We start from the raw sequence: 54,665 nt of genomic DNA, 5'->3' as shown, positions 1-54,665 counted from the left end.
CGCCCACGGCCATCGCCCCGTCCCTCGACTTCCCCGAGCAGCGGGGCGGCCCCGGTGCCGATCCGGGCGCCGGCCCCAACGCGAGCGACCTCGCGGACGCCGCCGGCCGTAAGGCGGGCGGCGGTCCGACGCCTCCGCCGCCCGGTGCTCCGGGAACGCCGGGTGCGCCCGGTGCGCCCGGCGCCCGTCCGGGTGCGGACTCCACGCCGCCGCCCGCGTCGCCCGCGCCGTCCGGGCCCGGCGCCCCCGGCGCTCCGGCCGGGGGGTACGTACCGACGCAGTTGGTCTCGCAGCTCGACTCCGACAGCCTCGGCGGCGCCCCGCGGCCCCCCGGCCCGCCTGGTCCTCCCGGTGCGCCGGGTGCGCCCGGTGCTCCTGGTGTTTCTGGTGGGCAGGGTGGTGGGCAGACGCCGCCTCCGCCTGGTGCGCCGGGTGCGCCCGGTGGTGGGGTGCACGCTGCCGCGACGATGCTCGCGGGTGGTCCGGGTGCGCCCGGTGGCCAGACCCCGCCTCCCGGCGCCCCGCAGCCTCCCGGCCCGCCCGGTGCGCCCGGCGCTCCGGGCCAGGGTGCCCCGTCCGGCCCGCAGCCGCCCGGCCCACCCGGTGTCCCCGGTGCGGGTGGTCCGCACACGCCGCCGCCCCCGCCGGGCGCGGCCGGACCGCCGTACCCGGGCGGACCCGGCGCGCCGGGCGCCCCCGGTATGCCCCCGCCCGCCGGCGCTCCCGCTCAGGGGCTGGCGCCGCCTCCGGGCGCGCCCGCGCCGGGGATGGCGCCGCCGCCCGGCTATGCGTATCCACCGCCGCCCCCCGGTCAGCCGACCGTGGGCCCGGGTTATATGGCGGTGCTGCGCTACCGCGCCCAGGACGGCTCGGAGCAGCAGCTCATCCGCCGTTCGGCGCCCGGGACCCCGCATCCGGAGTGGCAGATCCTGCACGAGCTGCGGGCGATGAACGTCCCGCCGCAGCAGGTGCTGGAGCTCCACACCGAGCTGGAGTCCTGTGATCTGCCCGGCGGTTACTGCGCCCGGATGATCCGGGAGAGCTGGCCGCAGGTGCGGATCAGCCACACCGCTCCGTACGGACGCGATCACGCCACCCGGCAGCAGGGCGTACGTCATCTGCTGGAGCACCAGGGCGAGCTGCACCAGGTGGCGGACGGCCCGGCCCGTCCGGCGCCGAACCGGGTGCCGCTGCCGCACCCCAGCCAGGTGCAGCCGATTCCGCCGGTGCCGCCGGAGGGGCTGGCGCATGAGCTGGGCCAGGCGTTCGGGCCGCAGGGCATCGTCCGCTTCGACCAGCGCGCGGTGTCGCGGATGGGCGTTCCGGAGGTGGTGGCGCAGACGCTGGTGTGGGCGGGGCTGCCGCTGGACTTCGGTCCGTTCTTCTGGGCGCAGGCCCAGGCGGGCCGCCCGGTGCCGACGCTGGCGGAGCTGGCGGCGGAGCGCGGGGTGCAGTCCGCGCCGGACGCGGGTTCGTACCTGGTCATGGGCAATGACTTCGGCCGTCAGCTGTGTGTGCAGTACGGCACGGCGAACATCGTGGCGGTGCCGCTGGAGGCGACGCCCCAGCCGATCCCGCCGCAGTTCGTGAACACCGGGCTGCCGGAGTTCGTGCGGTGCATGGCGCTGCTGGGCCGGATGTGGCGGCTGCGGTACGGGCTGACGCCGGACCAGGCGGGCCGTTGGACGGTGGACTTCCAGGCGCAGCTCGCGGGGCTGGACCCGGCGGCGCTGTCCGCGCCGGACAACTGGTGGGCGGTGCTGCTGGAGCAGATGTGGGACGGCCTGCTGTGAGTACGCCCGTGCGGCCCTGACCGCTGCCCGGAACGCATGGCGATCGAGGCGCCCGACCCCCGTGACGGGGGCGGGCGCCTCGTCGTTGTTGTCACCGGCGGCGCTCCCGGCCGCGGATATGGGCGGAGTGTCGCGTTATGGGGGATGAGAGGCCATCTATAAAGATGTGCGCCGGAGCGCGTTGCATACCGGACAAAAGGGGTTCCAAGGATGGGCGCATCGGTGTCACGTCATGGCTTCACCATCGTCGGCGGACGGGGCCGTGGCTACCGCCCCGCGCAGGTCGACCGCTATGTGGCCGACCTGTCCGAAGCGCGGGACGCGGCGTGGGAGCGCGCCGCGCGCCTCACCGTGCTGGCCAATGAGCTGACCGCCGAGGCGGAGCGGCTGCGCGAGGTGATCTCCCAACTGGCCCCCCAGACCTACGAGTCCCTCGGCGACCGGGCCCAGCTGATCCTGATGGCGGCCGAGGAGGAGGTCGTCTGTCTGCGGGCGGCGGCCGAGGCGACGGCGCAGGAGGAGTGGGAGGCGGCCCAGGCCGTGGCCCGTACGGTGCGGGACGCCGCCCGTGACGAGGCCGAGCTGGTCCGCGAGGCCGCCGAGGCGGCGGCGCGCGCCACCGTGGAGTCGGCCCAGGTGGACGTGGACGAGCTGCGGGCCGTATCGCGCCAGGACGCCAAGGAATGGCGGGCCCAGGCGCTGGCGGAGCTGAAGGAGATGCGCCGGCGCTGCGCCGAGATCCTGGCCGAGCAGGAGCGGGAGCACGCCGAGCGGTGGGAGGCGGCGGGCCGCGAACTGGCCGAGCGGGACAACGCGATGACGGCCCGGGTGGCCCAGCTTGAGGAGTACGCCCAGGCGGGGCTCGCCGACGCCAAGCGGGAGTACGGGATGGCCGAGCAGGCCGCGCGGCTGCGGCAGGAGGACGCGCAGGCGCAGGCGGCGGAGATCATCGCCCAGGCGCGGGCCCGGGAGGAGCGGCTGGCGCGGGAGACGGAGCGGACGCTGCGCGAGCATGTGGAGCGGCGCGAGGAGCTCAAGGCGCATCTGGAGCATGTGCGCGGCAGTTTGGCGGCGCTGACCGGCAGGCCGGTGTCGGAGGACGCGGCGACCGCCCCGCACCACGAGTCCTGACCCCACCGGCGGACCGCCGACGGATCGCGACGCCTGCGGCGGGCTGTTCCCCTCCCCGCCCCTCCCCGAAACTGGGGCTCCGCCCCAGACCCCGACGGGGCTCTGCCCCGGGCCCCGATGGGGCTCTGCCCCGGGCCCCGATGGGGCTCTGCCCCAGCCCGACCGGGGCTCCGCGCCACGCCCCGGACGGGGGCTCCGCGCCACGCCCCGGACGGGGCTCCGCGCCACGCCCCGGACGGGGGCTTCGCCCCGTCCCTCAGCATCGATATGCGGCTCCGCCGCGTGGTCCGCCGGACACCCCGCAGGCACCGGCGGACCGCCAACGGGCCTACGTGCCGACGAGCCGCGTCGGGCCCACGTATCCCCGACGAGCCGCGTCGGGCCCACGTACCCCCGACAAGCCGCGTCCGGCCCCCGCACCGGGCGGCCGCCGGCGTCTCCGGCCGCCGTTCAGGCTTCCGCGTCCGCCTCCGCCTCCGGACGGACCGGGAAGCGGCGCGGGGCGAGGAACACCAGGGCCAGCAGGGCCAGCAGCGCGGCCGTGGCCGAGCCCAGGTAGACGTGGTCGACGGCGGTGTCCACGGCCCGCCGCAGGTAGTCGGCCGCCTGGTCGGTGAGGGCACGGGGGTGCTCCAGGGCGCGCGAGACCGAGTCGAGGTCGTCGGGCAGCCCCGGCCGGATCGCGGCGGGGGCCTCGGTGAGCCGGGAGGCCAGCGTCGCGTTGGCGACGGCGCCGAAGAGAGCCGCCCCGACGCTCTGGCCGACCTGGCGGCAGAAGAGGATCGAGGCGGTGGCGGTGCCGCGCTCGGCCCATTCGACGGACGACTGCACCCCGATGATCAGCGGCAGTTGGAACAGCCCGAGCGCGCCCCCGAGCAGCAGCATGATCAGCGCGGGCTGCCAGGCGGCGCCCGGATAGGGGAGGAGCGGGAAGGCGGCCAGGATCAGCGTGGCGGCCGTCATGCCGGTGATGGCGCAGCGCCGGAAGCCGACGCGGTTGTAGACGCGGCTGCTGAGCGCGGCCGCGATCGGCCAGCTCAGCGTCATCGTGGACAGCACGAATCCGGCCGGTATCGGTCCGAGCCCCAGCACCGACTGGGCGTAGGTGGGCAGGAAGACGGTCGGGGCGATCATGAGCAGACCGAGCGCGGCGAAGGCGACGTTGACCGCCGAGATGGTGCGGCGGCGCCAGACCCACCCAGGGATGATCGGTTCGGCGGCGCGCCGTTCGATCCATACGGTGGCCGCGGCGCACACCGCGGCGCCGCCGAGCATCGTGAGCGAGGGCGCGGACAGCCAGCTCCAGGCCACCCCGCCCTGGACGAGGGCGGTCAGCAGCAGTCCGCCGCTGAGGAACACGCCGAGCGCCCCGGCCCAGTCGACCCGGGGGCGGCTCTCCCGGTGCCGTCGCGGTTCGTGCAGATGGCGGGTGATCAGGGTGAACGCCAGGGCGCCGACCGGCAGATTGATGAGGAAGATCCAGCGCCAGTCGGCGTATCCGGCCAGCATTCCGCCGATCGCGGGGCCCGCCACGGAGGAGAGCGCCCACACCGAGGAGAGCCGGGCCTGGATCTTCGGGCGTTCCTTGAGCGGATAGAGGTCGGCGGCGACGACCTGGATGGTGCCCTGGAGCGCCCCGCCGCCCAGCCCCTGGACGACCCGGAAGGCGATGAGGGAGGCCATGTTCCAGGCGCCCGCGCACAGCAGCGAGCCGATGACGAAGAACACGACGCCCGCGAGCAGGATGGGCTTGCGGCCGAAGGTGTCGGAGAGCTTTCCGTACAGCGGCAGGGAGACCGTGACGGCGAGCAGATAGCCGGAGAAGAGCCAGGAGAAGACGGAGAAGCCGCCGAGGTCGCCGACGATCTGCGGGACGGCGGTGGAGATGATGGTCGAGTCCAGCGCGGCCAGCGACATGCCGAGCATCAGGGCGGCGACGACGGGGCGGCGGCCGCTGGGGGCGGGGGTCTCGGAGTGGAGCTGGGGTGCGGGGGGACTGGGGTCCGCGTCCATCGGCCGTCGTGCGGTGCCGCCCACGGTGGCGCGCTCCCTCCGCCGGTCCGCGCCGGCACGTGTCCCTGATGTTCGTACGACGGACTCGCGTGCGCACGATTCTTGTACGACCCACGATTCCATGCCGGGGCAGGCTGGCGGAAGAACGCATCCGGGCTGTCCAGGCGGCCCGGTTTGAGCCCGACGTGGCGGGAGGGTGCGGCATCGACCCCGAGCCCGGGGTCAGACCCAGGACTCACTCCCCTAGGGGATGCCCACCCTGTACTCCTACTCCCGGTTCGTCCGGGCGGATGAGGAGCCTGTCGTCCCCACTTCATATGGTTGCTACGGGCTGCGCGACCGAGGGGGTGGGGCTAGCCCTACCGCTGAGAGGGAGTCATTCCCCATCGCGGAGGTTCCCGGATCGCGGCAGTCTTATTGCGGCGATCGGGGAACAGAGATCGCCGATCGGACACCGAAGGAGAAAGACCGTGACAACGGCTGTATCGATTCCCAGGACCGGGGGCAGCGGAGGACATACGGCCGTCGCCGCCCGCGCACGTCAGGTGGTCAAGGCGTACGGCTCCGGGGAGACCCGGGTGGTCGCGCTGGACCATGTGGACGTGGACATCGCGCGGGGGCAGTTCACCGCGATCATGGGCCCGTCCGGCTCCGGCAAGTCGACCCTGATGCACTGCCTGGCCGGTCTGGACACCGTCAGCTCCGGGCAGATCTTCATCGACGAGACCGAGATCACCAAGCTGAAGGACAAGAAGCTCACCAGGCTGCGCCGGGACCGGATCGGCTTCATCTTCCAGGCGTTCAACCTGCTGCCGACGCTCAGCGCGATCGAGAACATCACGCTGCCGATGGACATCGCGGGCCGCAAGCCCGACCGGGCCTGGATGGACCGCGTGGTGGAGACCGTGGGTCTGGCCGGCCGGCTCAAGCACCGTCCGAACCAGCTCTCCGGCGGTCAGCAGCAGCGCGTGGCCGTGGCCCGCGCCCTCGCCGCCCGCCCCGAGATCATCTTCGGTGACGAGCCGACCGGAAACCTGGACTCGCGGGCCGGTGCCGAGGTGCTGGGCTTCCTCAAGCGGTCGGTGGACGAGCTGGGCCAGACCATCGTGATGGTCACCCATGACCCGGTCGCCGCCTCCTACGCCAACCGGGTGCTGTACCTGGCCGACGGCCGGATCGTCGACGAGATGCACAACCCGACGGCCGACCTGGTCCTGGAGCGCATGAAGCATTTCGACGCGCGGGGACGGGTGTCATGACCGTCCTCAAGACCTCACTGCGCAACTTCGTCGCCCACAAGGGGCGGATGGCGCTGTCCGCGATCGCCGTGCTGCTGTCGGTGGCCTTCGTCTGCGGCACGCTCGTCTTCACCGACACCACCAACGCCACGTTCGACAAGCTCTTCGCGAGCACGGCCTCCGATGTCACGGTCAGTCCCAAGGGCGTCAGCGACAAGGACACCCGGCAGGGCCGGATCCGTACCCTGCCCGGCTCGGAGCTGGCGCGGCTGAAGCAGGTGGACGGCGTCAAGTCCGTGATGGGCGACGCCACCAGCCAGTCGGTCACCGCCGCCGACCGTAACGACAACAGCATCGGCTCGGACACCGGCGCCCCGACCGTCGGCACCAACTGGGACCCGACCGAGAAGCGCTCGGTCAAGATCACCTCCGGCCACGCCCCGCGCGGCCCGACCCAGGTGATGGTCGACGCCGACACCGCCAAGAACAAGAAGCTGAAGCTGGGCGACGAGGTGCGGATCATCGCCATTCCGGGCGAGTTCCGCGCGAAGATCGTCGGCATTGCCACGTTCCAGGTGACCAACCCCGGCGCCACGCTGATCTACATGGACACCGACACCGCGCAGCGCAAGCTGCTCGGCGCCCCCGGGGTCTACTCCAGCTACTCGCTCACCGCCCAGGCGGGCGTCAGCCACGACCAGCTGAAGAAGAACGTCGTGTCCGATCTCGGCACCGGGGTCAAGGTGCAGACGAAGGCCGAGTCCAGCAAGGAGGCCGAGGACGACATCGGCTCGTTCCTGGACGTGATGAAGTACGCGATGCTCGGCTTCGCCGGGATCGCGGTCCTGGTCGGCATCTTCCTGATCGTCAACACCTTCTCGATGCTGGTCGCCCAGCGCACCCGTGAGATCGGCCTGATGCGGGCCATCGGCTCCAGCCGGAAGCAGATCAACCGGTCGGTGCTGATCGAGGCGCTGCTGCTCGGCGTCGTCGGCTCGATCCTCGGCGTCCTCGGCGGCGTCGGCCTCGCGGTCGGCCTGATGAAGATCATGGGCAGTGCGGGGCTCCACCTGAGCACCGACCAGCTCACGGTGAAGGCCACCACGCCCATCGTCGGCATCGGCATCGGCGTCGTGGTCACCGTCATCGCGGCGTACATCCCCGCCCGCCGGGCCGGGAAGATCTCCCCGATGGCGGCCCTGCGCGACGCGGGCACCCCGGCGGACAGCAAGGCCGGATGGATCCGCGGCGCGATCGGCACCCTGCTCACCGCGGGCGGCGCGGCCTCCCTGGTGGTCGCGGGGAACGCGGACAAGGCGGTCGACGGCTCGATGTTCCTGGGCCTCGGTGTGGTGCTGACGCTCATCGGCTTCATCGTCATCGGCCCGCTGCTGGCCGGTCTGGTGGTCCGCGTGCTGGCCACCGTCGTGCTGCGGATCTTCGGCCCGGTCGGCCGGCTGGCCGAGCGCAACGCGCTGCGCAACCCGCGCCGCACCGGCGCCACCGGCGCGGCCCTGATGATCGGCCTGGCGCTGGTCGCCTGTCTGTCGGTGGTGGGCTCCTCGATGGTCGCCTCGGCCACCGACGAGCTGGACAAGTCGGTGGGCGCGGACTTCATCGTCCAGTCCGACACCGGCCAGCCGATCACCAAGGGGATCGCGGACGCGGTGCACCGGGCCAAGGGGCTGAAGCACATCAGCGAGGCCAAGGACATCGAGGGCACCAAGCTCACCCTGCCCGACGGCAAGACGGTCACCGAGGACCTCTCGGCCGCCAGCCCGACGTACGCCCAGGACCTGCGCACCCCGGTCGTCGAGGGCGACCTGTCCGCCGCGTACGGCAAGGACGCCATGTCGGTGCCGGAGGGCTTCGCCAAGGACCACAAGGTGAAGAAGGGCGACACCCTTACCGTCGCCTTCAAGGAGGGCCGCACGGCCAAGCTGACCGTCGCCGCCATCACCTCGGACGACGTCAGCCTCGACAAGGGCGCGATGTACACCAACATCGCCACCGTCGAGCGTTACGTCCCCGCCAAGCTGATCCCGGCGGACGTCATGATGCTGGCGCAGGCCAAGGACGGCCAGGAGAAGCAGGCGTACGCCTCGCTCAAGTCCCAGCTGCACCACTACCCGTCGGTGAAGGTGCGCGACCAGACCGACTACAAGCAGGAGGTCAAGGACCAGGTTGGTCAGCTGCTCAACCTGGTCTACGGCCTGCTGGCACTCGCGATCATCGTCGCCGTCCTCGGCGTGGTGAACACCCTGGCCCTCTCGGTCGTCGAGCGGACCCGCGAGATCGGCCTGATGCGCGCCATCGGCGTCTCCCGCCGCCAGATGCGCCGCATGATCCGCCTGGAGTCCGTGGTCATCGCCCTCTTCGGCGCCCTGCTGGGCCTCGGGCTCGGCATGGGCTGGGGCACCACGGCCCAGAAGCTGCTGGCGCTCGAGGGTCTGAAGACCCTGGAGATCCCGTGGCCGACGATCATCACGGTCTTCATCGGCTCCGCCGTCGTGGGCCTGATCGCGGCCCTGGTCCCGGCCTTCCGGGCGGCGCGGATGAACGTCCTGAACGCGATCGCCACGGAATAGCAGAGCCAACGGGGGAAATGAGGCCCGCTGCCCCTCCAGGAGGGAGGGGCAGAAGGGCGACCGGCCCGGTGTGCGACGGGGGAGCGCACCGGGCCGGTTTTTTCCTGTGCGCCTTTCTTCTGTGCACCCGGTTTTTTCCTGCGTACCGAGGCGAATTCGACCACCGGCCGCCATATCGAGGCCGAGTTCGCGGAGCGAGGCGCTCAGGTCAGTTGATGCCCCACGGGTCGGTGATCTGCGCGGAGTCGGTGGTGCCGTCGGCGTTGTGCCACAGACAGATGCGACTTTCCACCTCAGCGAGAAAGCTAGCCGGACGAACTCGAGGAATTCACTAGAGCTGTGACCGCGCGATTCGGGTGAGGAGGCGTCGGCGTATTCCGGAACGGCAAATCCGCCGCCCGGGTGGGCCCGCAGAATTCCGGCGCAATGTCAATGTATTCGTCGCTGATGGCCGATTCTCTGCCGCACGGCTACTGGCCCCGTGGTTTGACTTCGAGTGCGCTCCAACTCCTAGCGTGATCGTCACGACCACGAAGGAGGTACCCGATGTCCGAACTGCCCACCCGTCACCTGGGCGCCCTGACCGTCGCGGCCCAGGGGCTGGGCTGCATGGGGATGAGCCACGGCTACGGCGCCTCGGACGACGCCCAGTCGATCGCCACCCTCCACCGCGCCCTCGACCTCGGCGTCACGCTGCTGGACACCTCCGACTTCTACGGGGCCGGGCACAACGAGGAGCTGCTCGGCCGGGCCCTGGCCGGGCGGCGGGAGCGGGCGGTGCTGGCCACCAAGTTCGGGTTCGCCAACCGGCTGGGGGAGCCGACCGCGATCCGGGGGGACGCCGCGTACGTGCGCCAGGCGTGCGACGCCTCGCTGCGGCGGCTCGGCGTCGATCACATCGACCTCTACTACCAGCACCGCGTCGACCCCGACGTCCCCATCGAGGAGACCGTCGGCGCCATGGCCGAGCTGGTCCGGGCGGGCAAGGTGCGCCACCTCGGCCTGTCCGAGGCGAGCGCGGAGACCATCCGCCGTGCCCACGCGGTGCACCCCATCGCGGCCCTGCAGAGCGAATGGTCGCTGTGGACGCGGGACCTGGAGCACGAGATCGTCCCGGTCTGCCGCGAGCTCGGCATCGGCCTCGTCCCCTTCTCCCCGCTCGGCCGCGGCTTCCTCACCGGCCGCTACACCTCGACCGACGGCCTGCCGGAGGGCGACGTACGCCGCACCCAGCCCCGGTTCGCCGACGGCAACCTCGAGAAGAACCTGGCCATCGTGGAGAAGCTGAACGAACTGGCCGCCGCGAAGGGCGTCACCGCCGGCCAGCTCGCCCTCGCCTGGGTGCAGCACCGCGGCGACGACGTGGTCCCCATCCCGGGCACCCGGCGCCAGAAGTACCTGGAGGAGAACCTGGCCGCCGCCACCCTCGAGCTGGCCCCCGAGGAGCTGTCCGCGATCGACGCCGCCGCCCCGGCCGACCGGATCGCCGGCACCCGCTACGACGAGAAGAGCCTCACCTTCGTCAACCGCTGATCCTCCGGACCGATGAGTTTCGGGGCGGCCCGGGGTCTTTGGTGGTGAACGCCTCACCCCAAGGGAGATCACCATGACCGAGACCGCGAAAGGCGCCCGTTTCACCGAGGTGGGCCGGGTCGCCGTCACCGTCGCCGATCAGGACCGGGCGCTGGAGTTCTATGTGGGCACGCTCGGCTTCGAGAAGCGTGCGGACATCCCCTTCGGGGACGGTCACCGCTGGATCGAGGTAGCCCCGGCGGGCGCCCCGACCGGGATCGCGCTGGTCCTGCCGCGCGAGGGCGGGCAGGGCCCGGGCTATGACACCGGCATCATCCTCACCTCCGAGGACATCGACGCCGACCACGCGGCGCTGCGCGAGCGCGGCGTCGACACCGACCCGGAGGTCCAGCGCTGGGGCGCCCCGGTGCCGCCGATGTTCAGCTTCCGGGACGGGGACGGCAACGTGCTGATGGTCGTCGAGAACGGCTGACCGTATCGATCACCGGTGAAGAGCCGGTCCGCGGTCGGGGGCGGACCGGCTCTTCGGCGTGGTTATGACGTAGGGCCGCTGATGCGCGCGGCGCGGGCACGGAGCAGCAGCGCGACCCAGCTGCGGTAGGGCTGCCAGCGGTCGGCGATGTCGGCCAGTCGGCGGATGTCGCCCGAGGCGGTCTGGTCGAGGCCGTACGCGGCGGCCATGGCCGCGTGCAGCCGCGGCTCGTGACGCGGGAAGACGTCGGGGTGCCCGGCGCCCCGGATGAGGATGAGTTCGGCGGAGAACGGGCCGATGCCGGGGAGGCCGCGCAGCGCCGCGAGGGCGTCGTCCACCGGCATCGAGCGCAGCCGTGCGGCGTCGAGTTCACCGGCGTCGGCCGCTTCGGCCACCGCGTGCAGCCGCTCGATCTTCACCTCGGTCAGGCCGGGGGCGCGGGTGACCGCGAGCAGGGCCGGTGGAGTGGGGAAGGCGTACCGGATCCGGCCCTCGATCCGGACGCGCCGTCCGTGCAGCTCGGCGAGGCGGGCCTTGATGGCGGCGGCCTGGGTCATGCGGATGCGGTGGCCGATGACCGCCCACGCGGCGGCTTCGTAGGGCGAGTGGAAGCACACCGGCCGAAGGCCCGGATAGTCCGCCATGAGCCCGGCCACCACGGGGTCGGCGGCGGCGAGTTCGGGGAACCCGCTTCCGTCGACGTCGAGGGAGAGGATGCGGGCCAGCTGGGCCCGGGCGGCCTCGCCGGGTCCGGGTCCGGCGGATACGGGCCCGGCGGACCCGGGGTCCGCCGGAGTGTCGGGATACGTGGTGAACTCGGCCCGGACCCTGCCCGCTGCTCCCTCCGCCGTCTCCTCCTGCCGCACCGCGACGGCCACCGTCGAGTGGCCGTCGTCGGCGGGGAAGGCCAGGCGGAGCACGTCGTCCGCCGCGCCCTGGTAGCTCGCTGGGGTGAAGCCCTCCAGGAAGCGCAGGCTCGCCGCGAGCGAGAAGGGGCCGGACGGGGTGAGGACGACGGCGGTCACGGTCAGCCTCCGTGCGCCGTGAGGGCGTAGCCCTCCGGGCCGATGAAGGTGAACGTGCGGCCGAAGGGGCTGTCCTGAGGCGGGCTGAGGATGGGCACCCCGGCGGCGGCGAGCTGGTCGTGCAGCGCCTGGGCGTCCGTGGTGCGGAACCACAGGGCCACCCCGAGACCGGGCCGTGCGATGTCGTCGAGCTCCACGCCCGGCAGCGGCTCGCGGACGGCGAACGGGATCGGCTCGGTGGTGAACACCACCGCGCCGGGCGGCGAGGCCGGTGCGCGCCGCAGGCCGAGGTGGGTTTCGCAGAAGGCGGCCGCCGCCTCGACATCGCGTACCTGGAGGGCGATGAAGTCGGGGCCGTCGATGGTGGCGGGCATGGGTTCTCCCCGGTTGTTGGTGAGCCAGTGCTTTCGATGTCAGGACTTTGACATGACGGGACTGTACGCACGGCCGCCTCCTATGTCAAAATCCTGACATGGAAGACCGGACGCCCGTGGCCCCGCCGCACCCCGCCGACGACATCACCGAGCATGTGGGCTACCGCCTCAAACGCGCCGCCGCGGCGCTGCGCGGCGCCATGGACAAGGCGCTGCGCGAGCACGGGCTGACGGTGCCGCAGTACGCGTGCCTCGAACTCCTCGACCAGCGGCCCGGCCTGTCCAACGCCGAGCTCGCCCGCTCCACGTTCGTCACCCGGCAGTCCATGAACGTCGTGCTCCGCGGGCTCCAGGACGCGGATCTGATCTCCCGGCCCGCCACCACCGACCACGGCCGCGCGCTCCCCGCCCACCTCACCGAGCGCGGCCGCGAACGGCTCGACGCGGCCCGGTCCGCCGTCTACGCCATCGAACGGACGATGGTCGACGCCCTCCCACAGCGGCGTCTGGCCGCCCTCCTCGCCGACCTCGACCGCATGGCGGAGGCCCTCGGCGGCTGACCTGCCCCTGCCTCAGTCGCGGGGGAGCAGGGTGCCGAGCGGGCCGAGGTCCAGGTTGAGGTCGTCCGGTGTCAGGCCGTGCTGGTCGCACAGCTCCGCCATGCGCTGGTCGAGCAGCATCAGCGTGGTGCCGATGCGCTCGATCTGGTCCTCGGTGAGGCCGCCCGCGTCGATGCGGCGGATGGCCTGGCGTTCCATCAGTTGGCGGAGCAGTTCGACGACCGTCAGCACCAGGGCCACCAGGTCGCGGCCGACCGCGTCGCGGTCGATGTCCACGCGGGAGGGGGCGGAGGGGAGCGGGGCCGAGGGGGTCATAGTGGGCCGCTGCCGGTCCATGGGGCGGGCACCCGTTCGTTGACCGAGGAGAGGAGGGCGTGCAGGGAGAGGCGGACGAGGGGGACCTCGGCGATGGCGATGACCAGGTCGCCGCTGATGACGACGCCGGTGGCGAGCACCCGGTCGAGGAGGTCCACGAGGGGGACGCCGAGCGGGCCCAGGGCCTCGGCGGGAGTGGTTCCCCATTCGGGGGCCTCTTCGCGGGCGATGTCGGCGGGGGTTGCTTCCCACAGGGCTCTTGCCGGGGTGGTTTCCCGGGCGGGGCCGGTCATGGGGTCGCTCCGCCGTCGGCGAGCCTTCCGTCGGCGAAGGAGTAGGGCGCCCACGGTCCGGAGAGTTCGATCTGGACGTCCGTCTCGTCGCGGCGCAACGACGCGAGGGCGGCGCGCAGTTCGCGCTCCCGGCCCAGGTCGAGGAGGTAGGCCGCGTTCAGCACATGGGTGCGGTGCTTCCCGGTCACCTCGACGCCGTGCGGGCGCAGTCGGCGCGCGGCCACGGCGAGGCCCCGGACGGCGGTGTCCACCCGCTCGGCGGCCCGCAGCGCCAGGGTGCGGCGCTGCTCGCGGCCGCGCTGCCGGGTGCGGACGCGGTCCAGATAGGCGCGGCCGCTGACGGCTCCCGCCACCGGGGCCGCTTCCGGGGCGGTGTCCGGGGTGGGCGGCGGTCCCGTGGGGGCGTAGACCTTGACGCCCCATTCGACCCGGCCCGCGATCCGGTCCAGGGCGGTCAGGAAGGACGTCTCCCGCTCGCCCAGGGCCTCGCGGACCCGGCCGTCGTCGAGATAGACCGTGGCCAGGGGCAGGGGGACGGCCGGGGCGAGCGCCGACGCCGCCGTGATCACCGCGTGGTGGGCGCGGGCGCAGCGCTCCAGCTCGGCGCCGTCGGACAGCCGGCGCCGCAGCGCCTCCTCGTCGTACCCGGCCGCGGGCACGTCCTGGACCACGGCGGTGAGCGGGCCTGCCGCCAGCGTACGGACCGGGGCGCCGGTGCCGAGCCCGGGGAGTTCCGCCAACGGCACCGCCGACGCGGTGAGGCCGCCGCCTCGGCAGACGGCGAAGGCGTAGGTGAGGGTGGGGGCGGGGGTGGGGTTCGCGGGCGGGGTCATCGGGGGCTCCGGTCCTCCGTCGCGCCGACCGCGCTCAGCTCCTCCGACGCGCTCAGCTCCTCCGCGCCGATCCGTGACTCCAGGGCGTGGAGCCGCTCCCGCAGTTCCGCGTTCTCCTGGGCGAGGGCGTCCCGCGCGGCGCGCGACGAGAGCGCGGGATCGGTTTCCCACCAGTCGATTCCGGCCTTACGGGCGGTGTCCACGGAGGAGATGAACAACCGCAGCCGGATGGTGAGCAGTTCGATGTCCAGCAGGTCGATCTTGATGTCCCCGGCGATCACGATGCCCTTGTCCAGGACCCGCTCCAGGATCTCGGCGAGGTCGGAGGGGTGCCGCTCGGCGGTCACGGACGGGGGGTGGACCAGATCGCGTTCAGTCATGGCGCCGCACCCTCGCCCTTCCTCGCGGGCCGCCCGAGCGCTCCAGCAGATCCAGCAGCCGGTCCTCCTCCCGGTCGAACTCCTCCGGGCCGATCGCCCCCGACTCCAGGGCCTCGTTCAGCGCGGCGAGCCGGGCGCGCAACACCGACGGATGGCACATCTCCTCCTCCGCCATGTCTCGCATGCGCTCCGCGACCCACACCACCCCGCGCACCGGCGCCAGCGGGAAGAGGACGACCTGGCTCAGCACGCCCATCTCAGGCCCGGCCTTCCGTGAAGCTGTAGCAGGGCAGCGGGCCGTTGAGCCGCAGCTCGACCCGGTCGCGGTGGGCGGCCGCGAGGCGTTCCACGGCGCCCTCGAACCGCCGTTGCTCGCGCAGGTCCAGCAGGAACGAGGCGTTGAGCACGCATCCCTCGACCTCCGGGCCGTGCACCGTGGCGTCCGCCACGGCCGAGAGCTCGCCGAGCACCGTGGACGCGGCGGCCGTCGCCCTGCGCTTCAGCCCGCGTGCCACGGCCTCGCCGAGCCGCACGCTCGCCTCGTACCCCGGGGCCCGGCGCGCGGCGGTGCGCAACCGGCTCACCTCGGGGTCCTCCCGGACCAGCGAGCCCAGGTCGGCCTCGGTGGGCAGCGCCTTGAGGTTCATCTCGATCCGCCCGTCGACGCGTTCCAGCGCGGTCAGGCAGTCGTTCTGTGTGCAGAGCAATTGCCGCCGCACCGACTCCTCGTCGGGGGCGACCATCCCGAAGCGCATCGGCAGCACCGGCCCGTCCCGCCCCAGCGTCAGGGCGAGGTCCTGGTGGGCGAGGAGGTCGCGGCGTTTGGCACGCAGCCGGGCGGGAGCGTCGCTGATCACCGCGGCCAGCGCTCCGGCCCGCAGGGTACGGACCGGGGCGGGCCGTTCGCCCACCCCGGTGCGGCCGGGCGGCACCGTGTGGGAGGCGCGGACGACGCCGTAGACGTACACGCTCCGGGGCGTGGGCGTGGGCGTGGACGCGGGTGTCGGCGCGGGCGCGGTCATGGATCAGTCCTCCTCGGCAGGCTCGGAAGGCTCTGAGGCAGAAGCGGAACGGCGGCGGGTGGGGGCGGTGCGCCGCCGGGGGCGGCTCTCCCGCTCGTCCCGCTCCCCCTGCTCCCCTTCGTCTTCCTCCTCGTCATCGGCCCCGACGGCCCGCTTGACCTTCTCGCCCACGCCCGCCACCGCCTTCTTGGCCTTCTTCTTGCCGAGTCCCGTGGCCATCCGCCCGGCCGGGCTCCCACCGCCGCCCGCCATCCCGCCCAGCAGTTCCGGAACGGTCTTGCTGCGGTCGAATTCGAGGTCCACGCGGTTGCATGCCTCGGCGAAGCGGAGGTAGGTGTCCACGCTGGCGACCACGATCCGGGCGTCGATCTTCAGGATCTCGATGCCGACGAGGGAGACCCGGATGAAGACGTCGATCACCATGCCCCGGTCGAGGATGAGTTCCAGGCAGTCGTAGAGGGTGCCGGTCCGCTGGATGCAGACGACCTCTTCGGTGTAGGTGCCAGTGGGCATCGCGGGGCGTCCTTTCGGCCGTCGTCTCAGCAGTCGTCGGCCGCACCGCGCCGGTAGCGGCGGACCCTCCGGTATTCCTGCAGTTCGCCCCGCTGGTCGATGCGCACCTCGTACGTGGCCAGCAGGCTGGTGGTGTCGGGGATCCGGGCGACCTCGAGGACGTCCACGCTGACGAGCCAGCCGTCCTCCTGGCGGGCCACGCCGCTGACGCCCTCGGGCTCATGGACGATCAGTGAGGCGAGCTGTTCGCACGCGTGCCGGGCGGCCTCGGCCGGTTTGGGCGGCCGGGGACGGGGGCTCGTCCTGGTGGGCGACGGGCGCGGGTCTCGCTCTGCCATGTGCATCAGTGTGATCACAGGGCGTGTCCGGCCGCCCGTCGTGATGGGCCGGACGGGCTGTGCGGTACGCCCCCGGCCCCGGTGCGCTCACGAGGGAGTGCACCGGGACCGGGGGCGTCATCGGCTCAGCCCGCGCTGAGGCGGTCGAGGGCGCCTGCTTTGACGGCGCGTATGAAGGCGCGGAACGTCGTGGGAGTGCAGGTGGCCGTGACGTCAGGCGCGTCGCTCTCGCGCATTTTGACCCTGCCGTCGTGGTCGGTGGCTACGTAGACGCAGTTCGCCGCGTTGCCGCTGAACGACGACTTCTGCCAGTTGTCGGTGGACGTGGACACGGACGTTCCTTCGCTAGATGCCCTGCGTGACGTGGTGAATCATGTCGCGTGACGCTGCCGACTCGAGGGCGAGGGCCTCCATCCGGTCCAGCGTGCTGCGGTACCTGGTCAGTTGAGGCTGGGTATCCAGGAACTCGGAGCCATGGTCCGTGTCGAGTTCAACGGTGTCCAGATGTGGAACCGGCCCGCTCAGGTGGACGATGGCCTGCCCAGAACTCGGGAAGGCACCCGAGCCGAACGGGATCACCCGTACGGTGATGTGCTCCTGCTCGCTCATCGAGAGCAGGTGTTCAAGCTGGGCGCGGGCCACGTCCGGACCGCCGAAGTCCATGCGCAGAGCGGCCTCGTGAATGATCGCGGTCAGCGGGGTCGGCCGCTCTCCGTAGAGCACCGCCTGACGTTTGATCCGGTACGAGACCCGGTGCTCGACTTCATGCGGAGCGAGGGGCGGCTCGACCGCGCTGATGATCGCGCGAGCGTGCTCCCTGGTCTGTAGGAGTCCGGGCAGATGGATGACACAGGCGATCCGCATGGACCAGGCGTGGTGCTCCAGTTCGGCCATGTCGAGCATGCTGGGCGGAAGGATGTCGCGGTACTCGTCCCACCAACCCCGTGTCCGGCCACCGGTCATCTCCGCGAGTGCTTCGATCAGCGCCTGATCCGCGCAGCCGTACGCCCGCGCCATGGCGCGCACCCGGTCGGCGCTCACCGTCGCGCAGGTCGAAGCCCGTGCGGACGAGCTGGTCCGTGCGGCAGCGGCGCTTTACCTGGACGGCATCGCCTACCAGGGGCAGTCGCCCGGTGTGCAGGAGGAGGTCCACCTTGAAGGCCCACTTATCTCCGGTGCAGTCGAACTGATCCGGAAAGGGGCAGGAATCGCTGGTTCCGCAGCGGAACGCATGTGAAGATGGCTCGCGGCCGGTTGCCCGTGATGGATAACCGGCCATGGGTGGAAAATACCGTTGGGGAATAATGCGTACACATAAGGCCGTGGCCGGCCTGGCCATCATGGTAGCCCTGCTGGCGGGCTGCTCCGACGATGGCGACAAGGGCAAAGCTGAGGACGGCGGCATGGTGACTGTCGAATTCAAGGTGACGGGGGATTCGCCCGCGAGCGTATATATCCCCGGCATCAATTCGAGTCTGTATACCGATGCCAAGAAGAGCGGCGGGGACGCCGACCTGGATCTCGAAAACGTCAAGACGCCGTGGTCGAAGAAGTTCAAGGTGAAGCCCGGACGGTCGCTGTCGTTGCAGGCGGGTTCCGCGGAGCCGAAGAAGGAAATCGGCTGCCAGATATTCGTCGACGGGAAGCTCAAGGACGAGGAGACGCGGAAGAACAAGCCCGGCAGCACCCTCACGGCCGGGTGCTCGAGCGCGACCCCGGGCTGATCGGGGGCGCGATCCACAATCGGGGCGCGATCCGCGGGGGCTCGGGCGGGCGACGGACCGGCGGAGATTGTCGGCGGGTGGCCGTACTCTGGAAGACCCCCGGCCCGTGAGACGTGTCGGGTCGTTCGCGTTGTCCGCCTCCGGGATGGAATACCCCTTTATGAGCCTCACCGGTCTGCTCGACGCCGTCGTAAGGGATCCCGCGCTCGCCGAGGCGGTGCGTGGCGCCGCCGACGGCCATCGCCCCCACGTCGATCTGGTCGGCCCGCCCGCCGCCCGTCCGTTCGCCGTCGCCGCGCTGGCGCGCTCCGCGGGCCGTCCCGTGCTCGCGATGACGGCCACCGGCCGGGAGGCGGAGGACCTGGCGGCGGCGCTGCGCTCGCTGCTGCCGCCGGACGGGGTGGTGGAGTACCCGTCCTGGGAGACGCTGCCGCACGAGCGGCTCTCCCCGCGCTCGGACACCGTCGGGCGGCGCCTCGCCGTGCTGCGCAGGCTGGCCCATCCGAGGCAGGACGACCCGGCGGCCGGTCCCGTCTCGGTCGTCGTCGCGCCCGTACGGTCGGTGCTCCAGCCGCAGGTCAAGGGGCTCGGTGACCTGGAGCCGGTGAGCCTGCGAGCCGGGCAGACCGCCGATCTGGAAGAGGTCGTGGACGGGCTCGCGGCCGCCGCGTACTCCCGGGTCGAACTGGTCGAGAAGCGCGGCGAGTTCGCCGTGCGCGGCGGCATCCTGGACGTCTTCCCGCCGACCGAGGAGCATCCGCTCCGGATCGAGTTCTGGGGCGACGACATCGAGGAGATCCGCTACTTCAAGGTGGCCGACCAGCGGTCGCTGGAGGTCGCCGAGCACGGGCTGTGGGCGCCACCCTGCCGGGAGCTGCTGCTGACCGACGACGTACGGGAGAGGGCCGCGGCCCTCGCCGAGGCCCATCCCGAGCTGGGCGAGCTGCTCGGCAAGATCGCCGAGGGGATCGCGGTCGAGGGCATGGAGTCCCTGGCCCCCGTCCTGGTGGACGACATGGAGCTGCTGCTGGACGTCCTCCCCGCGGGGAGCATGACGGTCGTCTGCGACCCGGAGCGGGTGCGCACCCGGGCGGCGGACCTGGTGGCCACCAGCCAGGAGTTCCTCCAGGCGTCCTGGGCGGCCACCGCCGGGGGCGGGGAAGCCCCGATCGACGTCGGCGCGGCCTCGCTGTGGAGTATCGCGGACGTCCGTGACCACGCCCGTGAGCTGGGCATGATGTGGTGGTCGGTGAGCCCCTTCGCGGCCGATGAAGAGCTGGACGCTGACACCGTCAAGCTGGGCATGCACGCCACCGAGAGCTACCGCGGCGACACCGCCCGGGCGCTGGCCGACACCAAGGGCTGGCTCGCCGACGGCTGGCGCACGGTCTATGTGACCGAGGGCCACGGCCCCGCCTCCCGCACCGTCGAGGTGCTCGGCGGCGAGGGGATCGCGGCCCGGCTGGACGGCGACCTCACCGAGATCAAGCCGTCCGTGGTGCACGTGGCCTGCGGCTCGATCGACTACGGCTTCATCGACCCGGCCCTGAAGCTGGCCGTGCTGACCGAGACCGACCTGTCCGGGCAGAAGGCCGCGGGCAAGGACGGGGCGCGGATGCCCGCGCGCCGCCGTAAGACGATCGATCCGCTCACCCTCGAGGCGGGCGACTTCATCGTCCACGAGCAGCACGGCGTGGGCCGTTACATCGAGATGGTGCAGCGCACCGTCCAGGGCGCCACCCGCGAATATCTGGTGGTGGAGTACGCCCCGGCCAAGCGCGGCCAGCCCGGCGACCGGCTCTTCGTCCCCACCGACCAGCTTGAGCAGGTCACCAAGTACGTGGGCGGCGAGGCGCCGACCCTGCACCGGCTCGGCGGCGCCGACTGGACCAAGACCAAGGCGCGCGCCAAGAAGGCCGTCAAGGAGATCGCCGCCGACCTGATCAAGCTCTACTCGGCCCGGATGGCGGCGCCCGGCCACGCCTTCGGCGCGGACACCCCCTGGCAGCGGGAGCTGGAGGACGCGTTCCCGTACGCGGAGACCCCCGACCAGCTCACCACCATCGCCGAGGTCAAGGAGGACATGGAGAAGTCGGTTCCGATGGACCGGCTGATCTGCGGCGACGTCGGCTACGGCAAGACCGAGATCGCGGTCCGCGCGGCCTTCAAGGCGGTCCAGGACGGCAAGCAGGTGGCGGTGCTGGTGCCCACGACCCTGCTGGTGCAGCAGCACTTCAGCACCTTCGGCGAGCGGTACGGCCAGTTCCCCGTCAACGTCAGGGCGCTCTCCCGCTTCCAGACCGACACCGAGGCCAAGGCGGTGCTGGAGGGGCTGCGGGACGGCTCGGTCGACATCGTCATCGGCACCCACCGGCTCTTCTCCTCCGAAACCAAGTTCAAGGACCTGGGCCTGGTCATCGTGGATGAGGAGCAGCGGTTCGGCGTCGAGCACAAGGAGCAGCTCAAGAAGCTCCGCGCCAATGTGGACGTGCTGACCATGTCCGCCACGCCCATCCCGCGCACCCTGGAGATGGCGGTCACCGGCATCCGCGAGATGTCCACGATCACCACCCCGCCGGAAGAGCGCCATCCGGTGCTGACCTTCGTCGGTCCGTACGAGCAGAAGCAGATCGGCGCGGCGATCCGGCGCGAGCTGCTCCGCGAGGGCCAGGTCTTCTACATCCACAACCGGGTGGAGTCCATCGACCGGGCCGCCGCCCGGCTGCGCGAGATCGTCCCCGAGGCGCGGATCGCCACCGCCCACGGGCAGATGTCGGAGAGCGCGCTGGAGCAGGTCGTGGTCGACTTCTGGGAGAAGAAGTTCGACGTCCTGGTCTCCACGACCATCGTCGAGTCCGGGATCGACATCTCCAACGCCAACACCCTGATCGTCGAGCGCGGCGACAACTTCGGCCTCTCCCAGCTGCACCAGCTGCGCGGCCGGGTCGGGCGAGGGCGCGAGCGCGGTTACGCGTACTTCCTCTACCCGCCCGAGAAGCCGCTCACGGAGACCGCCCATGAGCGGCTGGCCACGATCGCCCAGCACACCGAGATGGGCGCGGGCATGTATGTGGCGATGAAGGACCTGGAGATCCGCGGCGCGGGCAATCTGCTCGGCGGCGAGCAGTCCGGCCACATCGCGGGCGTCGGCTTCGACCTCTACGTCCGGATGGTCGGCGAGGCCGTCGCCGACTACCGCGCCTCGATCGAGGCGGGCGAGGGCGAGCCCGCGGAGGCCCCGCTGGAGGTCAAGATCGAGCTTCCGGTCGACGCGCACGTCCCGCACGACTACGCCCCCGGCGAGCGGCTGCGCCTCCAGGCGTACCGGGCGATCGCCTCCGCAGGCAGCGAGGAGGACATCCGTGCCGTCCGCGAGGAGCTCACCGACCGCTACGGCAAGCTCCCCGAGCCGGTGGAGAACCTCCTCCTGGTCGCCGGTCTGCGCCTGCTGGCGCGCGCCTGCGGCGTCACCGACATCACCCTCCAGGGCTCCAACATCCGCTTCTCCCCGGTGGAGCTGCGCGAATCCCAGGAGCTGCGCCTCAAGCGCCTCTACCAGCGCTCGGTCATCAAGCCGGCCACCAAGCAGGTCCTGGTGCCCCGCCCCGCCACCGCCCGCATCGGCGGAAAGCCGCTGGTGGGGCGGGAGCTGCTGGCGTGGACCGGGGAGTTCCTGACGACGATCCTGGGGTCGTGAGGGCGGTACTGGGGGCGTGAGGGTGATCCTGGGGGCGTGATGGCGATCGGGCTCAGGCGATGCGGATCTGTTGATCGTCGATTTCGAGCACCAGGGTCAGCCGCGCCCCCAGCGCCTGCGCATAGGCGCGCATCGCCGTGAGGTCCACTGACTTGCCCTGCTCCAGCTGGGAGACGCGGGCTTGGGTGATACCGAGCTGGGCGGCGGCCTGCTGCTGGGTGAGACCCCGCTCCCTCCGCAGCCGCTGTAGGTGATGGCCCAGGAGGTGGGCCTCCTGGGCCAGACGCGCCGCCTCCTTCCGCGCCGCCCACTCCGCGTCGCCCACCTCGGGGTGGGCCTCGCGGCGGACCCGCTCGCCGCTCCTCTTGACCTCGTCCCACGAGATGAAACCGTTCATTCCGCCGCCTTCTCCTTGCGGTCGAGGTACTCCTGGTAGCGCTCCTCGGCGAGTGGGACGGCGGTGTCGTACCAGCGCCGCCAGTTGCCCGCCTTGTCGCCCGCCACGAGGAGGATGCACTCCCGGTCGGGGTCGAAGACGAAGAGGATGCGGATTTCGGTCCGGCCCGCCGAGCCCGGGCGTAACTCCTTGAGGTTCTTCATCGAGCTGCCGTGGATCACATCGGCCATGGGACGGCCGAGGCTCGGTCCTATGTCCGCCAGCAGCTCGATGGCCTGCTCCACCGAGTCGGCCGAGTACGGATCGTGAGCACATAGGGCGAGGAACCAGGCGGCCACCTCGTCATGGATGTTGATTGACCACGTCACGAGCGAGTATAAGCAGCTGCTTGTAAAAGCGCACCCTTGTAAGACAAGCTCATTCCCTCGAATGGGTGGGCCTGCCTGTGCCGGTCTCCACGGGGACAGGGGCGGGCCGCGCGCGACACCCCCGTCGTCGCGCGGCGGCCGGCCCCGGCTCATGAGCCCGGCGGGGTGGCCGGGTGCGGTGCCGTGCGGGTGGGGGTAACGCGCCCTCGGCCCTCGATCCTCGGCGAGAGGCGAGGCTCGGCGCGGCCCGTCGTGGCTTGTCCAGGACAATATGCGCCCGCTCCACCCGTGACGAGGAACGATGTGCACAGTGAGCCCGCCGGGCGGTTCCCGTTCGAACGGTGAGTGCGGCGGCGAACGGTGAGCGCGCCCGCGCGGTCCCCGGTCGGTGGCGGTTCCCGGGGCGCCTTCGGTCGCGGGGTGCCTGGGCTCCGCGCGAGCCCGGCGCCCGTTCCGGCGCCGCACCCGGCTCGAGGCGGTCCCGGCGGCGCTGCGGCTCTTGCAAGCGACCTCGGTCGCGAGGGGGCCCGACTCCGGGGACGGCCGGGCTCAGAGCGAGCCCAGGGCCCGCATCGCGAGCCATAGTTCGTACTTCGCGCTCGGCGCCGTCAGCAAGGAGCGACCCAGGACGTCCTCCGCCCTGGTCAGGCGCTTGCGGGCGCCCGGGAGCGAGATGCCCAGGGCGGCGGCCGCGGCGGGGAGGCGGGCGTCGGCGCGCAGCCAGGTGCGTACGGTCTCCAGGCCGGTCGCCGGACCGGCCTGCTCCAGGGGGCGCACCTGGGCCCGGGCCCAGGCCCCGGCGGCCGGGGTGCCCAGCACCGCGTCCAGCGTGGCGGTGTGCCCCGGCGGGGCCTGGGCGCGAGCCGTCGCGGCCTGGGGCGCGGTGTGCAGCCGCAGCGCCAGCCACGCGGCCGACTGCGCGGCCAGGCTGCGGCTGACCTCCACGCCCAGCAGCTCGTCCAGATGGCGCATCCGCGCCGCGAGCGTATTGCGGTGGATCTTCAGATGGCGGCTGGCCGCCCCGCCGAAGCTGAGCCATGAGCCGAGCGTGCCCAGCAGCTCCTGCGGGCCGGGGTCGGCGCGGCGGGCCGGTGCGTACCGCAGGCAGGGTGCCAGGAGCTCGCTCGCCCACACATAGCCCTCCGGGCCCGCCAGGACGGTCACATCCACATCGCCGCCGAAGCCCGCGCGGCGCTCGGGCGCGTTACGGGCCACCGCCAGCGCGTGGATGGCCTGCTCGTACGCGGTCGGCGTGTCCCGCAGCGCGACCGCCGCGCTCACCCCGACCCGGCACTCGGGCGCCAGCCGGACGATCAGCAGGTCCAGCGGGTCACGGAGCCGCGGGCCGAGCGGAGCACCGCTCACCGGGCCCGGCTCGGGCGGTACGAGCGCGAGGAGGTGGTTCGGGCGCACCGGACACGGCACGATCCACGCCCCGCCTCCGGCCTCGCGGTCGATCCGCCGGGCGATCTCGCGCCGCCGCGCGTGCGGACACTCGATCACATACATCTGGACCACCGCGGGCAGCGCCGGCCGCAGCGCTCCGGCGATCCGCCGCGCGGCGGGCACGCTGCCCACCATCAGCAGATGCAGCACCGCCTCCCGGCTGTGCTCCTCGGCCGACTCGATCCGCCGCCGCGCCCGCTCGGACTGCTCCAGCCGCCAGCACAGGGCGAGGGTGCGGGCGGCGTCGGCGAGCAGCGTTCCGCAGTGCGGATCGTCCGGCCCGACGACGGCGAGATACGTCCTCGGGTCGGTGTCGAGCGCGATCAGATGCACCGGGGGCCCCTCGCCCCCGCCCAGTACGGCGGACGCCGCCCCGCGCCGGTGCAGCTCGACGGCGGCGTCGGCGGCGGCATCGGCCGCGAGCCGCGCCACCGCCGGGTCGTGCCCCCCGCCCGGCCCGGCCAGCACCCGCCCCGCGTCCCCGACCAGCACCGCCGGGCCCCCGGTCCGCCGGGCCAGCCAGCCGAGCATCTCCCGTACCGCGCCGCGCCGGGTGGTGGCCAGCCGGGCGAGGGCGAGCACGTCATCAGCGCGGTCGGCGCGGTCGGCACGGTCGGCGCGCACGCCGGAGGGCGAGGTGTGCATGAAACAGCACATTAGTTCTGATCGCCTGGGTTTCGGAAAGGGCCCGGCCCGGCCTGTGGAAAACCTGTGGAGACGGCGGAGACCACGGGATAGCCGCCGCCATGACCTCACGGGTAATCGACGCTCCCGGCGGGGCGCGGCAGGCTGATCCGGGTCCGCCGGACAGGCCGGACCCGTTCGCCGGACCCATCCGCCGGACCGGTTCGCCGACCCGCTTGGAGCACTTGGAGGAGCCATGCCCGCCGCCTACGCGCTCGCGCATCTGCACGGCCGCAGCCCGCACCCCGACGTCATCGAGTACCTGGAGCGGATCCAGGCCACCCTCGACCCCTTCCACGGCCGGTTCCTCATCCACGGCGACACGTTGGAGGTGGTCGAGGGGGAGTGGCCGGGCAGTGTGGTGCTGATCGAGTTCCCGGGCGGGATGGCGGACGCCCGCGAGTGGTACGCGTCGCCCGCCTATCAGGACATCCTGGCGCTGCGCACCGATCACATCGAGGGCGATGTGATCCTGGCCGAGGGCGTCGGCCCCGGCTACGACCCACTGAAGCGAGCCGAGAAGCTGCGGACCGCAGACCCCACCGGGTACGCCCGCTAGCGACCACGCCGTCCGGCGGTCCTTTCCCCTCCCCGCCCCTTCCTGCGGCATCGATATGCGGCTCCGCCGCGTGGTGGGGCTCCGCCCCAGCCCCCGGCACCGTACCGCGGGCTGGTCGTGGTCGGGGCGTCGGTGTGGCGGATGACCGTGCACGTCCGGGGTCGTCCTGCCGGAGTCCGGGGCGGAGCCCCAGTTGAGGGAAGGGGCGGGGAGGGGGAAGCAGCCCGCCGCAGGCGCCATGGTCCGTCGGACGCCCTCAGCCGGCCGGCGCGCACGCCGCCCGGCGGCGGTCAGCGGCCCACCGCGTAGCCCTGTGCGCCGCGCGGGTTGGCGGCGGCGAGCAGGACGCCCGTCTCCGGGTCGCGGGCGACGGCGCACAGGCGGCCCTCCGACCAGGGGTCGCCGACCACGACGTCGTGGCCGCGCCGGCGCAGTTCCGCTACGGCGGCTTCACCGATGCGGGACTCGACGACCACCCGGCCCGCCGTCATCGCCCGGGGGTGGAAGGAGCCGGGGAAGGACTCCTGGTGCCAGTTGGGGGCGTCGATGGCGCCCTGGAGATCCAGCCCCGAGCGCACCGGCTCCCGTAGCGCGACGCCGAGGAAGAAGTGCGTGCTCCACTGGTCCTGCTGATCGCCGCCGGGAGTGCCGAAGGCCATGACCGGGGTGTCGCCGCGCAGCGCGAGCGAGGGGGTGAGCGTGGTGCGGGGGCGGCGGCCGGGGGTGAGGGAGTTGGGCAGGCCGGGGTCCAGCCAGGTCATCTGGAGCCGGGTGCCGAGCGGGAAGCCCAGCGCGGGGATGACGGGGTTGGACTGCAGCCAGCCACCGCTGGGCGTGGCCGCGACCATATTGCCCCAGCGGTCCACCACGTCGAGGTGGCAGGTGTCGCCCCGGGTCACCCCGTCCCGGTCGACAGCGGGCTCGCCGGCGGCCCGGCCCCCCAGCCCCAGGCCCAGGTCCCCTCCGCCGACCGTCGGCTCCCCGCCGCCCGGCCCGGCGGCCGGTCCGTCCGACCCGGAGGCCGCGCGGGCCACGGCGGCCAGCGCCTGCTCGCTCAGCCGCGGCGTACGGCCCCCGGGGTGCCCCGGGCGCAGCTCGTACGAGGCGACCTCGCCGATCAGCGCCCGCCGCTCGTCGTTGTACGGACGTGAGAGCAGCTCCGTCAGCGGAACGTCGGCGGCGTCTCCGTACCACGCCTCGCGGTCGGCCATGGCCAGCTTGCCGCCCTCGATCAGGAGGTGCAGGAAGTCGGGCGTGCCCAGGTCGGCCTCGCTCAGCCCGTACGGCAGCAGGGCGAGTTGCTGGAGCAGCACCGGCCCCTGGCTCCAGGGCCCGGCCTTGCACACGGTCCAGCCGTTCCAGAAGTGGCGGACCGGCGGCTCGTACGTGGCCTCGAAGGCGGCCAGGTCGTCCCCGGTCATGGTCCCGGCGTTGCGCCGCCCGGACGAGTCCATCGCGGGCCGGGCCGCCGCGTCCGCCAGCTCCTCCGAGATGAAGCCCTCGCGCCAGACCCGGCGGGCGGCCTCGATCTGGGTCTCGCGCCCCGGCCCGGCCGCCTCCGCCTCGGCGACCAGCCGCCGCCAGGTGGCGGCCAGCGCGGGGTTGGTGAGCAGCCGTCCGGCGGCGGGGGACTTCCCGTGCGGCAGATACAGCTCGGCCGAGGTCGTCCACTCGGTCTCGAACAACTCCCGTACGGTCTCGACGGTCTCCCCGATCCGCTCGACCGCCGGATGGCCGTGCTCGGCGTAGCCGATCGCGTACCGCAGCACCTCGGCGAGCCGCTTCGTACCGTGGTCGCGCAGCAGCACCATCCAGGCGTCGAACGCACCCGGCACCGCCGCCGCGAGCGGGCCGGTGCCGGGGACGAGGTCCAGGCCGAGCGCGGTGTAGTGGTCGATGGTGGCCCCGGCGGGGGCCGGGCCCTGTCCGCACAGCACGGTGGGTTCGCCGCCCGCCGGGGCGAGGATGATCGGCACCTCACCGGCGGGCCCGTTCAGATGCGGCTCGACCACATGCAGGACGAACCCGGCGGCCACGGCCGCGTCGAAGGCGTTGCCGCCGTCCTCCAGGACGGCCATGGCGGACTGCGAGGCCAGCCAGTGGGTGGAGGACACCATGCCATGGGTGCCCTGCAGGGTGGGCCGGGTGGTGAACATGTCGGCAGGCTCCTGGTCTCGTGCGGGTGCGGATGTGCGGGAGTGCGGACGTGCGGGCGGTCAGAGGGGCTACGGGTGTCCGGCGGACCGCGCGGCGGAGCCGTATGTCGATGCCGCGGGCGTCACGATCCGTCGGACACCCCCTGGGCGTCCTCGGGGGCCGAGGCGTCGGGCGCGGTGCCGTCGTCCGTCACCAGATGGCAGGAGACCTGGCGGCGGCCGCCGCCCTCCGCGAGCCGCCGCAGCACGGGCGGCTCGGTGCGGCAGCGGTCGACGGCGAGCGGACAGCGGGTGTGGAAGCGGCAGCCCGCGGGCGGATCCAGCGGGCTGGGCAGTTCCCCGCTGAGCACGATTCGGGCGCGTGACCGCTGCGCGGCCGGGTTCGGCACCGGGGCCGCGGACAGCAGGGCCTGGGTGTACGGGTGCTTGGGGTCGGCGAACAGCTCGGCGGCCGGGGCCTGTTCCACCAACTGCCCCAGATACATCACGGCGATCCGGTCGGCGAGGTACTCGACGGCTGCCAGGTCGTGGGTGATGAACAGACAGCCGAACCGCCGCTCCCGCTGGAGGTCCGCCAGCAGATTGAGCACGGACGCCTGGACGGAGACGTCCAGCGCCGACGTCGGCTCGTCGGCCACCAGCAACTGGGGATCGACCGACAGCGCGCGGGCGATCGAGACCCGCTGCCGCTGCCCGCCGGAGAGCTCATGGGGCCGCCGCCGCGCCAGTTCGGGCCGCAGCCCCACCTGGGCCAGCAGCGCGGCCACCCGGTCGCGCAGGGCCTCGCCGGACGCCAGACGGTGCAGCCGCAGCGGCTGGCCGACGATGGCGCCCACGGTCATCCGGGGGTCGAGCGAGGAGGACGGGTCCTGGAAGACCAGGTGGAAGTCCTTCCGCAGCGGACGCAGCGCCCGCTTCGACAGCCGGGTCACATCGCGGCCGTTGATCGTCACCTGGCCCGCGGTCGGCCGGTCCAGCCGTACGGCGCACCGCCCCACCGTGGACTTGCCGCTGCCGGACTCCCCGACCAGGCCGACGATCTCGCCCCGGCCGATGCTGAGGCTGACCCCGTCGACCGCCCTGACGGTGCCGGCGGGGCCGGTGAAGTGGCGGACCAGGCCGCTGATGTCGAGCACGGCGTCATCCCGCGACGCCTGCGCGGGCGCGACGGCGGCGGTCATGAGGCGGCCTCCTGTTCGGGGTGTTCAGGGCTTTCGGTGCGTTCGGAACGCCCGAGGTCTTCAGGACGTTCAGCTCGTTCGGGATCGACCGGCACCGGATACCAGCAAGCGGCCTCATGCCGTTCAGGCCCGGACGGCCCGGACGGCCCGGACGGCCCGGATGGCTCGTATCCCTCGTACCCTTCGTACCCCGCGCGCCTCTCGTCCCGCTCGCGCAGCGCCCGCAGCGCGGGCCTCTGCTCCCCGCACCGCTCGTCGGCGTAGGAGCAGCGGGGCTGGAAGGTGCAGCGGTCGGGCTGTTCGGTGAGGCTCGGCACCAGCCCGGGGATCTCCTGGAGCCGCCCCCGCCCGCCCTCCGCCCGCCGCCGGCCGGGCACCGGCACCGCGCCGAGCAGCCCGCGGGTGTACGGATGGCGGGGCGCGCCGAACAGCTCGTCCACCGGGGCCTGTTCGACGCCCCGGCCCGCGTACATCACCAGCACCCGGTCGGCGATGTCGGCGACCACGCCCAGATCGTGGGTGATCAGCACGATCGCGGTGCCGAGCCGCTCCCGCAGGGACTGCAGCACCTCCAGGATGCCCGCCTGCACGGTGACGTCCAGCGCGGTGGTGGGCTCGTCGGCGATGAGCACGGCCGGGTCGCAGGCGATCGCGATGGCGATCATCACCCGCTGTCGCATTCCGCCGCTGAGCTGGTGCGGATAGTCGCGGGCCCGCTGGGCGGGGGCGGGTATGCCGACGAGGTCGAGCAGGTCCACGGCCCGCTCGCGCGCCTCCCGGCGGCCGATCCCCTGATGACGCCGGAGGACCTCGCCGACCTGGCGGCCGATGGTGAGGACGGGGTTCAGCGAGGTCATCGGCTCCTGGAAGATCATCGCGATCTCCCGGCCGCGGACGTCCCGCAGCTCCTTCTCGTCCGCCCCCACCAGCTCCCGCCCGCCCAGCCGGATGGAGCCGCCGACGCTCGCCGTGGGCGGCAGCAGCCCCATCACGGCGGTGGAGGTCACGGACTTGCCGCAGCCCGACTCGCCGACCACGGCCAGCACTTCACCGGCGGCGACGTCGTACGACAGCCCGTCCACGGCGTGGACCACGCGGGTCGGGGTGCGGAAGACCACGGACAGGTCCCGCACGCTCAGGGCAGGGGGCGCGGTGGACGTGGTCATCGGCTGTCTCCCTGGGGGTCGAGGATGTCGCGCAGCCCGTCCCCGAGCAGATTGAACGCGAGCGTCGCGGCGATGATCGCCAGGCCCGGGAAGACCGCCATCCAGGGCGCGGCGGCGATGTATGCCTGGGCGCTGGAGAGCATCACCCCGAGCGAGGGGGACGGCGGCTGGACGCCGAGGCCGAGGAAGCTCAGCAGCGCCTCGCCGATGATCGCGGTGGGGATGCCCACGGTGGCCTGGACGGTCAGCGCGGACAGGGCGCCGGGGAGGATGTGGCGGAAGAGCACGGTGCCGTCCCCGCCGCCGTTGGCTACGGCCGCCGCCACATAGTCGAGGTGTTTCAGCCGCAGCGTCTCCGCCCGGGTGATCCGGATGACGGCCGGGATCTGCGAGACGCCGACCGCGATCGTGGCGTTCAGCAGGGACGGCCCGAGGATCGTGGCCAGGCCCACCGCCAGCACCAGGAAGGGGAAGGCGAGCAGGGTGTCGGTGAGCCGGGAGACCACCGAGTCGGCGAACCGCCCGTAGTAGCCCGCGATCAGCCCGAGCGGCACCCCGGCCGCGAAGGCCAGCGCCACCGCGAGCAGCCCGATCTGCAGCGAGGCCCGCACCCCGTACACCACCCGGGAGAGCTGATCGCGGCCCAGGTCGTCGGTGCCCAGCCAATGGGCCCAGCCCGGCGGCCGGAGGGCGGCCGCGAAGTCGGGCCGGGTCGGGTCGTACGGCGCGATGAGCGGTGCGCACACCGCGATCAGCACCAGGATCGCGGCGGCCACGGCCCCGGTGAGGGCCAGCTTGTTGCGGGTCAGCAGCCGGAGCCGGGACAGCGGGGCGAGCGGGGCCCGCTCCCGCTCCCCGGCGGCGGGAAGAGCGGTAGTCGCGGCGCTCACTGCGCACCTCCGAGCCGGATGCGGGGGTCGATCACCGAATAGGCCAGGTCGACCAGGAGGTTGACGAGGATGTAGGCGGTGGAGGTGAACAGCACCACGCCCTGCACCATCGCGTAGTCGCGGGAGAAGACCGCGTCGATGGTGAGCTTGCCGAAGCCCGGCAGGACGAAGATCTGCTCGGTGACCACCGCGCCCGAGATGAGGTGCCCGAGCTGGAGCCCGAGCACGGTCACCACGGTGACCAGGCTGTTGCGCAGGGCATGGCCCATGATCACCTGACGCCGGGAGAGCCCCTTGGCGCGCGCGGTGCGCACATAGTCGGCGGACAGCGAGCCCAGCATGGCCGCACGCGTCTGCCGCATCACGACCGCCGCCAGACCGGAGCCGAGGACGATCACCGGGAGCACCATATGGCGCAGGTTCTCCATCGGGTCCACGCCGAACGGCACGAAACCGGAGGCGGCGAAGACCGGGACGGCGATGGCGAAGGCGAGGACGAGCACGATGCCGAGCCAGAAGGCGGGCACTGAAAGCCCCAGCAGCGCCACCGCGTTGACCAGCCATTCCTCGGGCCGGCCGCGCCGGACCGCCGCCACCACCCCGGCGCCCACGCCGACCACGACCGCGAGCAGCAGGGCCAGGGCGGACAGTTCGAGGGTGACGGGCAGCGCCTCCATCACCGAGTCCAGGACCGGCAGCCCGGTGCGGGAGGAGACCCCGAGGTCGCCGGTGGCGGCGTGCCGCACATAGCGCAGGTACTGCACCACGATGTTGTCGTTCAGCCCGTAGCTCTCCCGGATCTGGGCGATCGCCTCGGGCGTGGGCTCCTCCCCGGCCAGCGCGGTGGCGGTGTCGCCGGGCAGGGCCCGTACGCCGGCGAAGACCACGACGCTGACCAGGAAGAGCGTGATCAGCGATTCGCCGACACGGCGGATCGGATACGACATCAGCTCCCTCCCCTCGCGTATCCGGCGTCCTTCACCCGGATCAGCCCGTCGCCGAAGACCTTCAGCCCGGCGACCTTCTTCGTCACGGAGACGTAGTTCGTGGGCTGGATCAGATAGAGCACGGTGTGCGCGGCGCGGACGCGCTCCACGAGCCGGGCGTAGATCTTCTTGCGGGCGGGCTTGTCCGCGGTGGCGCCGCCCTCGGCGATCAGCCGGTCGATGGCGGGGTCGGAGAGCCCGCCGTAGTTCTGGGCGCCGCCGGTGCCGGCGAACGCGTCGATGTTGCCCGCCGGGTCCAGCCGCCCGGACCAGTTGGTGGTCGCCGCCTGGAAGTCGCCCGCGCGGGAGTGCTCCAGGCCGGTGGCGAACTCGGTCGGCGTCAGGTTCACCGCGAAGCCCGCCTCCTTGGCCATGGCCTGGATGACCTGGCCCAGCCGGTTGTCCTCCGGGGTGGTGCTGATCTGCAGTCGCACCCGGACCGGGGTCTTCACCTTGGCGGCCTTGAGCAGTCGCTCGGCCTTGGCCAGGTCGCGGGCCGGGCAGCGGGACCCGGTGGCGTAGGGGGTGCCGGAGGGGAGCGGGCCGCAGGTGGTCCGGTAGCGGCCCTGGAAGACGATGGTGTTGATCAGCTCGCGGTCCAGGGAGAGGTCGAACGCCTCGCGCACCCGCACATCCCGCGCGATCGGGGTGTCGATCCGGCCCGGCGGGGCCCCTGCGCCCTTCGTATTGCCGATGTTGAGGGTCAGCCCGTAGTAGCCCAGCGAGGGGGAGTGGAAGAGCTGGAGCCCGGGTTCGGTGAGCGCCCGGCCCACCTGGACCGGGTCCATCTGGTCGCCCACCTGGATGTCGCCGGACTGGAGGTTCGCCAGCCGGACGTTGCCGTCGGTGATGGTGCGGTAGATCACCCGCCGCAGATGGACCGCGTCGGCGTCGTAGTAGTTCGGGTCCTTGTCCAGCACGATGCGGTCGCCCACCACGCGTTCGGCGTAGCGGAACGGGCCGACGCAGGTGGGGTGGCTCGCGAAGCCCTTGCCGTAGCGCTTCAGCGCGGTGGGGGACATCACCATGCCCGCGCGGTCGGCGAGCAGGGCGAGCAGCGGGACGTACGGCTTGGTCAGCCGCAGCCGTACGGTGTCGTCGCCGACCGCCCGGACCGCGGTGAGGGGCTTCAGCTCGCTCGCGCGGACGGAACCGGTCAGCGTCCGGTGCCGGTCGAGGGAGGTCTTGACCGCCCTGGCGTCCATGCGGGTGCCGTCGGCGAACCGGACGCCGCGCCGCAGCTTGATGGTGATCGTGCGGCCCCCGTCGCTCGTCGTGGGCGGGGCGGCGGCGAGCTGCGGCACGATCCGGTTCCGGGCATCGACGTCGTAGAGCTTCTCGCACATCGCGGTGAACACGGTCCGGCCCACGGCGGTGCTGGCCAGGGTGGGGTCCAGCTTGTCCGGGTCCGATTTGAGGGCGATGGTGAGCGTTCCGCCGTCGCGGACCGGCCGGGGGTCCGTCATCCGGTCGGCGCCCACCTCGGCCGTGGGGGAGGCCAGGGAGGCGCAGCCGGCGGTGGCGCCGGCGACCAGCACACACAGCACCCGGGCGGCGAGGGCGGCGGCGCGCGGTCGGTGGCGGGTGGGTGGGCTGGGTCCGCTCGTTCTTTGGCGCATGGCGGGATGCCTCACTGCTGGGGACGTTGGGGCGCGCGCTGCGGTGCGGCCAGGATGGCGCAGGGACAGCAGTTGGTCCATTGGTAGGACCAAATTGATGTCGGCAGACGCTAGCGTGCGGACCCGGCGGCTCCGGTTGCCCGCCCGTCACCACCTGGTTAAATCCGCTCGCGGCGGCGGCCGGGACGCTCGCGTCGGCGGCCGGGAGGAGGCCGGGCGGATGCCGGGGGTGGCGCCCGCCGGGTGTGAGACTCTGGACCACCGGCCGGACCGGAAAGCTGAAGAAGGCTGAAGAAGGCGGAGGAAAGCCAGGAGATGGACTGGCGGCAACTGCGGCACTCCACCCTGTCGAGGCCGGACGCCCTGGCCGTCGGCCTGGAGCGGCTGATCCTGAGCGGAGAACTGGCGCCCGGTTCCCGCGTCCCCCCGGAGCGGGAGCTCGCGGAGAGCCTCGGCGTCTCCCGGGGCTCGGTCCGCGAGGCCCTGCGCGCGCTCGCCTCGCGCGGACTGGTCGCCCGGCGCCCCGGCTCCGGCACCGTCGTGCTCGACCCGGGGGCCACTCCGCGCGGTGACGTCCTGGCCTCGGGGCTCGATGCCACGGCGGAGCTGCTGCAGGTCATGGAGGTACGCGCGTGCATCGAGCCCTCGGTGACCGCGCGGGCCGCCCGGCGGGCCACCCCCTCCGACATCGTCCAGTTGCACGCCCTGCTGGACGCGATGCGACGCGAGCCCACGCGCCAGGAGTTCACCGACCTGGACCGCACCTTCCACCGCGCCATCGCCCAGTACACCCGCAACCCGCTGCTGCTGCGGCTGCTGGACCGGGTCTACGAGATCGGCGAGCCCGGGCGGCGCGAGACCTCGCTGTCCGCCGCCCGCCGGCGCGCCACGATCGAGGAGCACCAGGCCATCCTGCGGGCGATCGAGGCCCGCGACCACGAGGCGGCCCGAGCGGCCTCCGAGGCGCATCTGGACTCGGTGCTGCACCGGATCGAGGAGCAGCGGCGGCGCACGGAGGCGCGGGTGGATTCGGGGGGAGCCGAGGCTGGTCCACAAGATCCCAAAAAAATTTCGGACGGGGATGTCGAGAACGCGTGACCGGCTCCGTCCCCGGGGTGAACGCGACCACAATGGGTCGCACCCGCATCAAGGAGAACCACGATGGCCAAGTACCTGCTGCTGAAGCACTACCGCGGCGCTCCGGCTCCGGTGAACAACGTGCCGATGGACCAGTGGACGCCGGAGGAGGTCTCGGCCCACGTGCAGTACATGCAGGACTTCGCTGCCCGGCTGGAGAAGACCGGCGAGTTCGTCGACGGCCAGGCGCTCGCCCCCGAGGGGTCGTGGGTCCGGTACGACGGTGAGGGGCGTCCGCCGGTCACCGACGGTCCGTTCGCCGAGACCAAGGACCTCATCGCGGGCTGGATGGTGATCGACGTCGACAGCCACGAGCGCGCCGTCGAGCTGGCCGGTGAGCTGTCGGCCGCCCCGGGGAAGGACGGGAAGCCGATCCACGAGTGGCTGGAGGTGCGCCCGTTCCTGACCGCGACGCCCAACGTCACCGAGTGCCATTGATGGACGAGGCCCTGCTGAGGAGCCTCACGCCGAGCGTGCTCACCATCCTCGTCCGCCGCGGAGCCGACTTCGCGGCGGCCGAGGACGCCGTACAGGACGCGCTCATCGAAGCGATCCGGGTCTGGCCGGCCGACCCGCCGCGGGATGCGAAGGGCTGGCTGGTCACCGTGGCCTGGCGCAAGTTCCTCGACGTGACCCGGGCGGACGCGGCCCGCCGCCGGCGTGAGGACCTCGTCGAGGAGGAGCCGGCGCCCGGGCCCGCGGCCTCGGCGGACGACACGCTCCAGCTCTACTTCCTGTGCGCCCACCCGTCGCTGACGCCGTCGTCCGCCGTCGCGCTCACCCTGCGCGCGGTCGGCGGGCTCACCACCCGCCAGATCGCCCAGGCGTATCTGGTGCCCGAGGCGACCATGGCGCAGCGCATCAGCCGGGCCAAGCGCACCGTCTCCGGTGTGCGGTTCGACCAGCCCGGCGACGTCGCCACCGTGCTGCGCGTGCTGTACCTGGTCTTCAACGAGGGCTACTCGGGCGACGTCGACCTCGCCGCCGAGGCCATCCGGCTCACCCGGCAGCTCGCGGCCGCGATCGACCACCCCGAGGTGGCCGGGCTGCTCGCCCTGATGCTGCTCCACCACGCCCGGCGCGCCACCCGGACCGCGCCCGACGGCAGCCTGGTGCCGCTCGCCGAGCAGGACCGCGGCCGGTGGGACACCAAGGCGATCGCGGAGGGGGTGGAGATCCTGCAGGCGGCCCTGGCCCGCGACCGGCTGGGCGAGTTCCAGGCCCAGGCCGCCATCGCGGCCCTCCACGCGGACGCGCCCACCGCCGAGGAGACCGACTGGGTGCAGATCGTGGAGTGGTACGACGAGCTCGCGGGCCTGACCGACAGCCCGGTCGTCCGGCTCAACCGGGCGGTGGCGGTCGGCGAGGCGGACGGCCCGCGCGCCGGGCTGGCCGCGCTCGCGGAACTGGACGCGTCTCTGCCCCGCCACGCCGCGGTGGCGGCGTACCTCCACGAGCGCGACGGCGACGTGGCGACGGCGGCGCGGCTGTACGCGGAGGCGGCCCACAAGGCACCCAACCTCGCCGAACGCGACTACCTGACCCGCCAGGCCGCCCGGCTCAACACCGGCCGATCTCGCTGACGGGCCGCACCACGGGCCGCGTCACGGGCCGCCCCACCGACCGCACCACGGGCCGCGTCAACGAAGAGTCGGCTCACGGGCGGACGTAGCGGTCGGGGTTGCCCTGCGGCCAGTTGATGGTGAGGCTCTGGCCGTCCCCGCTGATCACGGCGTGGCCACCGGAGATGGTCTCGCCCTGGCAGCTCATGCTGACGGCCATGCTCGCGCTGATCGTCCCGGGGCACGACGTGCCCTGGTACCCCACGCTGAGGGAACCGCCGGTCACGGTCATGACGAGCGGTTTGCCGTTCGGGTCGCGCACCGTGGAGTACCACGTGCCCTGCACCCTCGACAGGGCGCCCGCGCTGGTCGGCGAGGGGGCCTGGGTCTTCGGGGCCGTACGGCGCGGGGCCGGGGTGGTGCCGTCGGCGGTGCGGATGGCCCGGGGGCTGCTCGGGCTCGCACCGGGGCTCTTGGCGGGCTTCGTACGGCTCGGGCTGGGGCTCGCACTGGTGGGAGCGGCGGACGCGGTGCCGCGCCCCGCGTCGTCCGCCTTCTGAGCGGCCGCCGTCTTGCCGGAGCCGCCGGACGACTGGGCGCCCTTGTCGTCGTCCTTGCCGCAGCCGGTCAGCGCCAGAGCCAGCACCGCGACGGCCACGGTGGCGGCCGCATTCATATTCCGCACGAGAATCCCTGATATTCCTGAGTGAACGGGGAAGGCATGAGGGAAGATCTTGACAGGCGGATACGCCGAAGCTCCACAGATTCCGGAGATGTTCTCCAGGAAATGTTTACTGGAATCCGGATCAGTTTCCTGCGGCGCCTTCTCACGGCGCCTTCTCGTGGCGCTTTCTCGGAGAGCTTCCTCACGTCGCCTTTTCGTAGAGGCTTTCTCACGGTGTCGCCGGACGGGCGCCGGGCCCGTAGACCACCGCCCACGGCCGCGGCCGGCCGGTCTCCTCCGGCGGCGTGAGCAGCCCCCTGGGCGGGTCCTCCCGGGCGATGACCTCCGCGGCGATCCGGGCGAACGGAGGAGCCACCGGATGGGGCGAATGCGCAGGCCATACGGCGGACATCGACAGCATCAGGGGACGCCCGGCCAGGGGGCGCCAGGCGGCCCGCGGCTCCTTGCCCGCCACCCGCCCGTCGTCGAACGCCACCCCGCGCCCCGACGCCACCAGGCCCAGCAGGAATTCGGGATTGCGGGCATGCCGGACCGCGGGCGGGACGAAACCGCCCTCCCGGCAGATGTCGAGAATCCGGTCGTACCACCCCGGCGCCGCGGCCCGGGGAAAGAGAAACAGTTCATGGCCGGTCAGGTCCGCCAGGGCCACCTCGGAAAGGCGGGCCAGCGGAGAGGAGCGGGGCAGCACGACCCCCAACTCGATCCCGGCCGACGGCCCCACCACCAGATCGTCGGCGTCCGCCACCGGGTGGTGCACCAGACCCACGTCGAGCCGGGCGGCGGCGAGCAGCCGCAGCTGCTCGGCCGTGTCCACCTCCTGGAGGTCGATCCGCAGCCCCGGGAACTCCTCCGCGCACGCCGACAGCAGGGCGTGCAACGTCCGGGCGGGCGTCTGCGGCGGTACGCCCGCCCGCAGCGTGCCCAGCTCCCCGTCGCGGACCCGCGCCATGACCGTACGCAACCGCTCCTCGCGGGCGAGCAGTTCCCGCGCCTCGTCCAGCAGCAGCGCACCCGCGGCGGTGAGCCGCACCTGGCGGGCCGAGCGGTCGAACAGCTCCAGCCCCAGCTCCCGCTCCAGCCGCCGGATGGACTGGCTCAGCGGCGGCTGTGCCATGCCGAGGAGATCGGCGGCGCGGCTGAAGTGCAGCTCCTCCGCGACGACAATGAACAGACGCAGGTGGCGTATCAGATCCACCGGCCGACCCTATGCGACGCCGGAGGGACGAGGGGGAGCGTGGTGGGGCACCCACTGGACACGACGCTGATCGAGAAGCGGATCGCGGAGGTGTTCGCCGAGGCGGACGCCGAGGGCCGACTGCACGCGGTGGACATCGACGCGCCCGGACGCGAGATCGGCCTCGGCGTGGACGACCAGGTCGTCATCGCCTCCGTGTTCAAGATCCTGCTGGTGCTGGAGTTCGCCCGGCAGGCCGACGCCGGACAGCTCGACCCGCGCGAACGCGTGGTCATCACCGCCCCCGACCGCCTCGGCGGCTGGGGCACCGCGGGCTGCGCCGACGATGTCGAGATGTCCCTGCGCGACCTGGCGTACTTCGCGCTGTCGGTGAGCGACAACTCCGCCGCGGACGCGCTGCTGCGCCGGGTCGGCCTCGACACGGTGCGGCTGCTGGCGGCCGAACTGGGCCTGGACCGCACACGGATCGTCGGCGGGCCGCGGGAACTGCTGGAGTCGATGTTCGAGGACGCGGGCGCGACGGACGAGGTGGAGTTCGCCGCCGTCTATCCGACGCTGGCCTTTGAGCGGCTGCGCCGCTTCCGCGTCCTGGACCCCCGGCACACCACCTCCAGCACCCCCCGCGACATCACCACCCTGCTGCGCCTGATCTGGCGGGACCGGGCCGGTTCCCCGGCGGCGTGCGCGCTGGTGCGGGAGCTGATGTCCCGCCAGGTCTTCCGCCAGCGGCTGGCCTCCGGCTTCCCCGACGACGTCCTGGTCGCGGCGAAGACGGGCACGCTGCCGAGCCTCCACATCGAGGCGGGCGTCGTCCGCTACCCGGACGGCGGCCGGTACGCGGTCGCGGTGTTCGCCCGTACGGCCTCGGCCGCGGCGGCGCGTACGGCGGCGGACGCGGCGATCGGGCGGGCGGCGCGGCTGGCGGTGGATGCGCTCAGGCGCGGCTGACCTGGTCTTATACGGAACCGGATATGACGCGGGTACCGAGCTGATCTTGGACGGTGGGCCGCGGGAGCTGCTCTGCTGTGCCCATGACCGCCAAGAGAGCATCGCGCTTCAACCGCCGTCTGCTGATCCGGGGGGCGGCGGCCGGCGCGGCCGTACCCGCCGTCCTCCCCACGGCCGCCCGGGCAGCCGCCGGGACGGCATCGCGCACTCCCGGGAACGCGAAGACTTCGGACGCGACCTTCCAATGGCTCGGTACGAGCGGCTGGCGCATCGACACCGACGGCCGGACGATCCTGTTCGATCCCTATCTGAGCCGCTTCGAAACCGGGCTGTTCAAGCAGAGCTTCAACCCCAAGACGCCGCTGACCACGGACGGCGAGACGATCGACCGCCACATGGGCCGCCCCGAGCTGATCCTGGTCAGCCACAGCCACTGGGATCACCTCAACGACGTTCCCTACATCGCCGCGGCTGCCCCGGACGCGCGGATCGTCGGCACCGAGACCACGTATCACCTGCTCCGCGCCCTCGGCGTCGACAAGGCCAGGATCTCCGTGGTCAAGGGCGGTGAGGTACTGGACTTCGACGGCCTGGTGGTCGAGGCGGTCTCCAGCCGCCACAGCCGCAACGACGCCTACAGCTACTTCGTCCCCGGCACCCTCACCAGCCCCCCACCCCGCCCGCAGACCGTCTCCGACCTCCCGGAAGGCGACACCCTCGCCTTCCACGTCACCCTGCCCGACGGGCTCTCCGCCTTCCTCATGGGAGCGAGCGACTTCAGCGAACGGGACGCCGCCGGTCTGCGCCCCGACGTGGCCATGATCGCCACCCCCAGCACCTCCGCCACCCACCGCTACGCCCCGCGCCTGCTGAAGGCGCTCGGCCACCCCGCCACCGTGGTCCCCGTGCACTGGGACAACTTCGAAATCCCGCTGGACGAGGGCGCCCACCGCGATCCCACGATGGATCTGGACGGTTTCGTCGGCCGGATCCGCGAGACCAGCCCCGGCTCGCGCATCCTGCTGCCGGAATACCTGACGCCGTACCGCTTTTGACCCATGACCGGGCGCCCGCCGTCGCCGACCGGGTGAACGAAGAGTTAAGCGGCCCGAAAAAGGCGGTTACGGCGATGTCGTTATTTCTTGTGCAACTCTCTTCGAATAGCGCGGTGACCTGCGACTGCGGGAATCCTGCGGGAAACTAGGGAATTTCCGGAGCAACCGCTTGCCGTCCATCACGGTCTACCGGGGCGATCGGAAACACCAAATGGCCGATCGCCGGCGCCCGGTGACGGAACCGCACTATTTCCGCCGGCCCGATCGGCACTGATTGCACGAAGGGCCGATTCCCTATGCGCAGGTACCGGACCATGGCCGCCACGGCCACCCTCGCTCTCGCCCTGGGGGGAGCCGCGTTCGCGGCGCCCGCCGCCCAGGCGGCCCCGACGACCTCGGGCTCTCTCGTCCACGAGGACGGCGAGCTCTGGTACAAGGCCGCCGCGGGGCAGAAGAACGATCTGACGGTCTCCGAACAGATCGTCAGCCGTGGGGAATTCGAGTCCTATTACGTCCTCACCTTCCGCGACCAGGGCGACATCACCATCGATCCGGAGGCGGCGAACTGGGACGAGTGCACCTACCCGACCGCGAGCGATCACACCGTCGCCCAGTGCGCGGTGGAAATTCCGCAGAACTCCGACGACTCCGACAACTTCGACGTCGATCTCGGTGACGGCGACGACACCGCGAAGATCGACCCCGATGGGTCGGCCTACGCCGGAATTCACGGCGGCGCCGGCAACGACGTCCTCCGGGGCAGTGCCGCGCCCACGTTCTACGGCGAGGGCGGCAACGACAAGATCGACGGTGGCGGCGGTGTCATGGGCTTCGGCGCCTACGGCGGCGACGGCGACGACACCATCACCAACTGCGCGCAGGAATGCCACGGTGGCGCCGGGAACGACACCATCACCGGTGGCTCCGAGGACAACATCCTGCGCGGTGACGCCGGCGACGACATCCTCCGTGGCGGCAAGGGCACCGACGAGATCTACGGCGGCAAGGGCGACGACGAGCTGTACGGCGAGGAGGGCGACGACACCCTCTACGGCAACAGCGGCGACGACGTGCTGTGGGGCGGCCAGGGCAATGACACCCTCTCCGGCGGCCCGGGCAGCAACGAGGTCCACCAGAACTGAGTCCGGGCAGGACCAGGTCCTCCTGGGGCCGGGGTTCCCTTCGGGGCCCCGGCCCTCCCCGTCGCCTACTTCCCCCAGATCTCGCGGTACGCCTGCCGGTAGCCCTCGGAGTCCCACGACAGCGCGCCACCGCTGTTGGCGGCGGTGGTGATGTGCACCGCGGGAACGTATCCGCTGGCGGGCTTGTCCGCGAAGGCGCGGTTGAACTCATCGGCGATCTGCCAGCCCTGTTCGGTGAGGGGCTCGGGCACCGTGGCCGCCTGGAAGCGCTCGCCGTTGACGCGCTGGAAGGCCGACGGGTCGCCGTCCCCCGCACCGATGTTGAACGGGGCGCCCGCGCCGTCCTTGCCCGCGGCGCGCAGGGCGGCCGCGGTGTGCCGGAAGTACAGGTCGTTGATGGCGGCCGAGTACGTCCACTTGTCCCCGAAACGGGAGAGCAGGGACCGGACTTCCCCGATGGCGCGCTTGCTGACCTCGGGTATCGGCATGTTCCGGTAGCTCAGCAGCTTGACGTCGGAGCAGGTGGCGAGCTCCTTCTTGATCAGGTCCGACTTGTGCTTCGCGAACGGGACCGTGCCGTCGGTGAACAGCACCACGCCCGCGCGGCCGTCCGAGCGGGCGATGATCCAGTCGGCGCTGATCTTCGCGACGTCCTCGACCCGGGTGGTGACGTTGGTGAAGAGATCGGGGCTCCCGTCCGGGCCCGGGGTCGGGGCGGAGTGCCAGCCGATCACCGGAATGCCCGCCGCCTTGGCCTGCTTGATCTCGTCGGCGACGCTGCCGGGGTCGAAACCGGCGATGGCGATGCCGTCCGGCTTGAGGGCGAGCGCCTCCTTGAAGGCGGACCGGTAACCCTCCGGTGTGCCCTGGCCGTTGATGGTGCGGGCGCTCCACCGCAGCAGCGACGCGGCTTCCTGCACGCCCTGGGCGACTCCGGCCGGACCGGGGTTGGAGAGGTCGTGGGCGATGAAGACGATGCTCTTGCCGTGACCGGCCGCCTCGGGTCCGGTGGTGGGGCCCTTCCAGGGCGCGTCGACCGCCTCCGCCTTCTTGACGGCTTGTTTGGCTTTGGCGAGGACGGTCGGGCAGCCGGGCTTCGCGGAGGTCCGGTGGGTCGTGGTGGAGGCGGCGCCGGGCTCGCAGCCGGCGGTGGCCACGGCCAGCAGTGCGATGGCCGTCAGGGCCGCCTTGCGGGTGGGGTGCACGGGTCTCCTCGCAGGGCACGGAGTGGTACGGAGTGGTAGGGGCCGGGGGTGGGCCCGGGGCTGGGAGGAGACAGGTTACGGGTGGCGGTGGCGTGCCGGGCAGCCCCCTTCGACACTCGGGGCCCCATCGAGCACAGTCGTGAACAAGCCAGCCCACGCGCCACCCTCGGCCTCCACCCCATGACCACCGGGCGGCCACCTCCCGGCCACCGGTTGGGCGGTCGGCGGACCGCGGGGGATGCGTAGCTGACCTAAACCCAGCAAACCGTGGAAATTCCGTGGTCATTGAGGGGCCATCCCTTGCGCGTGTGCGCGCAGGCGGTAGTGTTCACGCCCGGTCAGGCATGTGGCGTGATTCCATCGCTCGCATCCCGGCCGGAATCGCCTTCGCCGACGTCCCGTTTCCCGGTGTCGGCGATCGGCGGCAACAACACCTCGGTCACCGCTCAGGAGCACATCGAAGGAGGACCTGGGTGTCTGTGGACACGGCGGACCCGCCAGCCGACCAGGAGCCGTCCGGACACGCGCCGCCGACTTCACGGTCCCGGCGCACGGCGGGCCGCACGGCGAGTCGTACGACGGGCCGCACGACGGGCCGTAAGACGGAAGCCCTCGGCGCGCTCCTCGACCGCTGGCCGTTCCGGCGGAAGCTCAACGTCCTGGTGATCGTGCCGTTGACGGTCGTCGGCGCGCTCCTCGGCCTCGCCGTGAACGGTGAGGTGCGGCAGGCCCTGGACGCCGACCGGATCGCCGAGCGGGTGCGCGACAGCGGCCAGGTGGCCCGGCTGATCAACGACGTACAGGCCGAGCACCGGGAGGCGCTCCTGCTCTCCGTCCAGCAGGAGTCGGTCCGCCCCGGGGCCACCCTCCCGTCCACCGCCGGCTACCGCCGGGCGCAGCGGGTCACCGATGAGCGGGCCGCCGATGTGCGTTCGGCGTTCGGCTCCGCCCTGCCGAAGGACGAGGCCCGGGCCCTCGACTACGTCCGGCGCCTGAGCGTGCTGCGGGACAAGGTCGAGCGGGGCTCGGTGCCCGCCGCCGGTATCGACCCCGCGTACGCCGCCGCCGTCGGCTACCTCATCGACGGCATCGGGCTCGACCACTCCTCCGACAACCCCTCGTCCTCCGCGATCGAGCTGGTCGACACCGTGATGCGTGCCGACGCCGCCCACGCGGCCTTCGAGGGCGGGGTGTTCTCCGCCCAGACCCAGGACGCCAACGGCCTCACCGAGTACACCCGCGCGGTCGGCGCCCACCGGGTCTACGAGGAGCAGTCGGAACGTTTCGCCAGGATCGCCGACCCCGACCAGGTCCTGCGCCTCGACGGCATCGAGCGGAACGCCGAGGAGAACGGCATCGAGGACCGGTTCGCCGAGCTCCAGATCGACCCCAGCTCCCTCCAGGGCCAGTCGCCCCGGCAGCTCCGCACGGCGATGGCCCAGGGCAACCGGCAGGCCGAGGCCCGCCTCGAGATCGCCCGCTCGCTGATCGGCGAGATCGCCGACCGGGCCGAGGACGTCTCCCGCGACGCCCTGTACAAGGCGCTGGCCCTGCTCGCCCTCGCCGTCCTCGGCTTCGCCGCCTGGCTGACGTTCTCCTTCCTGGTCCGGCGCTCCGTCGTCCGCCCCCTGGCGGCGCTCACCGGCGCCGCCCACCAGGTGGTCGCGGTGGCGGACGAGGAACTCGCCAAGGTCGAGGACGACGACACGACCGACACCACCCCGCTGCGGCCCCGGCCGATCCCGGTCCCGGTGCGCGACGAGATCGGCGATCTGGCCGAGGCGTTCAACCAGGTGCAGGTCACCGCCGCGGCGCTGCTGGAGCGGCAGGTGCTCAGCCGCCGCAACGTCGGCGAGATGTTCGGCAACGTCGGCCGCCGGGTCAGCAACCTCACCACCCGTCAGCTCACCCTGATCGACGCCGTCGAACGCGAGGAGACCGCGCCCGACATCCTGGAGCGGCTCTACCGCATCGACCACATCGCCGTACGCCTCCAGCGCAACGCCGACAGCCTGATGCTGCTCGCCGGAATCCGGGAGACCGAGCTGGACGCCCGGCCGACGACGCTGGCCGACGTCATCCGCGCGGCGCTCGGCCAGATCGAGGGGTACCAGCGGGTGTCCCTGCGGTCCGAGACCGAGGTCACCGTCGCGCCCGACATCACCGGCGACCTCACGCTGATGCTGGCCGAGTTGCTGGAGAACGCGGTCTCGTTCTCCCCGTCCGACACCCCGGTCGAGGTCGTCGTCCGGCCCGGCACCGACATCACGGCGGACGGCGGCGCGCTGATCGAGGTCATCGACCACGGGCTCGGCCTGGCCGCGGACCGCCTCGAGGAGGAGAACGCCCGCCTGGTGCGGCGTGAGCGGCTCGACCTCGTACCGACCAAGGTGCTCGGCCTCTTCGTGGTCGGCAGCCTCGCCCGGCGCTGGGGCATCCGGGTCACGCTGAGCCGTACACCGGGCGGCGGGGTCACGGGCAGTGTGTGGGTGCCGTCGGCGCTGCTGGTGGCACCGGGGGCGGGGGAGGAGCCGGCGGTCGCGGCTTCGGAGTCGGCCTCGGGCAAGGGCACGGCAGGGGCCGGGCGGGAGCCCGAGCCCGCGCCTGCCGCCGCGCCTTCGCCCGTACGGGCCTCCGCCACCGCGCCCGAGCGGCGCCCGGCGGCGCCGGTGACGGAGTCGGGCCTGCCGCGGCGCGTCCCGGCGACGTCCCGTACGAACGCGGAGTCGGCCGGCGCCGCGAACGAGCCGAAGGCGGCGCACGAGCCGAACGCCGGGAAGGAGCCGTCGGCCGGGAAGGAGTGGTCCGCCGCGCACGAGCAGAACGCCGCTCCGGCCGCCGCCCCCGGCTCCCGCCCCCTCCGCCGCCGCGTCCGGGGCGCGACGCTCGACAAGACCACCTCACCGGCCGACCGGGCGATCCCGGCAACGCGCCGACCCGCCGACGCCGACGCGGTCCGTTCCGAACTCGACGAGTTCGAGGCGGCCGTGCGCAGGGCGGAGCGGGACAGCGCGGCCGCCACCCCGCCCGAAGCCATGCCATCGACACATCAGCGACCCCGGAAGGAGTCGGGCAGTGACCACGCCGACAGATAAGAGCGGTACCGCTGAGCGGGAAGCCACCGATCTGCGAGCCGCCGCGGCCGACTTCACCTGGCTGCTGGACCGGTTCGCCACCCAGACCGCCGGTGTCGTCGACGCCATCGCGGTGTCCTCCGACGGTCTGCTGATCGCCGTCTCCCAACTGCGGGAACAGGCCGACTCCGAGCGGCTCGCCGCGATCGTCTCCGGTGTCACCAGCCTCGCCGCCGGTGCCTCCGGCAACTACGGCCTCGGCGAGCTCAACAAGGTCATCATCGATCTCGAGGGCGGCCACGTACTGGTGTCGTCCATCGGCTGCGGTGCCGTGCTCGGCGTGGTGACCACGAAGGAGGCGAAGCTGGGCAACATCGCGTACGAGATGACCCTCTTCGCCAACCGGGCCGGGACCGCGCTCACTCCGCAGCTCGTCATGGAGCTGAAGAAGAGCGCCGGGTCCGTCGGCTGACGGGTCGCGCGGCGCATGGAGGAGGGGGGTCGAGATGGTCGCCGGTGAACCGGTACCGCACGAGGCGGCAGCGCACGAAGCGGCAGCGCGCGAAGCGGCAGGGCAGGAGGCGGAGGACGGCGCCGGGGCCGCCCCGGAGCCGCCCGAGCGGACCGAGCCCGAGGAGCCGCCGGAGCCGCCCGAGCCCGTCGGCCGCGCGTCCGCCGTCCGCCCGTTCCTGCTGACCGCGGGCCGGGTCTCCGGGAGCGGCGCCGCGCCACCGCTCCCGGTCGAGACCCAGATCGTGGCGACGCCGGACGGGCTGTCCGCCCTGCGGTCGCTCGCCTTCGAACGCCGCGACATCGTCGCCGCCTGCCGACGCCCCCAGTCGGTGGCGGAGCTGGCCGCCCGGCTGCACCTGCACCTCAACGTGGTCCGGGTCCTCGCGGAGGACCTGTGCGCCGCCGGACATCTGGCGGTCCACGTCCCGAACGCCGGGACCGTCCACGACATCTCCGTACTGCGAAGGGTTATCGATGGTCTCCGTGCCGTCCCCGACTCACGGGGCTCACTCCGCGACAGCGGTTGAACAACCGCCACTGCCGGTCAAGCTGGTCATCGCCGGTGGCTTCGGGGTCGGCAAGACCACGGCGGTGGGCGCGATCTCCGAGATCCGGCCGCTGACCACGGAGGCGTTGATCACGGAGGTCGCGGCGGGCGTGGACGACCTCACGCACACCCCCGGCAAGACCACCACCACGGTGGCCATGGACTTCGGCGTCATCACCATCGACCCGAAGCTGAAGCTGTATCTGTTCGGTACGCCGGGCCAGGACCGCTTCGGCTTCATGTGGGACGACGTGGTCGAGGGCGCCCTCGGCGGCCTGGTGATCGTGGACACCCGCCGCCTGGACGACTGTTACGCGGCGGTGGACTACTTCGAGCACAAGGACATCCCCTTCGCCGTCGCCATCAACGCCTTCGACGGCGAGGTCCAGCACGATCTGGACGAGGTCCGCTGGGCCCTGGACATCTCCGAGCACGTCCCGCTGATCGTCTTCGACGCCCGCGAGACGGGTTCGGTCCGCGACGCGCTCCTGGTCGTCCTCGACGTGGCCCTCTCCCGCGCCCAGTCCGCCGCCACCCCGGCCTGACGGGACGCGGCTGAACGGCCGACGACGCAGACCGGGATCACGGGCCAGGGGCCCTCGCCTCTCCCGCGCACCGCCCATGACCCGTCAATGGGTCGGCGGAAGCCCGAGGAAGTCGGCGAGTTGGTCGATCGTGTGGTCGAAGAACTCGTCGGTGGGGTCCACGCTGCCGACGAACTGACCGAACAGCTCGAAGCTGAGCATCCCGAACAACTGCGTCCACACCACGAGGCCGCGGTGGAGCGTCTCCGGCGGCAGATCCGGCGCGATCCGCTCGCCGTCCGGCGCGACCTGCTCGCCCAGCGCCCGCAACTGACCGGCCAGGCCCTCGGTCAGGGGCGGGCCTTCGAACGCGGGCGAGGGGTTCGTCTCCCGCAGGATCCTGATCAGGACCATCGGGACCCGCGCCGCCGAGGCGACCGTGTCCTGCGGGGCGGCGTACCCCGGGATCGGTGAACCGTAGATCAGGGCGTACTCATGCGGGTGGGCCCGTGCCCAGTCCCGGACCGCGTGACACGCCTTGCGCCAGCGCTCCCGCGGCGCGCCCCCCTCCGCGGCCTTCTCCGCCTGCTCGCCCACCGCGTCGTAGGCGTCGATGATCAAGGCGGTGAGCAGTTCGTCCCTGCTGGCGAAGTAGCGGTAGAGGGCCGATGACACCATGCCCAGCTCCCGGGCGACCGAGCGCAACGAGAGTTTCTGGGCGCCATCCACCGCGAGCTGACGCCGGGCCTCGTTCTTGATCTCCTGCGTGAGCGATCTTCAACGGCCTCGCCAAGCGCCTGACGAAGATCGGCATCGGCCTGGCCGGGAGCCAGAACCTGGCCGTCCGCGGCCGCAAGAGCGGCGAGTGGCGCACCACCCCGGTCAACCCGCTGACCCTGCGCGGCGAGCGCTACCTCGTCGCCCCGCGCGGCCACACCCAGTGGGTGCGCAACATGCGCGCGGCCGGCGGCGGCGAACTGCGGCGAGGCCGCAGGGTGGAGGCGTTCACCGCCGTCGAGGTGGAGGACGGCGCGAAGCCCGAGATCCTGCGGCTGTACCTGAAGAAGTGGGCGTGGGAGGTCGGCCGCTTCTTCGACGGTGTCGACGCGAAGTCGAGCGACGAGAAGCTGCTGGAGATCGCGCCCGGCTTCCCGGTGTTCCGGATCAGCGCGGAGGGATGACCCGTGGGTCGCGTGACCTGCCGACTACGGAACCACCAACCGCGCCAACCGCCATGACCGGCAGCCCCTTTGACTTCACCCATGAGTGATGAATAACTGTTCGCCGCACGTCGTACGGCTCTGGAGGCGCTCCGTGGGTGAAGCAGAAGTGGCGGACGAGACGAAACCGGAAGACGCGGAAGCGCGTTGCCCCCTGAAGGACTTGGGCGACTTCCCGTTCGCCACGGAGCACCCCCTCGAACCTCCGAAGGAGTGGGCCGCGCTACGAGCGGAGGGCTGCCCGATCCCGGAGCTGACGCTGCGTTCCACCGGCGCCCCGGTGCGGGTGCTGACGCGGTACGAGGATGTGCACGCGATGCTGTCCGATCCCCGCTTCCCTCGGGACGTGAGCGAGGCGGGGCCGGACGGCACCGGCACGGGCGAACGGCACCAGCGCTGGCGGCGCTTGGTGGGCCAGGCGCTCACCGCCAAGCGGGTCGCCGCGCTCCGCCCCCGGATCGTCGCCATCGGCCACGCCCTGGTGGACGCCATGGAAGCCGGGCCGATCCCCGCCGACCTCTGGGCGGGTTTCGCGTACCCGTTCCCGGTGCGGGTCGTCGGCGCCCTGCTGGGCGTACCGGAGGCGGACTGGGACCGCTTCGCGTACTGGTCGGGCGCCCTGTTCAGCGGGGACCGCTACGGCGAGCGGGAGACCCGCACGGCGCGCGAGGAGCTCGGAGCGTACCTGGGCGAGCACGTGGCCCGGAAGCGGAGCGCACCGGGTGACGACCTGCTCAGCAAGCTGATCGAGATCACCGACGCCGCCGATCCCCGCCCGCCCGAGGCGGTCCTGGTCCAGATCACGCGGGGCCTGATGCACGCCGGCCACGAGACGACGTCGAGCGTGATCGGGAAGCTGGTCCCGGTCCTGCTCGACGACCGTTCCCGCTGGCAGCGCCTGCTGGACGACCGCTCCCTGATCCGCCCGGCCGTCGAGGAGTTGCTGCGCTTCGACGTCAACCGTGGCCCTGGCATGCCGCGCTACCTGACGGAGGACGTCCAACTGGGCGGCGAGGTGATCCCCAAGGGCAGCACCACCGTGTCGGTCGTCGCCTCCGCCAACCGCGACGAGCGGATGTTCCCCGACCCCGACCACCTGGACCTGACCCGCACCCCCAACCGCCACCTCGCCTTCGGAGCCGGCGCCCACTCCTGCATAGGCCAGGCCCTGGCCCGCACCGAACTGCACGTCGCCCTCGACATCCTCCTGGACCGCCTGCCCAACCTCGCCCTGGCCGTCCCGTCCTCCGAGCTCGCGCGCCGCGCCGGAGTGCTCACGGACAGCTTCGAGCAGGTGCCGGTGGTGTGGTAGCCGTTGTCGCGAGGTTAGCGACCATCGGTCACGCCCAGGCTGCGGCGTACGCTCACGAGGGTTTGCACGCCGATGATGATCCACACGAAGTTCGAAGTGACCGATGGCCAGGCGCCGTTGGCGGCCGCCGATACGGCCAGCAGTGCGCCACCGAGCATGTTGATCGACTGGGATGCGCGCGAATCCGGTTCGATCCGCCGACGTGACACCAGGGCGTAGGCCGTGGCGGTGCACAAGGCACCGATCCACCCGGCCGCCGTGGCGACCGGGGGCAGCAACTCCTCCATACCGCCATGGTGGCGGCCGCGACGATACACATCAATCGAAGTCTTCTTCCCCCCGCATTAAGCTGAACTGAATGGATATCGACGCACGCAAACTGGCCGTGCTGCTGGCCGTCCACCGGGCCGGAGGGGTGCTGGCGGCGGCGGACGTCCTGCATCTGACACCGTCGGCCGTTTCCCAGCAGATCGCCCGCCTGGAGGACGCGGTCGGCGTCACCGTTCTGGATCGTCAGCCCCGCGGAGCCGTCCTCACACAGGCGGGTCGGGTTCTCGCCGAAGCCGCGGAACGCATCGAGTCCGAGTTGACCGACGCCCGCAAAGCGCTGGCGGCACTCCAGGGGGAGGTGACGGGCACGGTCGTCATCGGCGCCTTCAAGACGGTGATCCGCATGCTGCTCGTACCGCTGGTGCACCGGCTGCGCGAACAGTTCCCCGGTCTGGAACTGCTGATCCGGGAGATGGACGTCGAGAAGGCCCAGCAGGAGCTGCGCTCGGGGGCGGTCGATCTGCTCATTTTGGAGGCCGAGAGCCCCATCGGACACCGGGCCGCGCGCGGCACCCGCGATGTGCCGGTGCTCGAGGAACCGTGGGTGGTGGTCATGCCCGCGGCGACGCCGGTCCCGGTCAGTACGGCGGACCTGGAGCACCTCACCTGGCTCGGGGTCGACCCGGACGCGGCCGCCCACAGCGCCACCGAACAGGCCCGGCGCGGGCTGAAGGCCACGCCCCCGGTCCACAGCTACTACGACTACGACGTCGCGCTCTCGCTGGTGTCGGGAGGTCTGGGCATCGCGATCGTGCCCGCCTTGGCCGTGCTGGGTGTACTGCCCGACGGCGTAAAGGCGGTATCCCTGCCCGGCCTGGGGACCCGCCGCCTGATCGCCCGGCACCGCACCACCCGCTCCGAGCCCCGCAAGGAAGTCCTCACCGTCCTCGACGCCATCATCGCGTCCGCCGCCGAGCTCGACACCAACGTGTAGTCAGCCGCCGAAGGACCACAGAAGGGCGGTGATGCCGCCGAACCCAACGGCACCGAGGGCGGCTCCGACAACGGCGATCCACAGGCGCCCGACCCCGCGGCGAGCGTGGTGCACACCCATGGCCCCGAGAGCGATGGCGAGCGCCCCGGCGATGATCGTCCACGGAAGGGCGACGAGCACGAGCGAGGGCACCCATGCGCCCACGGCGGAGAACACGCCGAGAACAAGCGCGGTGGGGCCCAGCGCGACGGCGGGCGAGTCACTTTGGCCGGACACGGTCGACTCGGACATGACCTGCTCCCCTGTGGGATGGGTTCCCGTTCGGTACTGATCGTACCGCCGGGGTGCGACCGACCGATGGGGGCCGGTGTCCGGCGGGGGGCGTCCGCCTGGACCAGCTGCGCCCTCGGCCGCGGACGTGCCGCTCAGTTTCCACTGGACGGCCCAGAAGCCGCCCCCGACGCGGAGCGAGACGAGACCGAATGCTTGGGTCAGGGCTGCGGCTCCCGTACGACGTCGGCGATGACGGTGGTGACCATCTTGCGGACGGCCCCGGCGTTCGGCGGCGCGGCCCCGCGGTCCGCGAAGAGCAGGTGTCCGGCCCCGATCACCGTGGGGGCGAGCGCGTCGATGTCGGCGTCGGCCGCGATGCGTCCCCGGTCCCGCTCGGCGGTGAGGTAGGAGGCGATCACGGCCGTGGCTTCCGTCAGGAGCGGCACGCCGGCCGGCGTGGTCTCGCGGAGCCGGGCGCGGAGCTCGTCCCGTGAGGTGACGAGGCTGACGACGGCCACGGCGACCGACTCGAACAGGGTCGTCAGGGCGTCGGCGAGGTGGTCGGCGACGGTGCCGGTCCCGGCGGAGTCGCGCAGGGCGGCGGACTGGTGGTCGAGCCGGGCGATGCGATCCCGTACCAGCTCGGCGAGGAAGGCGTCGAAGTCGGCGAAGTGCCGGTGCAGGACGCCCTTCGCGCAGCCCGCCTCCGTGGTGACCGCCCGGCTGGTCAGCGCGCTCGGCCCGTCCCGGAGCAGGACTCGCTCGGCGGCCTGGAACAACTGCTCGCGTACGTCACGCATGGCCACCCCTGTCGGCACCGTGCGTCCCTCCTCACCTGGCTTGTGGGCCCGTCCGGTTGACGAGTGGGCAAGTGCCCACTCATAGTGGGCGCATGCCCACTTTACCGTTCTCCGGGGATGAGCCCCATCAACATCGGCAGATGGCCGAGTCGTTCGGCGCGGATGCCGAACGCTACGACCAGGCCCGGCCCCGCTACCCCCGGGCCATGGTGGACCGGATCGCCACCGGCAGCCCCGGCTCCGACGTCCCCGACGTCCCCGACGTTCTCGACGTCCCCGACGTTCTCGACGTCCCCGACGTTCTCGACGTCCCCGACGTTCTCGATGTCGGCTGTGGCACCGGTATCGCGGCCCGGCAGTTCCAGCAGGCCGGCCGCACGGTGCTCGGTGTCGAGCCGGACGCGCGGATGGCCGACGTGGCGCGGCGGCTCGGGACGGAGGTCGAGGTTGCGACGTTCGAAGCCTGGGACCCGGCCGGTCGGCACTTCGATGCCGTGATCGCGGGCCAGGCGTGGCACTGGATCGACCCGGTCGCGGGGGCGGCCAAAGCCGCCCAGGTGCTGCGTCCCGGCGCCCGGCTGGCCGCGTTCTGGAACGTGTTCCGGCTCCCGCCCGAGCTGGCGGAAGCCGTCGCCGCGATCTGCCGACGGGTGATGCCCGACGCGCCGTTCGACTTCCGGGCGGTGACGCGGGGTGGCCGGGACGCGTATCGGCCGATCCTCACCAAGACCGCCGACGGGATACGGGCGGCGGGCGCGTTCGGCGAACCGGAACAGTGGCGGTGCGACTGGGAGTGGACCTACACCCGGGACGCCTGGCTGGAGCAGATCCCCACCCAGGGCGCCTTCACCCGGCTCCCTCCGGCCGAGCTGGCGGAGGTGCTGGAGGGCGTTGGCGTGGCCATCGACGCGATGGGCGGCAGCTTCACGATGCCGTACGAGACGGTGGTGATCACCGCGACCCGAACCGCCCCCGCCTGACCCCGCGATCCGGTTTCGCGACCTTGGCCTCGGGCTGCCCACCGAGCACTTACGAGCGCGGGTGGGCCGTCAGCCCGTCGGCGACGGATATTCCCGCTCCTGGGGCTGCGGCAGCTTCTCAGGCGCGGATTGTGCCAGGGAGCCGCTCGCGTCCTGCCCGCAGGTGGCCTGAAGGAAGAGACCGCGGACGCCGGCAGCCAGCGTCCAGACCAGGAGAGGAAATGCCGCGACTCGCTCCATACCTCCCATGCCCAGTCCCAGGTAGCGGTGGGAAAGGAAGAGCCCGAAGGCCGTGATCGCGGTGATTCCCAGCAGGCCGGCGGCCCAGCGCAGGGGACGCGCGATGTCGTTCGACAAGCCGGCTCCCGCCAGCAGAAGGCCGACGTTGCCCGCTCCCATGATGAGTAAGGCACCCAGCACGTGCTGGTTCTCGTGGACGTCCGCAGGCGCCAGCCCGGCGAGTACCCATCCCAGACCGGCACCGGCCAGGAGAAACCGCGCCACGTTGGCGGTCGCGCCTCGGCGCCACAGGGGACCGGTCAGAACGGCGCCGACAACGAGGAGCGTTCCCAGGACGATGAACGAGACGTTCATCAGGTCGTGTTCGGGAGAACAGATATACCGTGGCTCGGGTTCCCGCTGCATGGCGCAGTGAGCGTTGCCCAAGTCACTGATGTTGTTCCGCGCCCAACCGTACGGTCTCACCCAGGCTGACTCCACGATCGCGTGGAACACGAAGAACTGCACCACGCCCGCGATCCATGCGGAATATCCGACCCGAGCCTTCACCTGTCCACCTTCTGCCGCGCGATGTCCGTACGAGCCAGCGGATCACGCGGCTGTGGCCTCAGGCGCTCCGGCGAGCCCCCGAAGTGGGGTGGGGCAAACCCTACGAATGGGCGCCTCCCGTGACTTCGCGGAAGGGTGACCGGCGCATCGAACAACCCCACCCTCTGCTCACGGACTTTCTCCGACCTGCTCGCCGCGAGACCTCGGCCCGGACGTCTCGGCATGCACCGGGCCAAGCTGCGGTCGCTTGGCGGTGCGGCCGTCGCCGGAGGATCGGCCACGGAGACGGCGGGTGAGCCAGGGGCCGAGGAAGGCGGCGGTCCAGCGGAGTTCGTCGGTGGCGGCGCGCCAGCCGGTGGGTGCGGGCGTCGCCGGTGGCGGCAGGGGGTGGCTCCAGGTGTCGTCCGCGCCCGGGAGGTTGAGGGCGTGGGCCAAGGCGGCGGCGATGCGCTGGTGGCCGAGGGGACTGGCGTGGAGGCGGTCACGGCTCCACAGCCGGGGGTCGGTGACGACGGGGTGGTGGCCGGTTTCGGCGACGGTGACGCCGTGGCGTCGGGCGGCTTCGCGGATACGCCGGTTCAGGGCGATGACGCGCGGGGTGAGGGGACGCGCCAAGGGGCTGATGCGGGCGGGGTCGGGGAAGGTGAGCGTGGCGACGCGGGCGCCTTGCGCGGTGAGCGCGGCGAACATCGCCTCCAGGTGGTGGGCGACGTGGTCGGCGTCGAAGCGGGGGCGGAGGAAGTCGTTGACACCGGCGACGACGGTGGCCAGGTCGGGGCGGAGGGCCAGGGCGGGGGCGAGCTGTTCCGCGTGGACCTGCGCGGCGAGGCGGCCCCGTACGGCGAGATTGGCGTAGGAGAGGCCGGGGTTGGCGTGGGTGAGGTGTTCGGCGAGGCGGTCGGCGAACCCGCGCAGCCCCGTGACGTCGTCGCCGTCGCCCAGGCCCTCGGTCTGGCTGTCGCCCAGCGCGACGTAGCGGCTGTACGCCGCGTCAGTGTCGGGCACGGCTGTGCTGCCTCTCTCGCAGGATCGTGATCGTGCGCTCGCACCAGTCGCGGTTGCCCTGTTCGAGCGCCAGGCCGCGCAGGCATGTCAGGTACGGGCCGATGCGGCGGCCGTGGCGCAGGAACTCCTCCTCCGTACGGT

At 72.3% G+C, this 54,665-nt stretch carries 57 protein-coding genes (2 of these 57 running past the window's edge); 25 read left to right on the top strand and 32 right to left on the bottom strand.

Annotated elements, in window-relative coordinates; genetic code table 11:
- Nucleotides 1-1,793, top strand: partial view of an SUKH-4 family immunity protein gene (locus tag ACZ6TD_RS19370; protein ID WP_471355643.1) — the 3' portion only. Its footprint begins 1,219 nt before the window's first position; 1,793 of the gene's 3,012 nt are visible here — the last part of the coding sequence; its start codon lies beyond the left edge, outside the window; its stop codon occupies nt 1,791-1,793.
- Between the two features lie 210 nt (nt 1,794-2,003).
- Nucleotides 2,004-2,924 carry a cellulose-binding protein gene (locus tag ACZ6TD_RS19365; RefSeq protein ID WP_471355641.1) on the top strand — a complete coding sequence of 307 codons (921 nt, stop codon included), beginning with the start codon at nt 2,004-2,006 and terminating at the stop codon, nt 2,922-2,924.
- 450 nt (nt 2,925-3,374) lie between these two features.
- Here ACZ6TD_RS19365 and ACZ6TD_RS19360 read toward each other — a convergent pair whose 3' ends face one another.
- Nucleotides 3,375-4,937 carry an MFS transporter gene (locus tag ACZ6TD_RS19360; protein ID WP_471357880.1) on the bottom strand — a complete coding sequence of 521 codons (1,563 nt, stop codon included), beginning with the start codon at nt 4,935-4,937 and terminating at the stop codon, nt 3,375-3,377.
- A gap of 470 nt (nt 4,938-5,407) precedes the next feature.
- On the opposite strand from ACZ6TD_RS19360, the gene ACZ6TD_RS19355 reads away from it, so the two are divergent.
- The 4 genes from ACZ6TD_RS19355 (at nt 5,408) to ACZ6TD_RS19340 (ending at nt 10,768) form a co-directional block, all read left to right on the top strand.
- Nucleotides 5,408-6,196 carry an ABC transporter ATP-binding protein gene (locus ACZ6TD_RS19355; RefSeq protein WP_471355639.1) on the top strand — a complete coding sequence of 263 codons (789 nt, stop codon included), beginning with the start codon at nt 5,408-5,410 and terminating at the stop codon, nt 6,194-6,196.
- Nucleotides 6,193-8,763, top strand: coding sequence for an ABC transporter permease (locus ACZ6TD_RS19350; protein ID WP_471355637.1), 2,571 nt, complete (start codon nt 6,193-6,195; stop codon nt 8,761-8,763). Before ACZ6TD_RS19355 ends, ACZ6TD_RS19350 begins: the two co-directional genes overlap by 4 nt.
- A 546-nt stretch (nt 8,764-9,309) precedes the next feature.
- Entirely contained in the window at nt 9,310-10,296 is a 987-nt protein-coding gene (locus ACZ6TD_RS19345) for an aldo/keto reductase (protein WP_471355634.1), read from the top strand.
- A gap of 73 nt (nt 10,297-10,369) precedes the next feature.
- Complete coding sequence (locus tag ACZ6TD_RS19340) at nt 10,370-10,768, top strand: VOC family protein (RefSeq protein WP_471355632.1); 399 nt, start codon at nt 10,370-10,372, stop codon at nt 10,766-10,768.
- Between the two features lie 62 nt (nt 10,769-10,830).
- On the opposite strand, the gene ACZ6TD_RS19335 is transcribed toward ACZ6TD_RS19340, so the two are convergent.
- Together ACZ6TD_RS19335 and ACZ6TD_RS19330 are read right to left on the bottom strand one after the other, a co-directional pair.
- Nucleotides 10,831-11,793, bottom strand: coding sequence for a DNA-3-methyladenine glycosylase family protein (locus ACZ6TD_RS19335; protein WP_471355629.1), 963 nt, complete (start codon nt 11,791-11,793; stop codon nt 10,831-10,833).
- Between the two features lie 2 nt (nt 11,794-11,795).
- Nucleotides 11,796-12,167 (bottom strand): VOC family protein, encoded by a 372-nt coding sequence (locus tag ACZ6TD_RS19330; protein WP_471355627.1) that lies wholly within the window; start codon nt 12,165-12,167, stop codon nt 11,796-11,798.
- A gap of 98 nt (nt 12,168-12,265) precedes the next feature.
- On the opposite strand from ACZ6TD_RS19330, the gene ACZ6TD_RS19325 reads away from it, so the two are divergent.
- Nucleotides 12,266-12,727: a MarR family winged helix-turn-helix transcriptional regulator gene (locus ACZ6TD_RS19325; protein WP_471355625.1), complete on the top strand. Its 462-nt coding sequence runs from the start codon at nt 12,266-12,268 to the stop codon at nt 12,725-12,727.
- 12 nt (nt 12,728-12,739) lie between these two features.
- Here the strand turns inward: ACZ6TD_RS19325 and ACZ6TD_RS19320 are convergent, their stop codons facing one another.
- The 10 genes from ACZ6TD_RS19320 to ACZ6TD_RS19275 form a co-directional block, all read right to left on the bottom strand.
- The gene (locus tag ACZ6TD_RS19320; protein ID WP_471355622.1) at nt 12,740-13,063 is read right to left on the bottom strand and encodes a gas vesicle protein K; all 324 of its coding nucleotides are present in this window, start codon (nt 13,061-13,063) and stop codon (nt 12,740-12,742) included.
- Nucleotides 13,039-13,272 (bottom strand): gas vesicle protein, encoded by a 234-nt coding sequence (locus ACZ6TD_RS19315; RefSeq protein ID WP_471357877.1) that lies wholly within the window; start codon nt 13,270-13,272, stop codon nt 13,039-13,041. Before ACZ6TD_RS19315 ends, ACZ6TD_RS19320 begins: the two co-directional genes overlap by 25 nt.
- A 59-nt stretch (nt 13,273-13,331) precedes the next feature.
- Entirely contained in the window at nt 13,332-14,168 is an 837-nt protein-coding gene (locus ACZ6TD_RS19310) for a GvpL/GvpF family gas vesicle protein (protein ID WP_471355620.1), read from the bottom strand.
- Nucleotides 14,165-14,548, bottom strand: a complete 384-nt coding sequence (locus tag ACZ6TD_RS19305; protein ID WP_471355618.1) for a gas vesicle protein — start codon at nt 14,546-14,548, stop codon at nt 14,165-14,167. The genes ACZ6TD_RS19310 and ACZ6TD_RS19305 overlap by 4 nt, the downstream gene beginning before the upstream one ends.
- Complete coding sequence (locus ACZ6TD_RS19300) at nt 14,541-14,804, bottom strand: gas vesicle protein GvpG (RefSeq protein WP_471355615.1); 264 nt, start codon at nt 14,802-14,804, stop codon at nt 14,541-14,543. Before ACZ6TD_RS19300 ends, ACZ6TD_RS19305 begins: the two co-directional genes overlap by 8 nt.
- Nucleotide 14,805: 1 nt before the next feature.
- Nucleotides 14,806-15,570, bottom strand: a complete 765-nt coding sequence (locus ACZ6TD_RS19295) for a GvpL/GvpF family gas vesicle protein (protein ID WP_471355613.1) — start codon at nt 15,568-15,570, stop codon at nt 14,806-14,808.
- Between the two features lie 3 nt (nt 15,571-15,573).
- A complete protein-coding gene (gene gvpJ, locus ACZ6TD_RS19290) occupies nt 15,574-16,083 on the bottom strand; it encodes a gas vesicle protein GvpJ (RefSeq protein ID WP_471355610.1) in 510 nt (169 codons plus the stop codon).
- A 26-nt stretch (nt 16,084-16,109) separates the two neighbouring features.
- A complete protein-coding gene (locus ACZ6TD_RS19285; RefSeq protein ID WP_471355608.1) occupies nt 16,110-16,421 on the bottom strand; it encodes a gas vesicle protein GvpO in 312 nt (103 codons plus the stop codon).
- Nucleotides 16,422-16,546: 125 nt separating this feature from the next.
- Nucleotides 16,547-16,753 carry a DUF397 domain-containing protein gene (locus ACZ6TD_RS19280; RefSeq protein ID WP_471355605.1) on the bottom strand — a complete coding sequence of 69 codons (207 nt, stop codon included), beginning with the start codon at nt 16,751-16,753 and terminating at the stop codon, nt 16,547-16,549.
- A 13-nt stretch (nt 16,754-16,766) separates the two neighbouring features.
- The gene (locus ACZ6TD_RS19275) at nt 16,767-17,438 is read right to left on the bottom strand and encodes a DUF5753 domain-containing protein (protein WP_471355603.1); all 672 of its coding nucleotides are present in this window, start codon (nt 17,436-17,438) and stop codon (nt 16,767-16,769) included.
- On the opposite strand from ACZ6TD_RS19275, the gene ACZ6TD_RS19270 reads away from it, so the two are divergent.
- The 3 genes from ACZ6TD_RS19270 (at nt 17,437) to mfd (ending at nt 21,842) form a co-directional block, all read left to right on the top strand.
- Entirely contained in the window at nt 17,437-17,658 is a 222-nt protein-coding gene (locus ACZ6TD_RS19270; protein ID WP_471355601.1) for a hypothetical protein, read from the top strand. The two genes, ACZ6TD_RS19275 and ACZ6TD_RS19270, sit on opposite strands and share 2 nt — an antisense overlap.
- 85 nt (nt 17,659-17,743) lie before the next feature.
- Nucleotides 17,744-18,145 (top strand): hypothetical protein, encoded by a 402-nt coding sequence (locus tag ACZ6TD_RS19265; protein ID WP_471355599.1) that lies wholly within the window; start codon nt 17,744-17,746, stop codon nt 18,143-18,145.
- A 160-nt stretch (nt 18,146-18,305) separates the two neighbouring features.
- Entirely contained in the window at nt 18,306-21,842 is a 3,537-nt protein-coding gene (gene mfd / locus ACZ6TD_RS19260) for a transcription-repair coupling factor (RefSeq protein WP_471355596.1), read from the top strand.
- A gap of 52 nt (nt 21,843-21,894) precedes the next feature.
- Here mfd and ACZ6TD_RS19255 read toward each other — a convergent pair whose 3' ends face one another.
- The 3 genes from ACZ6TD_RS19255 to ACZ6TD_RS19245 form a co-directional block, all read right to left on the bottom strand.
- The gene (locus ACZ6TD_RS19255) at nt 21,895-22,239 is read right to left on the bottom strand and encodes a helix-turn-helix domain-containing protein (RefSeq protein ID WP_471355594.1); all 345 of its coding nucleotides are present in this window, start codon (nt 22,237-22,239) and stop codon (nt 21,895-21,897) included.
- On the bottom strand, nt 22,236-22,607 hold the full coding sequence (locus ACZ6TD_RS19250; protein ID WP_374103353.1) for a type II toxin-antitoxin system RelE/ParE family toxin: 372 nt from the start codon (nt 22,605-22,607) through the stop codon (nt 22,236-22,238). The genes ACZ6TD_RS19255 and ACZ6TD_RS19250 overlap by 4 nt, the downstream gene beginning before the upstream one ends.
- 549 nt (nt 22,608-23,156) lie before the next feature.
- Nucleotides 23,157-24,698 carry a PucR family transcriptional regulator gene (locus ACZ6TD_RS19245; RefSeq protein ID WP_471355591.1) on the bottom strand — a complete coding sequence of 514 codons (1,542 nt, stop codon included), beginning with the start codon at nt 24,696-24,698 and terminating at the stop codon, nt 23,157-23,159.
- A gap of 235 nt (nt 24,699-24,933) precedes the next feature.
- Here ACZ6TD_RS19245 and ACZ6TD_RS19240 point away from each other — a divergent pair, with 235 nt between their 5' ends.
- Nucleotides 24,934-25,296 carry a DUF1330 domain-containing protein gene (locus ACZ6TD_RS19240; protein WP_471355588.1) on the top strand — a complete coding sequence of 121 codons (363 nt, stop codon included), beginning with the start codon at nt 24,934-24,936 and terminating at the stop codon, nt 25,294-25,296.
- Between the two features lie 290 nt (nt 25,297-25,586).
- On the opposite strand, the gene ACZ6TD_RS19235 is transcribed toward ACZ6TD_RS19240, so the two are convergent.
- From ACZ6TD_RS19235 to ACZ6TD_RS19210, 6 genes are all read right to left on the bottom strand, one after another.
- Complete coding sequence (locus ACZ6TD_RS19235; RefSeq protein ID WP_471355586.1) at nt 25,587-27,452, bottom strand: gamma-glutamyltransferase family protein; 1,866 nt, start codon at nt 27,450-27,452, stop codon at nt 25,587-25,589.
- A 122-nt stretch (nt 27,453-27,574) separates the two neighbouring features.
- Entirely contained in the window at nt 27,575-28,633 is a 1,059-nt protein-coding gene (locus ACZ6TD_RS19230; protein ID WP_471355583.1) for an ABC transporter ATP-binding protein, read from the bottom strand.
- The gene (locus tag ACZ6TD_RS19225; protein WP_471355582.1) at nt 28,630-29,799 is read right to left on the bottom strand and encodes an ABC transporter ATP-binding protein; all 1,170 of its coding nucleotides are present in this window, start codon (nt 29,797-29,799) and stop codon (nt 28,630-28,632) included. Before ACZ6TD_RS19225 ends, ACZ6TD_RS19230 begins: the two co-directional genes overlap by 4 nt.
- The gene (locus tag ACZ6TD_RS19220) at nt 29,796-30,611 is read right to left on the bottom strand and encodes an ABC transporter permease (RefSeq protein WP_471357874.1); all 816 of its coding nucleotides are present in this window, start codon (nt 30,609-30,611) and stop codon (nt 29,796-29,798) included. The genes ACZ6TD_RS19225 and ACZ6TD_RS19220 overlap by 4 nt, the downstream gene beginning before the upstream one ends.
- A 74-nt stretch (nt 30,612-30,685) precedes the next feature.
- Nucleotides 30,686-31,636, bottom strand: a complete 951-nt coding sequence (locus ACZ6TD_RS19215) for an ABC transporter permease (protein WP_471355580.1) — start codon at nt 31,634-31,636, stop codon at nt 30,686-30,688.
- A complete protein-coding gene (locus ACZ6TD_RS19210; RefSeq protein WP_471355578.1) occupies nt 31,636-33,294 on the bottom strand; it encodes an ABC transporter substrate-binding protein in 1,659 nt (552 codons plus the stop codon). Before ACZ6TD_RS19210 ends, ACZ6TD_RS19215 begins: the two co-directional genes overlap by 1 nt.
- A gap of 315 nt (nt 33,295-33,609) precedes the next feature.
- Between ACZ6TD_RS19210 and ACZ6TD_RS19205 the strand changes: the two genes are divergently transcribed.
- The 3 genes from ACZ6TD_RS19205 (at nt 33,610) to ACZ6TD_RS19195 (ending at nt 36,014) form a co-directional block, all read left to right on the top strand.
- The gene (locus ACZ6TD_RS19205) at nt 33,610-34,392 is read left to right on the top strand and encodes a FadR/GntR family transcriptional regulator (protein ID WP_471355576.1); all 783 of its coding nucleotides are present in this window, start codon (nt 33,610-33,612) and stop codon (nt 34,390-34,392) included.
- A 63-nt stretch (nt 34,393-34,455) separates the two neighbouring features.
- A complete protein-coding gene (locus ACZ6TD_RS19200; RefSeq protein WP_471355573.1) occupies nt 34,456-34,869 on the top strand; it encodes a YciI family protein in 414 nt (137 codons plus the stop codon).
- The gene (locus tag ACZ6TD_RS19195) at nt 34,869-36,014 is read left to right on the top strand and encodes an RNA polymerase sigma factor (RefSeq protein WP_471357871.1); all 1,146 of its coding nucleotides are present in this window, start codon (nt 34,869-34,871) and stop codon (nt 36,012-36,014) included. Before ACZ6TD_RS19200 ends, ACZ6TD_RS19195 begins: the two co-directional genes overlap by 1 nt.
- A 73-nt stretch (nt 36,015-36,087) precedes the next feature.
- Here the strand turns inward: ACZ6TD_RS19195 and ACZ6TD_RS19190 are convergent, their stop codons facing one another.
- Together ACZ6TD_RS19190 and ACZ6TD_RS19185 are read right to left on the bottom strand one after the other, a co-directional pair.
- Nucleotides 36,088-36,678, bottom strand: coding sequence for a hypothetical protein (locus tag ACZ6TD_RS19190; RefSeq protein WP_471355570.1), 591 nt, complete (start codon nt 36,676-36,678; stop codon nt 36,088-36,090).
- 208 nt (nt 36,679-36,886) lie between these two features.
- Nucleotides 36,887-37,873, bottom strand: a complete 987-nt coding sequence (locus ACZ6TD_RS19185; protein ID WP_471355569.1) for a LysR family transcriptional regulator — start codon at nt 37,871-37,873, stop codon at nt 36,887-36,889.
- A gap of 66 nt (nt 37,874-37,939) precedes the next feature.
- Between ACZ6TD_RS19185 and ACZ6TD_RS19180 the strand changes: the two genes are divergently transcribed.
- The 3 genes from ACZ6TD_RS19180 to ACZ6TD_RS19170 all read left to right on the top strand — a co-directional run bounded on the left by ACZ6TD_RS19180 (nt 37,940) and on the right by ACZ6TD_RS19170 (nt 41,018).
- Nucleotides 37,940-38,821 (top strand): serine hydrolase, encoded by an 882-nt coding sequence (locus ACZ6TD_RS19180; RefSeq protein ID WP_471357869.1) that lies wholly within the window; start codon nt 37,940-37,942, stop codon nt 38,819-38,821.
- Nucleotides 38,822-38,904: 83 nt separating this feature from the next.
- Nucleotides 38,905-39,876, top strand: coding sequence for an MBL fold metallo-hydrolase (locus tag ACZ6TD_RS19175; RefSeq protein WP_471355566.1), 972 nt, complete (start codon nt 38,905-38,907; stop codon nt 39,874-39,876).
- A 314-nt stretch (nt 39,877-40,190) separates the two neighbouring features.
- Nucleotides 40,191-41,018 carry a calcium-binding protein gene (locus tag ACZ6TD_RS19170; RefSeq protein ID WP_471355564.1) on the top strand — a complete coding sequence of 276 codons (828 nt, stop codon included), beginning with the start codon at nt 40,191-40,193 and terminating at the stop codon, nt 41,016-41,018.
- 65 nt (nt 41,019-41,083) lie between these two features.
- Here the strand turns inward: ACZ6TD_RS19170 and ACZ6TD_RS19165 are convergent, their stop codons facing one another.
- A complete protein-coding gene (locus ACZ6TD_RS19165; RefSeq protein WP_471355561.1) occupies nt 41,084-42,223 on the bottom strand; it encodes a substrate-binding domain-containing protein in 1,140 nt (379 codons plus the stop codon).
- 473 nt (nt 42,224-42,696) lie between these two features.
- Between ACZ6TD_RS19165 and ACZ6TD_RS19160 the strand changes: the two genes are divergently transcribed.
- From ACZ6TD_RS19160 to ACZ6TD_RS19145, 4 genes are all read left to right on the top strand, one after another.
- Nucleotides 42,697-45,318, top strand: coding sequence for a sensor histidine kinase (locus ACZ6TD_RS19160; RefSeq protein ID WP_471355559.1), 2,622 nt, complete (start codon nt 42,697-42,699; stop codon nt 45,316-45,318).
- Nucleotides 45,299-45,769, top strand: a complete 471-nt coding sequence (locus ACZ6TD_RS19155; protein ID WP_037950842.1) for a roadblock/LC7 domain-containing protein — start codon at nt 45,299-45,301, stop codon at nt 45,767-45,769. The genes ACZ6TD_RS19160 and ACZ6TD_RS19155 overlap by 20 nt, the downstream gene beginning before the upstream one ends.
- A gap of 217 nt (nt 45,770-45,986) precedes the next feature.
- A complete protein-coding gene (locus tag ACZ6TD_RS19150; protein WP_471357867.1) occupies nt 45,987-46,337 on the top strand; it encodes a DUF742 domain-containing protein in 351 nt (116 codons plus the stop codon).
- Nucleotides 46,285-46,902, top strand: coding sequence for a GTP-binding protein (locus tag ACZ6TD_RS19145; protein WP_471355556.1), 618 nt, complete (start codon nt 46,285-46,287; stop codon nt 46,900-46,902). The genes ACZ6TD_RS19150 and ACZ6TD_RS19145 overlap by 53 nt, the downstream gene beginning before the upstream one ends.
- 84 nt (nt 46,903-46,986) lie before the next feature.
- On the opposite strand, the gene ACZ6TD_RS19140 is transcribed toward ACZ6TD_RS19145, so the two are convergent.
- The gene (locus tag ACZ6TD_RS19140; protein ID WP_471357865.1) at nt 46,987-47,640 is read right to left on the bottom strand and encodes a TetR/AcrR family transcriptional regulator; all 654 of its coding nucleotides are present in this window, start codon (nt 47,638-47,640) and stop codon (nt 46,987-46,989) included.
- A gap of 14 nt (nt 47,641-47,654) precedes the next feature.
- Here ACZ6TD_RS19140 and ACZ6TD_RS19135 point away from each other — a divergent pair, with 14 nt between their 5' ends.
- Together ACZ6TD_RS19135 and ACZ6TD_RS19130 are read left to right on the top strand one after the other, a co-directional pair.
- On the top strand, nt 47,655-48,062 hold the full coding sequence (locus ACZ6TD_RS19135; RefSeq protein WP_471357862.1) for a nitroreductase family deazaflavin-dependent oxidoreductase: 408 nt from the start codon (nt 47,655-47,657) through the stop codon (nt 48,060-48,062).
- Between the two features lie 133 nt (nt 48,063-48,195).
- On the top strand, nt 48,196-49,413 hold the full coding sequence (locus ACZ6TD_RS19130) for a cytochrome P450 (RefSeq protein WP_471355554.1): 1,218 nt from the start codon (nt 48,196-48,198) through the stop codon (nt 49,411-49,413).
- Nucleotides 49,414-49,427: 14 nt separating this feature from the next.
- On the opposite strand, the gene ACZ6TD_RS19125 is transcribed toward ACZ6TD_RS19130, so the two are convergent.
- Nucleotides 49,428-49,700, bottom strand: a complete 273-nt coding sequence (locus ACZ6TD_RS19125; protein WP_471355552.1) for a CBU_0592 family membrane protein — start codon at nt 49,698-49,700, stop codon at nt 49,428-49,430.
- 71 nt (nt 49,701-49,771) lie between these two features.
- On the opposite strand from ACZ6TD_RS19125, the gene ACZ6TD_RS19120 reads away from it, so the two are divergent.
- Complete coding sequence (locus ACZ6TD_RS19120) at nt 49,772-50,677, top strand: LysR family transcriptional regulator (RefSeq protein ID WP_471355550.1); 906 nt, start codon at nt 49,772-49,774, stop codon at nt 50,675-50,677.
- Here the strand turns inward: ACZ6TD_RS19120 and ACZ6TD_RS19115 are convergent, their stop codons facing one another.
- Entirely contained in the window at nt 50,678-50,968 is a 291-nt protein-coding gene (locus ACZ6TD_RS19115; protein ID WP_471355547.1) for a hypothetical protein, read from the bottom strand. It lies immediately after the preceding gene.
- A 200-nt stretch (nt 50,969-51,168) separates the two neighbouring features.
- The gene (locus tag ACZ6TD_RS19110) at nt 51,169-51,768 is read right to left on the bottom strand and encodes a TetR/AcrR family transcriptional regulator (protein ID WP_471355544.1); all 600 of its coding nucleotides are present in this window, start codon (nt 51,766-51,768) and stop codon (nt 51,169-51,171) included.
- 74 nt (nt 51,769-51,842) lie between these two features.
- On the opposite strand from ACZ6TD_RS19110, the gene ACZ6TD_RS19105 reads away from it, so the two are divergent.
- Nucleotides 51,843-52,730: a class I SAM-dependent methyltransferase gene (locus tag ACZ6TD_RS19105; protein ID WP_471355542.1), complete on the top strand. Its 888-nt coding sequence runs from the start codon at nt 51,843-51,845 to the stop codon at nt 52,728-52,730.
- 69 nt (nt 52,731-52,799) lie between these two features.
- On the opposite strand, the gene ACZ6TD_RS19100 is transcribed toward ACZ6TD_RS19105, so the two are convergent.
- The 3 genes from ACZ6TD_RS19100 to ACZ6TD_RS19090 all read right to left on the bottom strand — a co-directional run.
- The gene (locus tag ACZ6TD_RS19100; protein WP_471355539.1) at nt 52,800-53,519 is read right to left on the bottom strand and encodes a DUF998 domain-containing protein; all 720 of its coding nucleotides are present in this window, start codon (nt 53,517-53,519) and stop codon (nt 52,800-52,802) included.
- A gap of 168 nt (nt 53,520-53,687) precedes the next feature.
- On the bottom strand, nt 53,688-54,524 hold the full coding sequence (locus tag ACZ6TD_RS19095; protein ID WP_471355536.1) for an SGNH/GDSL hydrolase family protein: 837 nt from the start codon (nt 54,522-54,524) through the stop codon (nt 53,688-53,690).
- Nucleotides 54,511-54,665, bottom strand: the end of a protein-coding gene (locus ACZ6TD_RS19090; protein WP_471355534.1) for a PadR family transcriptional regulator. The gene runs 415 nt beyond the window's last position; 155 of the gene's 570 nt are visible here — the last part of the coding sequence; the start codon falls outside the window, past its right edge; its stop codon occupies nt 54,511-54,513. Before ACZ6TD_RS19090 ends, ACZ6TD_RS19095 begins: the two co-directional genes overlap by 14 nt.

The organism is Streptomyces yongxingensis (assembly GCF_055597465.1).
The sequence above is the reverse complement of the archived record's forward strand: the minus strand, read 5'-3'. Positions and strand labels throughout refer to the sequence as shown.

Excerpts from the sequence above, each read along its gene's own strand:
- ACZ6TD_RS19325 (WP_471355625.1), top strand. The coding sequence starts at position 12,266 with ATGGAAGACCGGACGCCCGTGGCCCCGCCGCACCCCGCCGACGACATC.
- ACZ6TD_RS19205 (WP_471355576.1), top strand. The coding sequence starts at position 33,610 with ATGGACTGGCGGCAACTGCGGCACTCCACCCTGTCGAGGCCGGACGCC.
- ACZ6TD_RS19345 (WP_471355634.1), top strand. The coding sequence starts at position 9,310 with ATGTCCGAACTGCCCACCCGTCACCTGGGCGCCCTGACCGTCGCGGCC.
- mfd (WP_471355596.1), top strand. The coding sequence starts at position 18,306 with ATGAGCCTCACCGGTCTGCTCGACGCCGTCGTAAGGGATCCCGCGCTC.
- ACZ6TD_RS19255 (WP_471355594.1), bottom strand. The coding sequence starts at position 22,239 with ATGAACGGTTTCATCTCGTGGGACGAGGTCAAGAGGAGCGGCGAGCGG.
- ACZ6TD_RS19240 (WP_471355588.1), top strand. The coding sequence starts at position 24,934 with ATGCCCGCCGCCTACGCGCTCGCGCATCTGCACGGCCGCAGCCCGCAC.
- ACZ6TD_RS19115 (WP_471355547.1), bottom strand. The coding sequence starts at position 50,968 with ATGTCCGAGTCGACCGTGTCCGGCCAAAGTGACTCGCCCGCCGTCGCG.
- ACZ6TD_RS19310 (WP_471355620.1), bottom strand. The coding sequence starts at position 14,168 with ATGACCCCGCCCGCGAACCCCACCCCCGCCCCCACCCTCACCTACGCC.
- ACZ6TD_RS19275 (WP_471355603.1), bottom strand. The coding sequence starts at position 17,438 with ATGGCGCGGGCGTACGGCTGCGCGGATCAGGCGCTGATCGAAGCACTC.
- ACZ6TD_RS19105 (WP_471355542.1), top strand. The coding sequence starts at position 51,843 with ATGCCCACTTTACCGTTCTCCGGGGATGAGCCCCATCAACATCGGCAG.
- ACZ6TD_RS19365 (WP_471355641.1), top strand. The coding sequence starts at position 2,004 with ATGGGCGCATCGGTGTCACGTCATGGCTTCACCATCGTCGGCGGACGG.
- ACZ6TD_RS19225 (WP_471355582.1), bottom strand. The coding sequence starts at position 29,799 with ATGACCACGTCCACCGCGCCCCCTGCCCTGAGCGTGCGGGACCTGTCC.
- ACZ6TD_RS19320 (WP_471355622.1), bottom strand. The coding sequence starts at position 13,063 with ATGGACCGGCAGCGGCCCACTATGACCCCCTCGGCCCCGCTCCCCTCC.
- ACZ6TD_RS19210 (WP_471355578.1), bottom strand. The coding sequence starts at position 33,294 with ATGCGCCAAAGAACGAGCGGACCCAGCCCACCCACCCGCCACCGACCG.
- ACZ6TD_RS19285 (WP_471355608.1), bottom strand. The coding sequence starts at position 16,421 with ATGGCAGAGCGAGACCCGCGCCCGTCGCCCACCAGGACGAGCCCCCGT.
- ACZ6TD_RS19305 (WP_471355618.1), bottom strand. The coding sequence starts at position 14,548 with ATGACTGAACGCGATCTGGTCCACCCCCCGTCCGTGACCGCCGAGCGG.
- ACZ6TD_RS19360 (WP_471357880.1), bottom strand. The coding sequence starts at position 4,937 with ATGGACGCGGACCCCAGTCCCCCCGCACCCCAGCTCCACTCCGAGACC.
- ACZ6TD_RS19245 (WP_471355591.1), bottom strand. The coding sequence starts at position 24,698 with ATGCACACCTCGCCCTCCGGCGTGCGCGCCGACCGTGCCGACCGCGCC.
- ACZ6TD_RS19350 (WP_471355637.1), top strand. The coding sequence starts at position 6,193 with ATGACCGTCCTCAAGACCTCACTGCGCAACTTCGTCGCCCACAAGGGG.
- ACZ6TD_RS19175 (WP_471355566.1), top strand. The coding sequence starts at position 38,905 with ATGACCGCCAAGAGAGCATCGCGCTTCAACCGCCGTCTGCTGATCCGG.
- ACZ6TD_RS19195 (WP_471357871.1), top strand. The coding sequence starts at position 34,869 with ATGGACGAGGCCCTGCTGAGGAGCCTCACGCCGAGCGTGCTCACCATC.
- ACZ6TD_RS19295 (WP_471355613.1), bottom strand. The coding sequence starts at position 15,570 with ATGACCGCGCCCGCGCCGACACCCGCGTCCACGCCCACGCCCACGCCC.
- ACZ6TD_RS19170 (WP_471355564.1), top strand. The coding sequence starts at position 40,191 with ATGGCCGCCACGGCCACCCTCGCTCTCGCCCTGGGGGGAGCCGCGTTC.
- ACZ6TD_RS19215 (WP_471355580.1), bottom strand. The coding sequence starts at position 31,636 with ATGTCGTATCCGATCCGCCGTGTCGGCGAATCGCTGATCACGCTCTTC.
- ACZ6TD_RS19125 (WP_471355552.1), bottom strand. The coding sequence starts at position 49,700 with ATGGAGGAGTTGCTGCCCCCGGTCGCCACGGCGGCCGGGTGGATCGGT.
- gvpJ (WP_471355610.1), bottom strand. The coding sequence starts at position 16,083 with ATGCCCACTGGCACCTACACCGAAGAGGTCGTCTGCATCCAGCGGACC.
- ACZ6TD_RS19120 (WP_471355550.1), top strand. The coding sequence starts at position 49,772 with ATGGATATCGACGCACGCAAACTGGCCGTGCTGCTGGCCGTCCACCGG.
- ACZ6TD_RS19330 (WP_471355627.1), bottom strand. The coding sequence starts at position 12,167 with ATGCCCGCCACCATCGACGGCCCCGACTTCATCGCCCTCCAGGTACGC.
- ACZ6TD_RS19300 (WP_471355615.1), bottom strand. The coding sequence starts at position 14,804 with ATGGGCGTGCTGAGCCAGGTCGTCCTCTTCCCGCTGGCGCCGGTGCGC.
- ACZ6TD_RS19230 (WP_471355583.1), bottom strand. The coding sequence starts at position 28,633 with ATGACCGCCGCCGTCGCGCCCGCGCAGGCGTCGCGGGATGACGCCGTG.
- ACZ6TD_RS19270 (WP_471355601.1), top strand. The coding sequence starts at position 17,437 with ATGGCGCGCACCCGGTCGGCGCTCACCGTCGCGCAGGTCGAAGCCCGT.
- ACZ6TD_RS19200 (WP_471355573.1), top strand. The coding sequence starts at position 34,456 with ATGGCCAAGTACCTGCTGCTGAAGCACTACCGCGGCGCTCCGGCTCCG.
- ACZ6TD_RS19145 (WP_471355556.1), top strand. The coding sequence starts at position 46,285 with ATGGTCTCCGTGCCGTCCCCGACTCACGGGGCTCACTCCGCGACAGCG.
- ACZ6TD_RS19235 (WP_471355586.1), bottom strand. The coding sequence starts at position 27,452 with ATGTTCACCACCCGGCCCACCCTGCAGGGCACCCATGGCATGGTGTCC.
- ACZ6TD_RS19340 (WP_471355632.1), top strand. The coding sequence starts at position 10,370 with ATGACCGAGACCGCGAAAGGCGCCCGTTTCACCGAGGTGGGCCGGGTC.